This is a genomic window from Streptomyces sp. NPDC102402, assembly GCF_044765765.1.
GTDB lineage: Bacteria > Actinomycetota > Actinomycetes > Streptomycetales > Streptomycetaceae > Streptomyces.
The window spans coordinates 555,013-612,683 of sequence record NZ_JBIWKR010000005.1; the positions used below are offsets into that span (position 1 = coordinate 555,013).

The 57,671-nt window shown below is 70.3% G+C and carries 45 protein-coding genes (2 of these 45 only partly in view); 24 read left to right on the top strand and 21 right to left on the bottom strand.

The window, feature by feature from the left end:
* The 6 genes from ACIRJR_RS19160 to ACIRJR_RS19185 all read left to right on the top strand — a co-directional run.
* Positions 1-81 carry the 3' portion of a response regulator transcription factor gene (locus ACIRJR_RS19160; RefSeq protein WP_033300087.1) on the top strand. 582 nt of this gene lie to the left of the window's left edge, so the window shows 81 of its 663 coding nt (coding positions 583-663); the start codon falls outside the window, past its left edge; it ends in the stop codon at positions 79-81.
* A 209-nt stretch (positions 82-290) separates the two neighbouring features.
* The gene (locus ACIRJR_RS19165) at positions 291-1,565 is read left to right on the top strand and encodes an HRDC domain-containing protein (RefSeq protein WP_403781759.1); all 1,275 of its coding nucleotides are present in this window, start codon (positions 291-293) and stop codon (positions 1,563-1,565) included.
* Positions 1,566-1,591: 26 nt separating this feature from the next.
* Positions 1,592-2,323, top strand: coding sequence for a ferritin-like domain-containing protein (locus ACIRJR_RS19170; protein ID WP_403781762.1), 732 nt, complete (start codon positions 1,592-1,594; stop codon positions 2,321-2,323).
* Between the two features lie 121 nt (positions 2,324-2,444).
* Positions 2,445-3,665, top strand: a complete 1,221-nt coding sequence (locus ACIRJR_RS19175; RefSeq protein WP_403781765.1) for a thiolase family protein — start codon at positions 2,445-2,447, stop codon at positions 3,663-3,665.
* A complete protein-coding gene (locus tag ACIRJR_RS19180; RefSeq protein ID WP_403781768.1) occupies positions 3,662-5,794 on the top strand; it encodes a 3-hydroxyacyl-CoA dehydrogenase NAD-binding domain-containing protein in 2,133 nt (710 codons plus the stop codon). Before ACIRJR_RS19175 ends, ACIRJR_RS19180 begins: the two co-directional genes overlap by 4 nt.
* Positions 5,795-5,894: 100 nt before the next feature.
* Positions 5,895-6,785: an endonuclease/exonuclease/phosphatase family protein gene (locus ACIRJR_RS19185; RefSeq protein WP_403781771.1), complete on the top strand. Its 891-nt coding sequence runs from the start codon at positions 5,895-5,897 to the stop codon at positions 6,783-6,785.
* Here ACIRJR_RS19185 and ACIRJR_RS19190 read toward each other — a convergent pair whose 3' ends face one another.
* The 3 genes from ACIRJR_RS19190 to ACIRJR_RS19200 form a co-directional block, all read right to left on the bottom strand.
* Positions 6,786-8,282 carry a hypothetical protein gene (locus ACIRJR_RS19190; protein ID WP_403781774.1) on the bottom strand — a complete coding sequence of 499 codons (1,497 nt, stop codon included), beginning with the start codon at positions 8,280-8,282 and terminating at the stop codon, positions 6,786-6,788.
* Entirely contained in the window at positions 8,275-12,069 is a 3,795-nt protein-coding gene (locus tag ACIRJR_RS19195) for a CDP-glycerol glycerophosphotransferase family protein (protein WP_403781777.1), read from the bottom strand. The genes ACIRJR_RS19190 and ACIRJR_RS19195 overlap by 8 nt, the downstream gene beginning before the upstream one ends.
* A 350-nt stretch (positions 12,070-12,419) precedes the next feature.
* On the bottom strand, positions 12,420-13,484 hold the full coding sequence (locus ACIRJR_RS19200) for a hypothetical protein (protein WP_403781780.1): 1,065 nt from the start codon (positions 13,482-13,484) through the stop codon (positions 12,420-12,422).
* A gap of 312 nt (positions 13,485-13,796) precedes the next feature.
* On the opposite strand from ACIRJR_RS19200, the gene ACIRJR_RS19205 reads away from it, so the two are divergent.
* Both ACIRJR_RS19205 and ACIRJR_RS19210 read left to right on the top strand, forming a co-directional pair.
* Positions 13,797-14,897: an LCP family protein gene (locus ACIRJR_RS19205; protein ID WP_403781783.1), complete on the top strand. Its 1,101-nt coding sequence runs from the start codon at positions 13,797-13,799 to the stop codon at positions 14,895-14,897.
* A 17-nt stretch (positions 14,898-14,914) separates the two neighbouring features.
* Positions 14,915-15,310 (top strand): NTP pyrophosphohydrolase, encoded by a 396-nt coding sequence (locus ACIRJR_RS19210; protein ID WP_403781786.1) that lies wholly within the window; start codon positions 14,915-14,917, stop codon positions 15,308-15,310.
* Positions 15,311-15,315: 5 nt separating this feature from the next.
* Here the strand turns inward: ACIRJR_RS19210 and ACIRJR_RS19215 are convergent, their stop codons facing one another.
* From ACIRJR_RS19215 to ACIRJR_RS19245, 7 genes are all read right to left on the bottom strand, one after another.
* A complete protein-coding gene (locus ACIRJR_RS19215; RefSeq protein WP_403781788.1) occupies positions 15,316-16,818 on the bottom strand; it encodes an amino acid permease in 1,503 nt (500 codons plus the stop codon).
* Between the two features lie 144 nt (positions 16,819-16,962).
* Positions 16,963-18,882, bottom strand: a complete 1,920-nt coding sequence (gene dxs / locus ACIRJR_RS19220) for a 1-deoxy-D-xylulose-5-phosphate synthase (protein ID WP_403781791.1) — start codon at positions 18,880-18,882, stop codon at positions 16,963-16,965.
* A gap of 172 nt (positions 18,883-19,054) precedes the next feature.
* Complete coding sequence (locus ACIRJR_RS19225) at positions 19,055-20,335, bottom strand: sugar ABC transporter permease (protein ID WP_403781794.1); 1,281 nt, start codon at positions 20,333-20,335, stop codon at positions 19,055-19,057.
* Positions 20,332-21,120 (bottom strand): ATP-binding cassette domain-containing protein, encoded by a 789-nt coding sequence (locus ACIRJR_RS19230; RefSeq protein ID WP_403781797.1) that lies wholly within the window; start codon positions 21,118-21,120, stop codon positions 20,332-20,334. The genes ACIRJR_RS19225 and ACIRJR_RS19230 overlap by 4 nt, the downstream gene beginning before the upstream one ends.
* Before the next feature lie 186 nt (positions 21,121-21,306).
* Positions 21,307-22,416, bottom strand: a complete 1,110-nt coding sequence (locus ACIRJR_RS19235; RefSeq protein ID WP_403781800.1) for a sugar ABC transporter substrate-binding protein — start codon at positions 22,414-22,416, stop codon at positions 21,307-21,309.
* Positions 22,417-22,535: 119 nt separating this feature from the next.
* The gene (locus ACIRJR_RS19240) at positions 22,536-23,735 is read right to left on the bottom strand and encodes an ROK family protein (protein ID WP_403781803.1); all 1,200 of its coding nucleotides are present in this window, start codon (positions 23,733-23,735) and stop codon (positions 22,536-22,538) included.
* 305 nt (positions 23,736-24,040) lie between these two features.
* Positions 24,041-24,628, bottom strand: a complete 588-nt coding sequence (locus ACIRJR_RS19245) for a dihydrofolate reductase family protein (RefSeq protein ID WP_403781807.1) — start codon at positions 24,626-24,628, stop codon at positions 24,041-24,043.
* Positions 24,629-24,695: 67 nt separating this feature from the next.
* Between ACIRJR_RS19245 and ACIRJR_RS19250 the strand changes: the two genes are divergently transcribed.
* A complete protein-coding gene (locus tag ACIRJR_RS19250) occupies positions 24,696-25,271 on the top strand; it encodes a TetR/AcrR family transcriptional regulator (RefSeq protein ID WP_403781810.1) in 576 nt (191 codons plus the stop codon).
* Positions 25,272-25,349: 78 nt separating this feature from the next.
* Here the strand turns inward: ACIRJR_RS19250 and ACIRJR_RS19255 are convergent, their stop codons facing one another.
* Together ACIRJR_RS19255 and ACIRJR_RS19260 are read right to left on the bottom strand one after the other, a co-directional pair.
* Positions 25,350-26,357 (bottom strand): helix-turn-helix domain-containing protein, encoded by a 1,008-nt coding sequence (locus tag ACIRJR_RS19255; RefSeq protein WP_403781813.1) that lies wholly within the window; start codon positions 26,355-26,357, stop codon positions 25,350-25,352.
* A 144-nt stretch (positions 26,358-26,501) separates the two neighbouring features.
* The gene (locus tag ACIRJR_RS19260; protein ID WP_403781816.1) at positions 26,502-28,775 is read right to left on the bottom strand and encodes an ATP-binding protein; all 2,274 of its coding nucleotides are present in this window, start codon (positions 28,773-28,775) and stop codon (positions 26,502-26,504) included.
* Between the two features lie 229 nt (positions 28,776-29,004).
* Here ACIRJR_RS19260 and ACIRJR_RS19265 point away from each other — a divergent pair, with 229 nt between their 5' ends.
* The 7 genes from ACIRJR_RS19265 to ACIRJR_RS19295 all read left to right on the top strand — a co-directional run bounded on the left by ACIRJR_RS19265 (position 29,005) and on the right by ACIRJR_RS19295 (position 35,448).
* Positions 29,005-29,667 (top strand): hydrolase, encoded by a 663-nt coding sequence (locus tag ACIRJR_RS19265; protein WP_403781819.1) that lies wholly within the window; start codon positions 29,005-29,007, stop codon positions 29,665-29,667.
* A 5-nt stretch (positions 29,668-29,672) separates the two neighbouring features.
* Positions 29,673-30,203: a DoxX family protein gene (locus ACIRJR_RS19270; protein WP_403781822.1), complete on the top strand. Its 531-nt coding sequence runs from the start codon at positions 29,673-29,675 to the stop codon at positions 30,201-30,203.
* 124 nt (positions 30,204-30,327) lie between these two features.
* Positions 30,328-30,912 (top strand): Dps family protein, encoded by a 585-nt coding sequence (locus ACIRJR_RS19275; protein ID WP_403781825.1) that lies wholly within the window; start codon positions 30,328-30,330, stop codon positions 30,910-30,912.
* A gap of 62 nt (positions 30,913-30,974) precedes the next feature.
* Positions 30,975-31,805: an alpha/beta fold hydrolase gene (locus ACIRJR_RS19280; RefSeq protein WP_403781829.1), complete on the top strand. Its 831-nt coding sequence runs from the start codon at positions 30,975-30,977 to the stop codon at positions 31,803-31,805.
* A gap of 66 nt (positions 31,806-31,871) precedes the next feature.
* On the top strand, positions 31,872-32,825 hold the full coding sequence (locus ACIRJR_RS19285) for an alpha/beta hydrolase (RefSeq protein WP_403781832.1): 954 nt from the start codon (positions 31,872-31,874) through the stop codon (positions 32,823-32,825).
* A complete protein-coding gene (locus tag ACIRJR_RS19290; RefSeq protein ID WP_403781835.1) occupies positions 32,822-34,708 on the top strand; it encodes an amidohydrolase in 1,887 nt (628 codons plus the stop codon). Before ACIRJR_RS19285 ends, ACIRJR_RS19290 begins: the two co-directional genes overlap by 4 nt.
* A 17-nt stretch (positions 34,709-34,725) precedes the next feature.
* On the top strand, positions 34,726-35,448 hold the full coding sequence (locus ACIRJR_RS19295; protein ID WP_403781838.1) for a GPR1/FUN34/YaaH family transporter: 723 nt from the start codon (positions 34,726-34,728) through the stop codon (positions 35,446-35,448).
* Between the two features lie 80 nt (positions 35,449-35,528).
* On the opposite strand, the gene ACIRJR_RS19300 is transcribed toward ACIRJR_RS19295, so the two are convergent.
* The 3 genes from ACIRJR_RS19300 to ngcE form a co-directional block, all read right to left on the bottom strand.
* The gene (locus ACIRJR_RS19300) at positions 35,529-36,446 is read right to left on the bottom strand and encodes a carbohydrate ABC transporter permease (RefSeq protein WP_403781841.1); all 918 of its coding nucleotides are present in this window, start codon (positions 36,444-36,446) and stop codon (positions 35,529-35,531) included.
* A gap of 97 nt (positions 36,447-36,543) precedes the next feature.
* Complete coding sequence (locus ACIRJR_RS19305) at positions 36,544-37,467, bottom strand: carbohydrate ABC transporter permease (RefSeq protein ID WP_403781844.1); 924 nt, start codon at positions 37,465-37,467, stop codon at positions 36,544-36,546.
* Positions 37,468-37,517: 50 nt separating this feature from the next.
* On the bottom strand, positions 37,518-38,966 hold the full coding sequence (gene ngcE, locus ACIRJR_RS19310) for an N-acetylglucosamine/diacetylchitobiose ABC transporter substrate-binding protein (protein WP_403781847.1): 1,449 nt from the start codon (positions 38,964-38,966) through the stop codon (positions 37,518-37,520).
* A gap of 495 nt (positions 38,967-39,461) precedes the next feature.
* Between ngcE and ACIRJR_RS19315 the strand changes: the two genes are divergently transcribed.
* The 4 genes from ACIRJR_RS19315 to lepB all read left to right on the top strand — a co-directional run bounded on the left by ACIRJR_RS19315 (position 39,462) and on the right by lepB (position 46,028).
* Positions 39,462-43,310 (top strand): GH92 family glycosyl hydrolase, encoded by a 3,849-nt coding sequence (locus ACIRJR_RS19315; protein WP_403781850.1) that lies wholly within the window; start codon positions 39,462-39,464, stop codon positions 43,308-43,310.
* A gap of 481 nt (positions 43,311-43,791) precedes the next feature.
* Entirely contained in the window at positions 43,792-44,502 is a 711-nt protein-coding gene (locus ACIRJR_RS19320; RefSeq protein WP_403781853.1) for a hypothetical protein, read from the top strand.
* Positions 44,503-44,554: 52 nt separating this feature from the next.
* Positions 44,555-45,205, top strand: a complete 651-nt coding sequence (locus ACIRJR_RS19325) for a class F sortase (RefSeq protein WP_403781856.1) — start codon at positions 44,555-44,557, stop codon at positions 45,203-45,205.
* 169 nt (positions 45,206-45,374) lie between these two features.
* Positions 45,375-46,028 carry a signal peptidase I gene (gene lepB, locus ACIRJR_RS19330; RefSeq protein WP_403781858.1) on the top strand — a complete coding sequence of 218 codons (654 nt, stop codon included), beginning with the start codon at positions 45,375-45,377 and terminating at the stop codon, positions 46,026-46,028.
* Positions 46,029-46,365: 337 nt separating this feature from the next.
* Here the strand turns inward: lepB and ACIRJR_RS19335 are convergent, their stop codons facing one another.
* Together ACIRJR_RS19335 and ACIRJR_RS19340 are read right to left on the bottom strand one after the other, a co-directional pair.
* Positions 46,366-46,953: a pentapeptide repeat-containing protein gene (locus ACIRJR_RS19335; protein WP_403781861.1), complete on the bottom strand. Its 588-nt coding sequence runs from the start codon at positions 46,951-46,953 to the stop codon at positions 46,366-46,368.
* A gap of 736 nt (positions 46,954-47,689) precedes the next feature.
* A complete protein-coding gene (locus tag ACIRJR_RS19340; protein WP_403781864.1) occupies positions 47,690-48,574 on the bottom strand; it encodes an SMI1/KNR4 family protein in 885 nt (294 codons plus the stop codon).
* A 173-nt stretch (positions 48,575-48,747) separates the two neighbouring features.
* On the opposite strand from ACIRJR_RS19340, the gene ACIRJR_RS19345 reads away from it, so the two are divergent.
* The gene (locus ACIRJR_RS19345; protein WP_403781867.1) at positions 48,748-49,026 is read left to right on the top strand and encodes a DUF6959 family protein; all 279 of its coding nucleotides are present in this window, start codon (positions 48,748-48,750) and stop codon (positions 49,024-49,026) included.
* 149 nt (positions 49,027-49,175) lie between these two features.
* Here ACIRJR_RS19345 and ACIRJR_RS19350 read toward each other — a convergent pair whose 3' ends face one another.
* Positions 49,176-49,787 carry a DUF6000 family protein gene (locus ACIRJR_RS19350; RefSeq protein ID WP_403781870.1) on the bottom strand — a complete coding sequence of 204 codons (612 nt, stop codon included), beginning with the start codon at positions 49,785-49,787 and terminating at the stop codon, positions 49,176-49,178.
* 178 nt (positions 49,788-49,965) lie between these two features.
* A complete protein-coding gene (locus ACIRJR_RS19355) occupies positions 49,966-50,589 on the bottom strand; it encodes a histidine phosphatase family protein (RefSeq protein WP_403781873.1) in 624 nt (207 codons plus the stop codon).
* Between the two features lie 398 nt (positions 50,590-50,987).
* On the opposite strand from ACIRJR_RS19355, the gene ACIRJR_RS19360 reads away from it, so the two are divergent.
* The 3 genes from ACIRJR_RS19360 (at position 50,988) to ACIRJR_RS19370 (ending at position 54,232) form a co-directional block, all read left to right on the top strand.
* A complete protein-coding gene (locus ACIRJR_RS19360) occupies positions 50,988-52,508 on the top strand; it encodes an MFS transporter (RefSeq protein WP_403781876.1) in 1,521 nt (506 codons plus the stop codon).
* A 293-nt stretch (positions 52,509-52,801) separates the two neighbouring features.
* Positions 52,802-53,263, top strand: coding sequence for a carboxymuconolactone decarboxylase family protein (locus tag ACIRJR_RS19365; RefSeq protein WP_403781879.1), 462 nt, complete (start codon positions 52,802-52,804; stop codon positions 53,261-53,263).
* 120 nt (positions 53,264-53,383) lie between these two features.
* Entirely contained in the window at positions 53,384-54,232 is an 849-nt protein-coding gene (locus ACIRJR_RS19370; RefSeq protein ID WP_403781952.1) for a sigma-70 family RNA polymerase sigma factor, read from the top strand.
* Positions 54,233-54,395: 163 nt separating this feature from the next.
* Here ACIRJR_RS19370 and ACIRJR_RS19375 read toward each other — a convergent pair whose 3' ends face one another.
* Positions 54,396-56,237, bottom strand: coding sequence for a hypothetical protein (locus tag ACIRJR_RS19375; RefSeq protein ID WP_403781882.1), 1,842 nt, complete (start codon positions 56,235-56,237; stop codon positions 54,396-54,398).
* A protein-coding gene (locus ACIRJR_RS19380) for a DUF5682 family protein (RefSeq protein WP_403781885.1) crosses the window boundary here: on the bottom strand, positions 56,234-57,671 show its end. 2,465 nt of this gene lie beyond the right edge of the window; 1,438 of the gene's 3,903 nt are visible here — the last part of the coding sequence; the start codon falls outside the window, past its right edge; it ends in the stop codon at positions 56,234-56,236. Before ACIRJR_RS19380 ends, ACIRJR_RS19375 begins: the two co-directional genes overlap by 4 nt.

Sequence of the window (57,671 nt, forward strand, 5' to 3'; positions counted from 1 at the left end):
GCCCGCATCGCCCGCAAGCTCGGCACCGGAGACCGCGCCGGAATGGTCGCCGTGGCCCTGCGGACGGGCATCATCCACTGACCCCCCAGGCCTCTCGTCCGGATCATGCTGGGCTCGCGGGCCCAGGAGCCTGACCCAGCCAGGTCCAGCCCTGATCCAGCCTGATCCAGACGACAGGCCTGGCATGCCGGCACCTGCGCGGACGCGTTACCGGCCGGTTTACGCGCATGGTCGCCCGTCGACGAACATTCCGTCGACGGGCGACGCGCATACACAGATACCCTTGGCATGTGACCGACGCCCAAGAGACCGCAGAAGACACATCACTGCGAACCACCGGGGGCGCTCCCCCGGACGACGTCGCCCCGGCGCCGATCCCCTTGCTGGAGCCGCGCGAGGGCATCCCCCCGGTGGTGGCGGACGACGACGCGCTGGCCCGGGTGATCGCGGACTTCGCCGCGGGCACCGGCCCCGTCGCCGTCGACGCCGAGCGCGCCTCGGGCTACCGCTACGGCCAGCGCGCCTACCTCGTGCAGCTGCGCCGCGAGGGTGCCGGGAGTGCGCTGATCGACCCGGTCGGCTGCCCCGACCTGTCAGGTCTCGGCCAGGCCCTCACCGGCACCGAGTGGATCCTGCACGCCGCCACCCAGGACCTGCCGTGCCTCCGCGACATAGGCATGACCCCGACCTCGCTCTTCGACACGGAGCTCGCCGGACGGCTGGCGGGATTCCCCCGTGTCGGCCTGGGCGCCATAGTGGAGAACGTCCTCGGCTACGCCCTGGAGAAGGGCCACTCCGCGGTCGACTGGTCCACCCGCCCCCTGCCCGACCCCTGGCTCCGCTACGCCGCGCTCGACGTCGAGCTGCTGGTGGACCTGCGCGACGCCCTGGAGGAGGAGCTGGACCGGCAGGGCAAGCTGGAGTGGGCGCTGGAGGAGTTCGCCGCGATCGCCTCGGCCCCGCCCGCTCCCCCGCGCAAGGACCCGTGGCGCCGGACCTCCGGCATGCACAAGGTGCGCCGCCGCCGCCAGATCGCGGTCGTACGGGAGCTGTGGACCGCCCGCGACCAGGTGGCGCAGCGGCGCGACATCTCGCCCGGCAAGGTGCTCGGTGACGCCGCGATCATCGAGGCGGCCCTGGCACTGCCCGTGAACGTACAGGCGCTCTCCGCGCTTCCCGGCTTCGGGCACCGCATGGGGCGCCGTCAGCTGGAGCAGTGGCAGGCCGCCGTCGACCGGGCCAAGGAGTTGCCCGAGTCGGAGCTGCCGCAGCCCGGCCAGCAGCCGGCCGGCCCTCCGCCGCCGCGCTCCTGGGCCGACAAGGACCCGGCCGCCGCGGCCCGGCTGTCGGCGGCCCGCACCGCGGTGTCGGAGCTCGCCGAGCGGCTGCACATGCCGCAGGAGAATCTGATCACCCCCGACACCGTGCGCCGGGTCTGCTGGGAGCCGCCCAAGGTCCTGAGCCCTGACACGGTCGAGGCCGCCCTCGCCGGTCACGGCGCGCGCCACTGGCAGATCGGACAGGTCGGCCCCCTGCTGCTGAGGGCCCTGGACACGAGCGCCTGACCGCACGCGAACGCCCGGGGGGGCAGATGGCAGCCGGCCTGTTCGACGCCTGGACACGGACCTTCGAGGACGAGCGGGAGCGCCGGGCACGGCGGGGGGATCCGCGGTGGGCGCTGGGCGCCCGGCTGCATCCGTCGGTCCGGCGCAGCGTCCAGCGCTTCCAGGTCGGCGAGGACGGGGACGGCGCCTCTCTGATCGCCAAGGCGGACGGCGCCGGGGACCCGGCGTACGCGTCGGCGGTCCGCCTGTTCGTCGACGAGGAGCGAAATCACGCCAGGTTGCTCGCGCTGCTCCTGGCCGCGGGCGGGGCGTCCACGCTCCGTACGCACTGGAGCGACCGGGTCTTCGTGGCACTGCGCAGACTCCTCGGTCTGCGGCTCGAGCTGCTGGTCCTGATGATCGCGGAGGTGGTCGCGCTGCGTTACTACCGGGCCCTGCGCGACGGTACGGACGACGCGCTCACCCGTGAGGTGGCCGGGAGGATACTCGCCGACGAGGAACGGCACGTGCCGTTCCACTGCGCCCGCCTGCGCCAGGCCTTCGGCCCGCTCCCCCGCCCCGTGAGCGCTCTGGCCGTGCTCGGCTGGCGGACGGCCCTGGGTGCCGTCGCCCTGGTCGTCGCGTGGGACCACGGTCCGGCGCTGCGACATCTGGGGGTGGGAAGGCGCGCGTTCGCCGCCGGGGTGGTCCGCTCCTCGCACCCGATCGCCGCGGACATGGTGCGCGAGGGGGCCGCACGGGCAGTGTGTGACATGTGACCTTCGCCGCTCCGCCCACAGGGGGTGGGCAGTCTGGTTACCCGCAAGTAGCATGTGGGGGGCGGCGCGCTCCTGGCGCGCCCCGCAGCAGTGCCATCCCGCACCCTGGAGGAGAGCCACCGTGCCTCGTACCATCCGGGACGTCGTCTTCGTCGACGGCGTCCGCACCCCGTTCGGCAAAGCGGGCCCGAAGGGCATCTACCACGAGACCCGCGCCGACGATCTCGTCGTGAAGGCCATCCGGGAGCTGCTGCGCCGCAACCCGGACCTGGACCCCGCGAAGATCGACGAGGTCGCCATCGCAGCGACCACCCAGATCGGCGACCAGGGCCTCACCCTCGGACGTACCGCCGGAATCCTGGCCGGTCTGCCGCAGTCGGTGCCCGGTTACTCCATCGACCGCATGTGTGCGGGCGCCCTGACCGCCGTCACCGCGACGGCCGGTTCCATCGCCTTCGGCGCGTACGACGTCGTCATCGCCGGCGGTGTCGAGCACATGGGCCGCCACCCGATGGGCGAGAGCGTGGACCCGAACCCGCGCCTCGTGTCGGAGAAGCTGGTCGACGAGTCCGCCCTCTTCATGGGCATGACCGCGGAGAACCTGCACGACAGGTACCCCTCGATCACCAAGCAGCGCGCCGACGAGTACGCGGTCCGCTCACAGGAGAAGGCCGCCAAGGCGTACGCCAACGGCAAGATCCAGCAGGACCTGGTGCCGGTCTCCGTGCGCCGCACCAACGCGGAGGCCGGGGAGACGGGCTGGGGCCTGGTCACCGCCGACGAGCCGATGCGCCCGGGCACCACCATGGAGTCGCTGGCCGGTCTCAAGACCCCGTTCCGCGCCCACGGCCGCGTGACGGCCGGTAACGCCGCGGGTCTCAACGACGGCGCCACCGCCTCGCTCCTCGCCTCCGAGGAGACCGCCCGCGAGCTGGGCCTCCCGGTCAGGATGCGCCTCGTGTCGTACGCCTTCGCGGGCGTCGAGCCCGAGGTCATGGGCTACGGCCCGATCCCGGCGACGGAGAAGGCCCTGGCCAAGGCCGGCCTCTCCATCGAGGACATCGGCCTCTTCGAGATCAACGAGGCCTTCGCGGTGCAGGTGCTCGCCTTCCTGGAGCACTACGGCATCGCCGACGACGACCAGCGCGTCAACCAGTACGGCGGCGCGATCGCCTACGGTCACCCGCTCGCCTCCTCCGGCGTCCGCCTGATGACTCAGCTGGCCCGCCAGTTCGAGGAGCACCCGGAGGTCCGCTACGGCCTGACGACCATGTGCGTCGGCTTCGGCATGGGCGCGACGGTCGTCTGGGAGAACCCGAATTTCGACGGAGGCAACAAGTGAGCACCACCACCACTGAGCTTCTGAAGGGTGCGGCCGAGCTGTTCCCCGGCGAGGTCGTCACGCAGGCGCACGTACGCCACCTCGACCTGCCGGGTGGCGCGGGGCGCTTCGCGCTCATCACGCTGGACAACGGCTTCGACCACACCAAGCCGACCACCATCGGCCCGCAGTCGCTGGCGAACCTGGACGCCGCCGTCGACCAGGTCGAGAAGGAGGCGGCCGAGGGCACGATCGTCGGCGTCGGTGTCACCGGCAAGCCGTTCATCTTCGCGGTGGGCGCGGACCTCAAGGGCGTCGAGCTCCTCAAGGACCACAAGGACGCGCTGGCCATCGGCAAGGGCGGCCACGACGTCTTCCGCCGCCTGTCCGGCCTCGCGGTCCCGACCTTCGCGTACTACAACGGCGCGGCCATGGGCGGCGGTGTGGAGATCGGTCTGCACTGCTCCTACCGCACCGTCTCCAGCGCGCTGCCCGCGTTCTCGCTGCCCGAGGTCTTCCTCGGCCTGGTCCCCGGCTGGGGCGGCTGCGCGCTGCTCCCCAACCTGATCGGCGCCGACCGCGCCGTCTCGGTGATCATCGAGAACTCGCTCAACCAGAACCGTCAGCTCAAGGGCAAGCAGGTCTTCGAGCTCGGGATCGCCGACGCGATCTTCGAGGGCGCGGACTTCCTGGAGCAGTCGCTGATCTGGACCGCGTCCGTCCTCAAGGGCGAGATCGCGGTCGAGCGTCCCGAGGTCGACCGCGGTGACGCCTGGGACCAGGCCGTCGCGCGCGGCAAGGCCGTCGCCGACTCCAAGGTGCACGGGGCGGCCCCTGCCGCGTACCGCGCGCTGGAGATCATCGCCGCGGCCAAGAGCGGCGACCTGGGCGCCGGCTTCGACGCCGAGGACCAGGCCCTCGCGGACCTGATCATGGGCGGCGAGCTGCGCTCCGGGATCTACTCCTTCAACCTGGTCCAGAAGCGCGCCAAGCGCCCGGCCGGCGCCCCGGACAAGGCCCTGGCCCGTCCGGTCACCAAGGTCGGCGTCGTGGGCGCGGGCCTGATGGCCAGCCAGCTCGCGCTGCTCTTCCTGCGCCGCCTCGAGGTCCCGGTCGTCCTCACGGACATCGACCAGGAGCGCGTCGACAAGGGTGTGGGCTATGTCCAGGCCGAGATCGACAAGCTGCTCGGCAAGGGCCGCATCAACCAGGACAAGGCCAACCGCCTGAAGGCCCTGGTCTCCGGTGTGCTGGACAAGGCGGAGGGCTTCTCCGACGCCGACTTCATCATCGAGGCAGTCTTCGAGGAGATCGGCGTCAAGCAGCAGGTGTTCGCGGAGGTCGAGGCGGTCGCCCCGGCGCACGCGATCCTCGCCACCAACACCTCGTCCCTCTCGGTGACCGAGATGGCGTCGAAGCTGAAGAACCCCGAGCGGGTCGTCGGCTTCCACTTCTTCAACCCGGTCGCGATCCTCCCGCTCCTGGAGATCGTCCGCGGCGAGCAGACCGACGACGCCTCGCTGGCCACGGCCTTCGGTGTCGCCCGCAAGCTGAAGAAGACCGCGGTGCTGGTGAAGGACGCCCCGGCGTTCGTCGTCAACCGCATCCTCACCCGCTTCATGGGCGAGATCCAGAACATCATCGACGAGGGCACCCCGGTCGAGACGGCGGAGAAGGCCATCGAGCCGCTCGGCCTGCCGATGTCCCCGCTGGTGCTGCTGGAGCTGGTCGGCCCGGCCATCGGCCTGCACGTCTCCGAGACCCTGAACCGCGCGTTCCCGGACCGCTTCACGGTCTCCGAGAACCTCGCGGCGGTCGTCAAGGCCGGCAAGCGCGGCTTCTACGTCTACGACTCCGGTAAGCCGGAGCTGGACCCCGAGGTCGCCGCGCTCCTCAAGCAGGGCGACACCGTCCTGACGGAGGAGCAGGTCCGTGACCGCGTCCTGGACGCGGTGGCGCAGGAGATCGGCCTGATGCTCGCCGAGGGCGTCGTCGCCGAGCCCCAGGACGTCGACCTCTGCCTGATCACGGGCGCCGGCTGGCCCTTCCACCTGGGCGGCATCACGCCGTACCTGGACCGCGAGGGCGTCTCGCAGCGGGTGAACGGCAAGCCGTTCCTCGCCCAGGGCGTGGCGAGCGTCCCGGCGTAACGCCTTCCGCTCGGCCGCGGGCCGCACAGGTGGCGACTCCTGTGCGGCCCGCGCTCGTTCCCGGGCGCCGGGGCGCGAACGGTGCTTATAGGGTGAGCAGGTGATTCACAGCCGACGGCGACGTCGTTTCGTACGCCGGGCCGTCGTCTGCGCCACCGTGGTGTGTCTGGCCGTGCTCGCGACGCCCCTGTCGCGCGACGGCGGGAGTTCCGTGGCAGGCACCTCCGGGCGGCTGAGGATCGCGACCTGGAACCTGTGCGGCGTCGAGCAGTGGGGTTGCCGGAACACGGGAACGCACCGGGAGAAGATCGCGGTGATCGAGGACCTGGCGGCGACGGGCGGTGTCAGGGCGTTCATGCTGCAGGAGGTCTGCACCACGGATCTCGACGACGCGATGGCCGCGCTGGGCGGGGGGTGGCACAGCGCCTTCCGCGCCTACGCCCACCGCGACGGCCGTGGGCGCCTCACGCCGGTCTTCTGCACCGGCGGGGCCCGGGGCCGGGCGGGCTTCGCCCTCCTCTCCTCCTCCCCCCTGTCCGAGGTCGCGCGCGTTCCCTCTCCGCAGCCCTCGGTGGGCCTGCAGCGGGGAATCCTGTGTGCTTCGCTGGCCTCTCGTCGGGTCCGGATCTGCAACGCGCATCTCAGCGTCGTGGGGGCTGACGACGCGCATCCCTCCTGGGAGTACCGCGACGACCAGCTGAAGGCCCTGTTCTCCGCCGCGGACCCGCGTACCGTGACCGGCGGCGACTTCAACAGCTCGCCCCCGTCCGCGTCCAACAGGACGTACCGCTGGATCTGGCCTCGCACCGCCTACGGCCGCTACCAGGAGTGCGATCAGAGAACATCCGCCTCACGGACGGGCAGGGCGACGCACCGCTCCGGCGTCAAACTCGACTACCTGTTCACCCAGCTCGACACGCTGGGGTGCTCGGTCCGCCGCACCCGTGCGTCCGACCACTCCGCGCTGGTGATGACGGTGGGCACTCGATGATCACTGGAAGTAGCCGAGCGGTGCCTGTGCCCGCGGGGATTCAGCGGCAGTGACCACGTGGAAGGACGCGCCGCTGCCCCGGGAAGCGGCGCCGTCGGCGTCGACGGCGTAGCAGTCCACGGTGTGCGGCCCCGGAAGCCAGGACCATCCCGGGCTCCACGACCAGCTGCCGTCCGCCGCCACCGGCACGGACCCCAGGGAGACCCCGCCCTCCGCGAACGTCACGTGCGGTGCGTTCTCGGCGTAGCCGGCGACACCGACCTCGGCGCCGGTGACCTGCTGCCCGGGTGCCGGGTACGAGATCGTGGGAGGAGCGGGAGCCGTTCCCTCCTGGGACGGATTCCGCTCCTCGGTCCCGAAGGACACGGAGTCGCGTGCGGTGACCGTGAAGGCGATCTCGGCCCTCGGGGAGTGGAATCCGTGGGCGTCCACCGCGAACATGCGGATGGTGTGGTCCCCCTTGGACCAGGCGCGGTCCCGGGTCCAGGACCAGCTGCCGTCCGGGGCGACCGGGGGGGAGCCCACGTATTTCCCCTTCTCCCAGAAGCTGAGCCGGACGGCTCCCGGAGCCGTGCCCGCGAACCGGACGTTCGCGTCGGGCACGCGCTCGCCGGCCGACGGCGAGAGGACCACCGGCGCGGAGAAGGACTCCCGTACCTGGGACGTCGACTTGAGGTAGGAGTCGATGCCGGACCTGTCCACGTCCGGTTGCTCGTGGCCGTTGGTCACGAAGCCGATGCGCGGGGCGATCCCGTCCACGAGGAGATTGAGGAGTCCCATCAGCGCCGGGACGTTGCGCCTGGTCACCGTCGTGTGGTCGGTGATGAAGGGTGAGTCGCTGTAGACGAAGTTGAAGTTCTCGTAGTTCTTGAAGAGCGGCAGGAACGGCTCCACCTGCACGCTGTAGTTCTCGTCCTGCGGTGAGGACAGCAGGTAGAGGTTGGCGCGGGGGTTGGCCCCGGCCTGCACGAGATCGGGGATCACACGGTCGAGGACCTGGACCTTCTCGTCCGTGACCTGCCCTCCCATCATGAAGTCGGCGATCGCCGGACGCTTCTGGACGGAGGTCCCGACGCGGAACATCGGGACGACGGACACGATGTTCCGGAAGCCGTACTTCAGACCGAAGTACAGGGCGGCGCTGCCTCCCTTCGATCCGCCCCACATGGTGCACTGGTCAGGGGTCAGGCCCAGAGAGTGCATCACGTTGGATATCAGCGTGACGACGGACCTCTCCAGCTCGAAGTCCATGTCCTTGCACAGGTAGTAGCTGTTCTGGCCGTCGAACGTGTCCCGGACCCAGAGAATGTTGGCGCGGACGTTGTCGAGGACTCCGTTGGACCACCCGTAGTCGTCCGGTGCGGAGAAGTTGGCGAAGACCACGACGAGGTGCCGGTTGCCGCTCTTGGCGTGGCTGAACCGGTAGTGGACCGGATAGGCGCCGGATGTGTCTATACCCGTGAGGACGGGACGGCTGGAGGTCGCTGTCTTAGACATGGAGGGAGTCCGTCCTCACGGCGCGCGGGAATTCGGTCGGGTGCGGTGCGGCCGGTCCCGTGTCCGTCCTCACCGACGGGTATGCCGGGTGGCCGGCGAATTCCCGGGGCTCCCGCACCGCGTGGAGCGAGGGCCGCGGGGAAGGCACGGCGGCGTGCCCGGCCGGGTCCGTGTCCCCTCCCGCACCGAGGATGTGCTCGGTGAGGCGGGCCGCCGCGTAACCGTCGTCCAGGTCGCAGAACTCCGACTGGAACCAGGCGTACCGGGCGGCGTAGCCCTCCTGGATGCGATCGATGTCCTCGATGGCGGAGAGGAGCTCCGCGGATTCGAACAGAAGCGGCCCGGGGGCGCTCTGCTCGAAATCGAAGTAGAACCCGCGAAGGGTGTCGCGGTAGTGGTCCAGGTCGTAGGTGAAGAAGAGGATCGGCCGCCCGGTGTTCACGAAGTCGAACATCAGGGACGAGTAGTCCGTGATCATCACATCGGTGATCAGCGAGAGATCCGCCATGTCCGGGTAGTCCGACACGTCGAAGACGAAGCCGTCGCCGGCCCCCGGGACCGGATCCACCACGTTGGGGTGGCGGCGCACCATCAGGACGTGGTCGGCGGCGAGCCGGGCGCGCGCGTCCTCGAGGTCGATCCTGAAGTCGAACTTGTACTTGCCGGGGGCGTAGAACTGGTCGTCGCGCCACGTCGGCGCGTACATGATGACGCGCTTGCCGGGCGGCAGACCGATGCGCCGGCGGATCTCCTGCGCGCGGCCCTCCGTCCCGGGGCGGCGGAGGATGTCGTTGCGGGGGTACCCGCACTCGACCATCTCACCGGGGAACTGGAAGGCCCTCTGCAGGATCGGCGTCGAGAAGCTGTTCGGTGAGACCAGCATGTCCCAGTTCTGCACCTCCTTCGCGACGCGTTCCAGGTAACGCTGGTCGGCGAAGTGCACCGCCTCGATGTCGTGACCGATCTTCTTGAGCGGAGTGCCGTGCCAGGTCTGCACCACCACCTGGCCCTCGCGCTTCTCGAACCAGTCGGGCAGGTGGTTGTTCGCGACGACGTAGCGGGACGTGGCCAGGGCCTCGTACCACTCCCGCGACCACATGCGCACCGGGGTCGCGGTGGGCGGCACCTGGACCTGGTCGTCACGCACGACCCAGAGGTGGTCGAGGGCGACCCCGCGGCGGACCATCTCCTCGTGGACGGCGCGCGGGCTGTCGGAGTACTGCGTCCCCTTGAAGGCGTCGAACAGCACGGCGGGCCGGATCGGCTCACGGCGGGCCATGGGGTAGTGCTTGGTGCGCAGCAGCTTCTGCCGGTACGGCCCCCTGGCGTCCTCGGCCATGGCGGACCGGACGAGCAGGGAGAGCCTGTCGTAGGCCTCGGCCTGGAGTTCGTACCCCCTGCCGTTCTCCTCCATCTCCTGCGGGAGCGTGCTGATGAGGCTCTGCTCGACCTTCGTCATGAGGTCGGCCTTGCGCCGGTCGGGGGCGACCTCCGAAGGGTCCTCGCGGCGCAGGAAGAAGTCCCAGCGCCCGGCGGCCAGCGCGATGTCGCCCGCGAGTGTCGCCATCGACGCGGGGGTGAGCACGACCCGGAAACTGTTCCCGGCCCACTCCATCGGCACGGCTCGTTCGGCACCGTGCGCGCGCGACCTGACCACGATGTGTGCGCTGGCGCGCTCGCGGGCGCTCAGCAGGTCGGCGCAGGAGTAGCGGCCGATGAGCTCCAGCGAGCCGTCCTCGCGCCAGCAGTGGTCGGTCAGCAGGGGCAGCGCGGCGCGCTCGAAGAGCACCATGTAGCCGGAGCCGTTGCCGTGGACGACGATCTCGCGGTCCCCGTCCTCCGTCTGGAGGCCGCTCGGCATGCGGTAGTGACCGTCGGCGGTCTCCTCGGCCATCACCGGGTACAGGGGCGCCTTCCGGCCCTCCACGTGCACCGTGGTCTTCCAGCCGTTGCTGCCCATCGTCCACGCCTGCGGGACGGATTCACCGGTCGCCCTGGACCCGGGTACGAGCTTGTCCAGCGGGACCCGGGCGACGAAGGTGCACCAGCCGTCACCGCCGGGCTGGAAGGACAACCACGCTTCGTGCCGTCCCGCGCCGTTCATGCTGACCACGCGGAGCTTGCCCCACTCGGGCGTCCTGGGGCCGAGAAGGACCCCGCCGATCTCGAGGTGCCCTCCTGTGACGCGGTGCCTCGTGACACGGCACCGGACGCGTTCGACCCGGATCTTGAGCCCGCCCTGGACGAACAGGGGCACGATCCGTGTGTTCTTGTCGACATAGCGGCAGGGCGGGTTGGCCGCCGAGCCGGCCCCGCCCCTGCCGATGCTCTTGTACCGGAACAGGCCGCGGCTGAACACGCCGGCCGCGACGTCCCAGGTGCCTTCGACCCATTCGCCCTTCTTCTTGAGGCGAGTGGTGTCGAACCGGGTCTCGAAGCCGGCCCAGTCGTAGCAGTACCGGTTCTGGTTCGAATACTCGGTGGCCTGCGGGTAGTACGTCGTCCTGGCCAGGTTGACGAGGGTGCTGCCGGACTTCTTGTTGCGCAGGGCGAGCATCTTCATGGACATGTGCCGCTTGTGCACGTTGATGAACCGGACGTAGGCGGAACCCGTCAGGGTCAGCCACTCGGCGTCCCACCGGGCGCCGGTGAGTGAGCTGAAGGGCGAGAGCTCCTTGTCGAGCCGGTAGTCGCGCTTGTAGAGGCCCGTCTTGCGGTTCCCCAGGTGCGGATAGTTCAGGTAGCGGCGGAACCGTCTGCGGACCGGCAGCGGCCCGCCCTTCCGCTCGAACTCCAGGACGTCGAGGAGCTCGTCGAGCCGGCCCTGGTGGACGAGGAGCCACTTCACGCGCGCGTCCGCGGGAAGCTCCTCGATGATGTCGTCGTCGGCCTCGCTCAGGAAGTCCTGGGCCGCGTACATGAACGCGTCCCGGTACTCGTCGTCGGCGTCGGGGAGGACCTTGAGGTGGAGCATGAGGTCCGACTTCAGGCACGCGAGGTCGTACTTGCGCTTGTGGTCCCTGAAGGAGCGCGCGCGGTGCTGCCCGAGGAACCGGCTCACGGACTGGACGGCCGCCACCCGGTCCTGGAGGTTGCTGAGCTCGGTGTGCCGCTGCGTGATGGAGGGCGCGGCGCCGCCGTCCCTCCTTCGCCAGAAGTAGACGATGTCGCTGATGACATCGACCTTCGCGGCCTTGAAATGGGCGAACATGTTGACCCAGGAGTCCTCGTAGAGAACCCCTTCCGGGAACTGGATGAAGTGGTAGTCCCAGAAGCTGCGGCGGAAGACCTTGTTCCAGACCGTGCGGTCGTAGATCAGCGCCTCGAAGCGGGTGATGTGCGTGCCCTTACGGTCCCGCTGCATCGGCCCTTTGTGCAGCGGGGACTGCCACTTCGTCGTGGAGTTCATCATCTGCACGTTCCCGGAGACGAAATCCGAGCCGGACTCGGACACCGTACGGATGAGCAGCTCGTACGCGTACTCGGGGATGACGTCGTCGCCGTCGGCGAACACCAGGAACTCGCCCTCGGAATGCATCTCGCGGAGCCCGGTGTTGCGGGCGTGCCCCGGCCCGTTCGCCTCCTGGCGTATCAGCCGGAAGCGAGGATCGTCGGCGCAGAACCCCTCGGCTATCGCGGTCGACGAGTCCGTCGACCCGTCGTCGACCATGATCACTTCGAAATCGCGGAAGGTCTGCCGCGCGATGGACTCCAGGCACTCCGTGAGGTACGTCTCGACGTCCTGGAACGGGACGATGACGCTCAGACGGGGCCCATCGGCCATCATGCACACTCCAGTTCGAGGCAGGAGAGATCGCCCTGCGCCACTACCGACTTTCCACGTTCCGCGCACTGCCCGCCGAGTCGTCATCGACCCGAAGTCGGGCACCCCCGTCGATTGCTCGCGGTTCAGCTCTCGAACTGTCGCTTCAGATGGGAATCTTAAGTGAACATTAAAAGATGTCAATGCGCAGATTGCGTGCACACTCGTGCACGGCTATCGACATCCGGGCGTGATGCACGCCATACTTCGCGCCGCACAACCTTCTTGGCCGCTGATCGATCTGACCCGAAAGGCCTTCGGTCATCGCGTCGACGGAAATGCGGACCGGTGGCCCGCCGTCGGGCGGAGGAACGTCAGAGGACGCGCCATTCCGAGAGCGTCAGCCCCGCCCCGTCCGTCTGCCGGGCCAGCCGGGGAACCCCGTCCTCACCGACGACCGCGATCACGAGCCTTCCGAAGGCGTCCTGCGCCAGGGCGGGCGCGGCCAGGCTGCGCACGCCGGTGTCGGACCACCACATCCCGTTGCCCTCGTCCTCGGTGACGCCCACCCCGACCACCACTGTGCCCTCCGTCCCCCGATGGGCCAGCACGGTGCAGTCGTAGCCGTCCAGGAACGCACGGGACGCCGCGTGCGCGCCTTCACCCGGCGAGCCCCCCAGCGCCATCGGCCACGCGCCCGCCCGATAGGCCACGACCCCTCGGCCGCCCGGATCGGTCCAGAAGAAGGTGGGCCGGTCCGGACCGGTCTCCAGGACCGACACCGTGCCCGGAGCCACCGCCAGGCGTGACGGATATCCGTCACCCAGGGCACCGGCGGCCGCCTTCTGGAACCAGTGCAGCGTGCCCTCCCCGGTGGCCGCGAACAGCTCGATCCGCCCCGACGAGAGCGTGATCCCGACCGGCGCCCCCTCCACGCCGCGGGCTCCCCTGCGGTCCTTCCAGCCGAGCCACTTGCCGTCGCCCTGCTCACGTCGCAGGGTGAGGCCACCGTCCGCCGTGCGCACGAAGACGTGCACCATGCCGGAATGGGCCACCACCACCACGGGCCGGCCGATTCCGCGCCCCTGCTCCGGATCCTTGTGCGGATTTCCCAGCGAACGCCATTCGGTGACCGGACGTGCCGACTGGTACTGGATGGCGTGCACGACGTCGACGACGGGGCGGCCATCGGCCCTCCGGCGCTCGCGCCGGCCCACGAAGTGGGTGTACGCGTTGACGTCCTGAGTGACGGACAGGCCGGTGAGTCCCGGCACCCGGACGAGAACGGGATCACCGAAGTCCATTCCACCCGGGCGCTCTTCGGTCCAACGGTGGAGTCCGCCCTCGACCGAGGCATATGCCGTGAGACGGCCTTCCCTGCCCCTGGTGAGCCAGATGCCCTGCATCGCGCCCGCCCCGGCAGCAACCCTCGATGTCACGCGGGCATCCTGTCCGAGCATTTCCGCAGTCACCTTTCCAGGCGTCCGGCGCATCGCGCATGATTTCGAATCTGGCACATACTAGTCCCTCACATGAGAGAATTTTGAGTGACCGAATCGTGACGACCGGGTGCTGATGAGCGGCACGACGGGGGACCGCGCAGTCCACATGGAGCCCCGCAGTGTTCGTACATGCGCTCGATGGACTGTCTATAGTGCTATGCACACCGAAGTCGGACCGGCTCCTCCCCCCACCCGAGTCCAACCCGCCCACAGCCCTACCGGGCCGCGAGACCAAGGGACTCGAACAGGATGAGCAACGACGTCATGCCTTCAGGACGGCGCGCCTCCCGACGGGCGGAAGCACCGAAGCGGGGCCGGAAGAAGGAACGCAAGCGCCGCAGCGGCCTCAAGATCACGCTCGGGGTAGTCCTCGTACTCCTGCTCGCGGGTGGCGGCACGGCGTACTGGATGTACCAGGACCTCGACGGCAACATCAAGGGCGTCGACATCAACAAGGCGCTCGGTGGGGACCGTCCCGAGAAGCTCCCCACCACCGGGCAGAACCTGCTCGTCCTCGGCTCCGACTCGCGTGCCGGAGCGGAGAACAAGGAACTGGGCGGGGGTGGCGCCGTCGGCGGTGCGCGCTCCGACACCGCACTGGTCGTGCACATACCCGAGGGCCGCACCGAGGCGACCGCCGTGTCCATCCCGCGCGACACCCTGGTGACCCGGCCCGAGTGCGTCAAGGCCGACGGCTCGGCGATGGCGTCCGCGGAGCGGGTCATGTTCAACTCCGTCTACTCGCAGGTCGGTCCGGCCTGTGTGGTCAAGACCGTGGAGAAGATGTCCGGGGTCCGGATCGACCACTACCTGGAGATCAACTTCGCGGGGTTCAAGGACCTGGTCGACGCGATCGGCGGGGTCACCGTCAAGGTCGAGGAGCCGATCAAGGACAAGTCCTCCGGCCTGGACCTCACCGCCGGCACGCACAAGCTGAACGGCACCGAGTCGCTCGCCTACGTCCGCACCCGGCACGGAGTCGGCGACGGGAGCGACCTCGGCCGCATCGGACTCCAGCAGCAGTTCCTGCTCGCCCTGCTGACGGAGATCAAGTCGCAGGATCTGCTGGGCAGTCCGACGAGCACCTACAAGATCGCCAACTCCGCGACCAAGTCGCTCACGACCGACGAGGGCCTCGCCTCCCTGACCTCGCTCGCGGAGTTCGCCCGCTCGATGAACGGTGTCGACCCCTCCGCCATGGAGACGATCATGCTGCCGGTCGCCTACGACAAGCAGGACCCCAACCGCGTGGTGGCCTCCGAGCCGCAGGCCGGCGACCTCTGGAAGGCGATCCGTACGGACGGCACGATCCCCGAGTCCGCCAAGAAGTCGCCGGCGACCGGCGGCTGACCTGTCATCCTTCGGGGATGACCGGTGAGAGCACTCTGGTGATCGTCGACGCCGCCAATGTGGTGGGGTCCGTACCTGACGGCTGGTGGCGCGACCGGCACGGCGCCGCCGAGCGGCTGCGGGACTCGCTGGTCCCGTACGCCGCCGAGGGACTGCCCGGACACGCGGGCCCCGTCGAGCTCGTGCTCGTCGTGGAGGGCGCCGCGCGGCAGGTCGCTTCCGTGCCGGGCGTGCGCGTGGAGGCGGCTTCCGGCAGCGGCGACGACCTGATCGTCGCGCTGGCCGCCGCCGCCCACGGGGTGCGTTCCTGCCTCGTGGTCACGGCCGACCGCGAGCTGCGGCAGCGGGCCGGGGCGTACGGGGCCCGGTGCGCGGGCCCTCGCACGGTACGGCCGCTGCCGCGGCGTGGTTGACCGGCTCAGCGGGCCTTCGCCATGCGGCTGTTCCTGCGCCCGTACACGAAGTAGACGACCACACCCAGCGCCATCCAGATCGCGAACCGCAGCCAGGTCTCCGCCGGCAGGTTCAGCATCAGCCAGACCGAGGCCGCGACCGACACGATCGGGAGCACCGGCACCCACGGGGTACGGAAGGCGCGGTGGAGCTCGGGGCGGGTGCGCCGCAGGACCATGACACCCAGGGCGACGACCACGAACGCGAAGAGCGTGCCGATGTTCACCAGGGTCGCCAGCTCGTTGATGCTGGTGAAGCCGGCCACGATCGCGATGATCACGCCGAGCAGGACCGTCGGACGGTACGGGGTGCCGAAGCGCGGATGCGTCACCGAGAAGAACCTCGGGAGCAGCCCGTCCCTGCTCATGGCGAAGAACACCCTGGTCTGGCCGAGCAGCAGGATCATGCAGACCGTGGTCAGGCCGACCGCCGCGCCGAAGCTGATGATCCCGGCGTAGAAGGGGTGGCCGACGGCCTTGAAGGCGTCGGCGAGCGGGGCGCTGACGGAGAGTTCGGAGTAGTGCTGCATGCCCGTGACGACGATCGACACGGCGACGTAGAGCAGCGTGCAGATGACGAGCGAGGCGAGGATCCCCCGCGGCATGTCACGCTGCGGGAGCTTGGTCTCCTCTGCGGCGGTGGCCACCACGTCGAAGCCGATGAAGGCGAAGAAGACGATGGACGCCGCGGTGAAGATGCCCATGACGCCGAAGTTCGTCGGCTCGTACCCGAAGATCAGCTGGACCAGTGGCGCGTCCAGGCCCGAACCCGTGGTCTGGCTCTCGGCCTCGGGGATGAAGGGCGAGTAGTTCGACGCGTCGATGAAGAACGCCCCGGCGATGATCACGATCAGCACCACCGCGATCTTGATGGCCACCACGACGGTGGTCACCCGGGCGGAGAGCTTCATCCCGAGGACCAGGATGACGGTCAGGATCAGGACCAGGGCGAACGCCAGGATGTCGAAGCCGAATCCGCTCGCCACGTCGGGACCGGAGAGCGCCTCGGGCATCGTCCAGCCGATGTTGTCCATGAGCGAGCGCACGTAGCCGGACCAGCCGACCGCCACCACCGCGGTGCCCAGCGCGAATTCCAGCACCAGGTCCCAGCCGATGATCCAGGCGACCAGCTCGCCCAGGGAGGCGTAGGCGAAGGTGTACGCGGATCCGGCCACCGGGACGGTGGAGGCGAACTCCGCGTAACAGAGCGCGGCGAGGGCGCAGACGATGCCCGCCGCGACGAAGGCGAGGGCCGTGGCGGGGCCCGCCGTCTCCTTGGCGACCTTGCCCGTGAGGACGAAGATCCCGGTGCCGATGATGACACCCACTCCGAAGACCGTGAGGTCCAGCGCGGAGAGGGATTTCTTGAGCGCGTGCTCCGGTTCTTCGGTATCACGGATGGACTGCTCGACCGTCTTGGTCCGGAACAGTCCCTTTCCGCTGGGGGGCGTGTCCTGCTGCGTGCTCACCGGCGTACCTCCACGCACTCGTCGTGCACGCCATGATTCGGAACGGGCCGGTCCGGCACGCCCCGCACGGCCCGGTTTCACGCGAATGGGCCGGTCGGACCACCCGAGTGGGGTGACCGGCCGGCCCGGAGGCAACGCGGTGGATCAGTCGCGGACCGGCTCCGGCTCCGCGGTCCGGCTCTCGTACCGGCCGTCGAGCTTGGCGACCAGGCCGGTGACCTGCCGGGCGATGTCCGGCGCGGTCAGCCCGATCTCGGCCAGGACCTCGCCGCGCGAGGCGTGGTCCAGGAAGACGGGCGGGATACCGAAGTCGCGCAGCGGTACGTCGACACCGGCGTCGCGCAGGGCCTGGGCGACGGCGGAGCCGACACCGCCGGCCCTGCTGTTGTCCTCGACGGTGACGACGACCCGGTGCTCCGCGGCGAGCGGGGCGAGGGCCTCGTCGACCGGCTTGACCCAGCGCGGGTCGACCACCGTGGTGGAGATGCCCTGGGCGTCCAGCAGGGAGGCGATCTCCAGGCACATCGGGGCCAGAGCGCCGACGGAGACCACCAGGACGTCCGCCTTGTCCGTGCCCGCCCTCCGCAGGATGTCCATGCCGCCGGCCGTCCCCACGGCCTTGACGGCGGGGCCGACCGCGCCCTTGGAGAAGCGGACGACGGTGGGCGCGTCGTCCACGGCGACGGCCTCGCGCAGCTGGGCACGGACCTGGTCGGCGTCGCGCGGGGCGGCGATGCGCAGGGTCGGCACGCACTGGAGGATCGACATGTCCCACATGCCGTTGTGCGAGGCGCCGTCCGTGCCCGTGACGCCGGCCCGGTCCAGGACGAAGGTCACTCCGCACTTGTGCAGGGCGACGTCCATCAGGACCTGGTCGAAGGCGCGGTTCAGGAAGGTCGCGTACACCGCGAAGACGGGGTGCAGTCCGCCGGTGGCCAGCCCCGCCGCGGAGACCGCGCCGTGCTGCTCGGCGATCCCGACGTCGTAGATGCGGTCCGGGAACGCCTCCTCGAACTTGCCGAGGCCGACGGGCTGGAGCATGGCCGCGGTGATGGCGACGATGTCCTCACGCTCGTGGCCGAGCCTGACCATCTCCTCGCCGAAGACCGAGGTCCAGTCGAGGCCGGAGGTGGAGATGGGCAGGCCGGTGTCCGGGTGGATCTTGCCCACCGCGTGGAAGCGGTCGGCCTCGTCCTCGAGGGCGGGGGTGTAGCCGCGCCCCTTCTCCGTGAGGCAGTGCACGATGACCGGGCCGCCGAAGCGCTTGGCACGCTGGAGCGCGGATTCCAGGGCCTCGATGTCGTGGCCGTCGATCGGTCCGACGTACTTCAGGCCGAGGTCCTCGAACATGCCCTGCGGGGCGATGAAGTCCTTGAGGCCCTTCTTGGCGCCGTGCAGGGTCTCGTACAGCGGCCTTCCGACGACGGGCGTGCGCTCCAGGAGGTCCTTGCCGCGGGCCAGGAAGCGTTCGTAGCCGTCGGTGGTGCGCAGGGTGGCGAGGTGGTTCGCGAGGCCGCCGATGGTCGGGGCGTAGGAGCGCTCGTTGTCGTTGACGACGATGACGAGGGGGCGGTCCTTGGCGGCGGCGATGTTGTTCAGCGCCTCCCAGGCCATACCGCCCGTGAGCGCGCCGTCACCGATCACGGCGACGACGTGGTCGTCCTTCTTCAGGACCTCGTTGGCCTTGGCGAGGCCGTCGGCCCAGCCGAGCACGGTCGAGGCGTGCGAGTTCTCGATGACGTCGTGCTCGGACTCGGCGCGGGACGGGTATCCGGAGAGGCCGCCCTTGCTCTTGAGCTTCGAGAAGTCCTGCCGGCCGGTGAGCAGCTTGTGCACGTAGCTCTGGTGGCCCGTGTCGAAGAGGACCTTGTCCTGCGGGGACTCGAAGACCCGGTGCAGGGCGATGGTCAGCTCGACCACGCCGAGGTTCGGGCCGAGGTGGCCGCCGGTCTTGGACACCTCCTCGACGAGGAAGGTACGGATCTCCCCGGCGAGCTGGTCGAGCTGCTCGAGGCCGAGCCGGTCCAGGTCACGCGGTCCCTTGATGCGGGTCAGCAGGTCCACCCGTGCCTCCTTGCTTGTGAGCTGGTCGAGCGTGTCGATCCGATGAGTCTAATGTTCCGCCGACGGCCCCGGTCATCGGGCGGCATATTGCGCCGGGTCGCGTTGGACGCGCCGGACGCGCCGGTGCCCGGCATCGCGGACGATGCCGGGCACCTCTGTGCAGGTACGACGGTCAGGCGCGGCCTGCGGTCTTCTGCGTCTTGCGGGTGATGGAGTCGATCACGACCGTGATGAGAAGAACAGCGCCGGTGATCATGTAGTTGATCGGTGTGGCGATGCCCTCCAGGGCCAGGCCGTACTGGATCGAGACGATCACCATGACACCGAGCAGCGCGTTCCAGGTGCGTCCCCGGCCACCGAAGAGGCTGGTGCCGCCGATGACGGCCGCGGCGATGACGTTCATCAGGAGGTCGCCGGCGCCGGAGCCCTGGTTGGCCGCCGCGATCTTCGACGCCCAGAAGAGGCCGCCTATCGCCGCGAAGGTGCCGGCGATGGCGAAGACCGAGACGCGGATCGCGGTGACGTTGATGCCCGCACGGCGCGAGGCCTCGACGCTGCCGCCGAGCGCGAAGATCTTCCGGCCGTAGGAGGTGCGGCGCAGGACGAAGTCCGTGGCGACCAGGACCACGAGGAAGAGGACCAGGGCCAGCGGCAGGCCGCGGTACTGGTTGAACATGAACGCCGCGCCGAAGGCGAACAGCGCGAGGATCACGGTGCGCACGACGATGTCGACGAGCGGTCGCGACGGGATGCCCGCGGCCTCGCGGCGGCGGGTGTCGAGGAACGCGGAGAGGAAGTAGCCGGCCACGGCGACGACCGCGAGGCCGTAGGCGGCCGCGACGTCCGAGAAGTAGTACGTGGTCAGGCTGCCGACGACGCCGTCGCTGTCCAGGTTGATCGTGCCGGTGTCACCGAGCAGCTGGAGCATGAAGCCCAGCCAGAACAGCAGGCCGGCGAGGGTCACGGCGAACGCCGGGGCGCCGATCCGTGCGAAGAAGAAGCCGTGGAGGGCTCCGATGACCGCGCCGCTGACGATCGCGACGAGGACGGCGAGCCACTCGTTCATCCCGTGGGTGACGCTGAGCACGGCGACGATGGCACCGGCGACACCGCTGACCGAGCCGACCGAGAGGTCGATCTCGCCGAGCAGCAGCACGAAGATGATGCCGACGGCCATCATGCCGGTGGCCACCATCGTCACGGCGATGTCGCTGACGTTCTTCGCGGAGAGGAACTCGGAGTTCAGGCTCTGGAAGACCACGCAGATGATGAGCAGGCCGATGATCACAGGGATCGAGCCGAGGTCACCGCCGCGCATCTTGCGCTTGAACTCGGTGATGTAGCCGCCGAAGCCCTGCTCGCGCACGAGGAGCCGGGGGTCGACCGCGATGTCGGCGCCCTTGGCGGCCTCCGGGTTGACCACCGGGGTGGACGTCTTGTCGGTCGTGGTCACTTCTTGGCCTCCGCGTTGCGCGCCGCACGACGGGTCACGGCGTTCTCCGTGGCACCGGTGATGGCGGAGATGATCTCTTCCTGCGACGTGGTCTTCACGTCGAAGATCCCGTTGTTCCGGCCCAGCCGGAGGACGGCGACCTTGTCGGCGACGGCCTTCACATCGGCCATGTTGTGGCTGATGAGGATGACCGCGTGGCCCCGCTCGCGCAGCCGCTCGACGAGGTCGAGGACCTGGGCGGTCTGCTCGACGCCGAGCGCGGCGGTGGGCTCGTCGAGGATGACGAGCTTGGGCTCGCCCAGCATCGAACGCGCGATGGCGACGGTCTGGCGCTGACCGCCGGAGAGCGACGCGATCGGGATGCGGACGCTGGGAATGCGGATCGACAGCGTGCTGAGGAGCTCGCGGGAGCGCCGCTCCATCTCGACCTCGTCGAGGATCCCGAACTTGCGGAGCTCCCGGCCGAGGTAGAGGTTGCCGACGACGTCGATGTTGTCGCAGAGCGCGAGGTCCTGGTAGACGGTCGCGATCCCCAGGTTCTGGGCATCGTGCGGCTTGTTGATCTGGACCGGGCGGCCGTCCCACTCGATGACTCCGTCATCGATGGGGTGGACCCCGGCGATCGTCTTGACCAGCGTTGATTTACCGGCGCCGTTGTCACCCACCAGGGCGACCACCTCACCGGCGTGGACCTCGAGCTCGACGTCGGTGAGCGCCTGGACGGCACCGAATCGCTTCGAGACCCCTCGCAACGCCAACACGGGCGTAGCGGACACGTGAACCATCTCCTTCGCCGCCTGACCCGGCGGGGATACCGCGCCTGGGGGGAGGCGCGGTGGTTGAGCAGAAGTGAGAAACAGCGGAAGCGTTCCGTCCGGCGCCCGGCCCGGTAGCGGGACAGTTGGTGGGCCGGGCGCCGGACAGGCTTCGGGCCGCCCGGCCGCCCCTGGGGGCGGGCCGGGCGGAGGGGCCTACTGCAGGCCCGCGGAGGTGCAGGCGGCCTTGTACTTGGCCGTGCAGATCTCGTCGATCGTGTAGATCCCGTCCTTGATGACGGTCTCCTTGATGTTGTCCTTGGTCAGCGAGACGACCGGGACGAGGACGGTGGCGATGCCCTTCGTGCCGGCGTTGTCGACCTTGGACGTGGCGATGGTGTCGAGCTTCTCGCCCTTGGCGAGCGCGACGGCCATCTCCGCGGCGACGATGCCCTCCTGCGGGTAGGACTTGTAGACGCTCATGAACTGCTCACCGGTGAGGATGCGCTGCACCCCGGCGAGTTCGGCGTCCTGTCCGGTGACCGGGGGGAGCTTGGAGAGACCGGCAGACTTGAGGGCCTGGATGATGCCGCCCGCCATGCCGTCGTTGGCGGAGTAGACGCCGTCGATCTTGTCCTTGCCCAGGGCCGTGATCGCGCCCTCCATGTTGGAGTTGGCGTTCTCCGGCTTCCACTCCTTGGTGTCGTACTCCTTGCCGTAGGTCACCTTGCCGTCGAGCACCGACTTGGCGCCCTGCTTGAAGAGCTTGGCGTTCGGGTCGGTGATCGAGCCGTTCATCATCACGATGGTGGGCTTGGCGGCGTCGCCCAGGGCCTCCAGCAGGGCCTTGCCCTGCACACGGCCGACCTCTTCGTTGTCGAACGAGGTGTAGGCGTCGATCGGGCCCTCGGCGAGACGGTCGAAGGCGACGACCGGGATGCCCTGGTCCTTGGCCTTCTTGACGCTGTTCTCGATGGCCTTGGCGTCGACCGCGTCGACGATGAGGGCGTCGACCTTGTTCGTGATCATGGAGTCGACCTGCTGCGACTGCAGCGTGGCGTCCTGGCGGGCGTTGGCGTAGATGACCTCCGCCTTGCCGCCGGTCAGCTCGCTGACCTTCTTCTCGATGATCGGCTTGTCGAACTTCTCGTAACGAGCCGTGACGTTCTCGGGAAGGAGCAGACCGATCTTGAGGGCGTCGCCCTTCTTGCCCGAGTCGGTGCTGGCCTTGTCGCCGGACTCCTTGGCGCTTCCGCAGGCTGCGAGCGAGACGGCCATGGTGGTGGCGGCAACGGCAACGGCGGCACGACGCATACGCGTGTTCATTTCGAACCTCCCTGACGAGGCCGCGACGTTGCGGCCGAGGTGGCTCGAAGTCAACTCGGCCGCTACGTCAGCGTCAAGGAGTAAATCCTTAACGAGATGACAACGGTGCCATTCGTTATCTAAGTGAAGGCAGGGGTAGCGGCAGGGAGGGTGCTCTCCAAAAGGGTCGAATCCCCCATCTCGCTGAGCACCAGGGCCAGTGCGCCCAGCACTTCGGCCCGCGCGCCGAGCGCCCCGGGGAGCACGGAGAGCTGCCGCGCTGCGCTGGGAATGGCGTAGCGCGAGACCGAGTCACGGATGGGGCCGAGCACCAGCTCCCCCGCCTCGGCGAGGGACCCCCCGAGCACCACCCGGCTGGGGTTGAGCAGATTGCACAGGTTGGCCACTCCGCTGCCGATGTGCCGGCCGACGTCCCCGATGACCCTGCGGCAGCCGGGATCGCCCTCACGGGCCAGCTGGACCATCCGCTCCATCGTGAGATCGGACCCGTGGCTGGGCTTCAGCAGCGGCAGGACGTACCGGGCGGCGGTGAAGGTCTCCAGGCAGCCGCGGTTGCCGCAGCGGCAGACGGGGCCGGACTCGTCCAGGGTGATGTGGCCGATCTCGCCGGCCGTTCCGCCGGGTCCCCGGTAGATGTGCCCGTCGATCACCAGACCGGCGCCGACGCCGCTGGCGACCTTGATGTACGCGAGGTCCCTGACCCCCCTCCCGCTGCCCCAGACGAGCTCCCCGAGGGCCCCGAGGTTGGCATCGTTGTCCACGTACACGGGTACGCCGAGACGCCCGGCGAGCTCCTGGCTCGGATTGATGCCGGTCCAGCCCGGAAGGATCGAGGTGGAGCCCAGCGTGCCGGACTCGACGTCGATCGGGCCCGGGACGCCGAGGCCCACACCGATGATCTTCTCCGGGCTGATCCCGGTGGTCTCGATCAGGCGGTTGACCAGCTGTTCCGCCCGGCCGAAGCCCTGCGCGGACGAGGCGTCCACATCGAGCGGCTCGGACTCCTCGGCCAGCACCTGGTGGGCCAGGTTGCCGATGGCCACCCGGAGGTGGGTGTGCCCGAAATCCACTCCTACGACGATGCCGGCGTCCCCGCTCAGGGAGACGCTCCTGGCACGGCGGCCACCCGCCGAGGTGGGGGTCACCTCGACCGTGCCGCCGTCCTTGAGCTCACGGACGATGTTGGAGACGGTGGCAGCGGAGAGCCCGGTGCTCCTGGCGATCTCCGCCTGGGTCAGGGACCCCGCCATCCTTACGGCACGCACGACCCGCTCAAGGTTGGCCCTATGCAGAGATGTCTGCGACCCCGGAGTCTCCATCGACTCACTCACTCCTGCCGTTTTCTCTAACATGTGAACCCTAAGCTGAGCGTTTTGGGGTGCCCCCCGTCAAGACCTTGAGCAGTCGGAGCCTCCGATGAGCACCGGGCCTCCATATCCGGACAGCGGCAAAAGCCCTGGAAACAGCGTGAACCGCCCACCGGCCGGGGCCGGGAGGCGGTTCGGGCCACAGCGGGGCCTGTTCACTCCTGGTGACAATTGTTGTCCGGGTGAAGGCAAGAACGCCCGGACCGGACGAGGGGCCGCCCCGGTTCCGGGCCGGGGCGGGGCGGCACACCGGCTCGTCAGCGCCGGGTGAACCAGGTGACCGTCACGTCGTTGTCGAACGAGGTGCGCTCGGTGACCCTGAAGAGCGTGGGGTCGAACGCCCCGTCGAACGCCGGGATCCCGGACCCCGCGACGACCGGGTAGCTCTTGATGATCAGTTCGTCGATCTCGGGAAGCAGCGCGCCGGCGAGCAGACCGCCGCCGCAGAGCCAGATGTCCTGCCCCTCCTCCTTCTTGAGCTCGCGCACCAGTGCGAGCGGGTCCCCGGGGACCACGGTGACCTCCGGGTCGGTGTCGGGCGCCAGCGTCGTGGACACGACGTACTGGCGCAGATGGGCGTAGGGACTGGTGAAACCCGCGTCCAGGCCGGGGCGGTACGAGCCGAGCCCCATCAGCACGGTGTCGAACCGCAGGTTGGGCGCGTCCGTGAGACCCACGCCCGCCCGGGCGAAGGTGGGGACGGTCTCGGGATAGCGGGTGTTCATCGACTTCATGTACGCGGCCGCCTGGGCCTCGTCACCCTGGGGATAGAAGTCGAACTCTCCCCCGGGACCGGCGATGCGGCCGTCGAGGGAGACCGCGACGTAGTACACGAGCTTTCGCAAGGGCGATCCATTCATAGTACTGTGGTTGAAGTGGTTAGAACGTAGTACTACAGATGGAGTGGTGTCAATGGTGCGCAGGAACGACGCGCGACGGGCCTCCCTCGTCGATGCCTCGATCGAGGTCCTGGCCAGGGAAGGGGCGCGCGGCCTGACCTTCAGGGCGGTGGACGCCGAGGCCGCCGTGCCCACAGGGACGGCCTCCAACTACTTCGCCAACCGTGACGACCTGCTCACCCAGGCGGCCGCGAGGGTCTACGAACGGCTTCAGCCCGACGGGGCGACGGTCGAACGCCAGCGGTCCGCCCCGAGGGACCGCGAGACCTACACGGTGCTGATGCGTGAACTGATCGGCCGGATCAGCGCCTTCCGCACCGGCTACCTGGCCCTGCTCGAACTGCGCCTCGAATCCACCCGGCGCCCCGCGCTGCGGGCCGTGCTGACCGAGCAGGTGCGCGCGGACGTCGAGGCCAACGTGGCCTACCACGAGGCATCGGGGCTGCCGGGCGACGCCACCGCCGTCCGCCTGCTCATCCTGACGTTCAACTGGCTCATCGTCGAACAGCTCACGCTGCCGGACGTGTTCTCCGAGGCCGAGCGCGACCGGCTGGTCGAGGCGGCGGTCGACCGCATCGTGACGGGGTGACGCGCCGGGCTCCCCGCTCGCGCGGCCGCAGGACGGGCTCCCTGTGGACCCGGGCGCGCGCGGCCGGCGAGGACGCCGTCAGTCCTGCCCGGCCGGCCCGGTGAGCCGTACGGCTTCCCGTTCCGTCCCCGTGCGCAGCGCACGCCACTGCACGGGGGAATGGCCGTGGACGGCACGGAAGGTGCGGCTGAAGTGGGCCGCGTTGACGAACCCCCACCGCCCGGCGATCGACGACACCGTCGGAGGCGACGGGCTGCGGCGCGCCAGTTCCCGTGCGCACTGGTCCAGCCGCCGCTGCCTGATGAAGCGGGCCACCGTGATTCCCTCGGCCTCGAAGAGCCGGTGCAGATAGCGCACGGAGATGTGGTGCGCCCGCGCCACGGCGCCCGGTGACAGACCGGGGTCGGCGAGGTGGGCGTCGATGTGGGCCCGTATCCGCGCGAGCAGGTGCTCGCGCCCTGTGCCGGAATCCGCGGGGCTGCCGCCGGACCGGCGCCCGCACTCGGCGACGAGCGCGCGGAACAGGTTCACGACGCTCTCGGCCGACAGGTCGGCGATCGCCGCGGAGCGCGGCTCGCCGACGGCGACCAGCGTGCCGAGAACGGCGGTGAGCGCGCATCCGAACCCCTCCGCGGTGCCGACCACGGTGCCCGTGACCGCCCGCAGGTCGGCGTCCCGGATTCCGAGGGTGTGGCGCGGCAGGAGGACGATCCGCATCGCGAACGGGCCGGGCTGGTGGAGGGTGTACGGCAGGGCCGTGTCCCACAGCAGCAGGTCTCCCGGCCCCGCCTGGACCCGCCTGTCCCCCTGCGCGAATTCGGCGGCACCCTGCCTCTGTATGCCGAAGGCGACGAAGGGCGCGGGCCGTGCGGCGGGGCGCGTCCCCGTCCATCCGATGCGCTGGGCGTCCGCCTCCAGGTCGAGGACGCGGACGAACCCCACCTGGGTGGTGCGGACGTCCCCGCGGAACGTCTCCTGGTCCCCGGGGGTGACGTGGACCGTCCCCAGGGCACCGCCGAGGGCCTCGCGCCACCCCCTCGGCCCTTCCTCGCAGGAAACCGATTCTCCTGACAAGACCTGACTCACCCGGCCGTCCTCTCCCCATGCTGTTCACGGCGCGGACGGAGGCGGCGCCGCGCGGCGCCGCTCCTCCCCGCCTCCGACCAGCCAAGCAGCAGGTCAGCGGCGTCTCCAGGCAGAAAGCAGGCAGAAACCAGGCAGGGACGCGGCCTACAGGTCGTCGCCGCTGTCCCCCGGGGCGTCGAGGAGCGCGAGCCTCTCGCGCGCCATGGTCACCCGCTGGGGATCGGCGTCCGGCCCGAGGCGTACACAGCGCAGGAGGCATTCGCGGGCCTCATCGGCACGGCCGGCGGCGAGCAACGCATCGCTGAGCTGCGTCAGTTCACGGCTCTCCAGGGCGGTGTTCCCCATCTCCCGGCAGATGCCGAGCGCGCGCCCGAAGTGCGCCACGGCCTCGTCCCAGCGCTCCAGCCGGCTCAGCGCGGTGGCCGTGCCCCCGTACGCGCCGAGCCGGGTCATCGCCGCGACGTGCGGTTCGATCCGGTCAGCGTTCTCCTCCAGCGCGTGCAGAGTCACCCGGAACGCCTCGATCGCCTCCTCGGCACGCCCCGCGCCCTCGAACATCAGGGCCCGGCTGGACAAGGTCTGCACCTGCCCGTGGACGTCGCCGGCGCGTGCGAAGAGGTCCGCCGCCTCGTCGACGTGTGCGAACGCCTCGTCGGCCTCGCCCAGCAGCCGGTGGGCCCAGCCGCTGTACTGGTGGGACCACGCCTGCTGCACCAGGTCGCCCGCCCGTCCGGCCGCGGCGAGGGCGGCGGCGGAGTGGACCAGGCTGTCCCGAGGCCGTGCCTCGCACAACAGCACCGCCCAGGCCAGGTAGTTCAGCTGGGTCGCCTCCGCCGACGGATCCCCCAGCGCCCGGGCCGCTCGCGCGGCCAGGCCGAACACCTCGGCCCAGTGCCCCCAGAAGATCCACATGTCGGAGAACCAGTGCAGTGCCTCGGCGACCTCCACGACCGCGTGGTGGCTGCCGGCCTCCGAGGCGGCGCGCAGGGCCGTGAGCCAGTTGGTTCCCTCCGCCTGCAGCCATTCCCGGGCCCGTTCGGCGCTGGACAGGTCGACGATCCCCCGCCAGGCGGCCGGTGGCGCACCGTGGTCGGGCTCGTACCACCGGCCCGCCGTGACCGCCGTCTCCAGCAGCCACCGGCGGAGGTCCTCCCCCGACCGCTCCGCGCCACCGGCGGGCTCGTCCTCGGCCAGCCGGGCCCGGGCGTACAGGTGCAGGAGGTCGTGCAGCCGGTAGCGGGCGCCCTCCGTGCCGAGCAGCCCCGCCTCGACCAGCTCCTCCAGGGTGTCCTCGGCGTCGAACACGTCGTGCCCCGTCAGCACGGCCGCGCACGCGGCGCTCGCGTCGGGTCCGGGCACCAGCGTCAGCAGCCGGAACACGCGCGCCGCCTCGGGTGTCAGCTGCCGGTACGACAGGTCGAAGGCCGCCGCCACCCGCACGTCGCCGGCCGACAGGGCGTCGAGCCTCCGCTCCTCCTGCGCGAGGCGCTCCGCGAGCCGCCGCACGGTCCAGCCGGTCCGGGTGGCCAGCCAGTTCCCCGCCACCCGCAGGGCCAGTGGCAGGTAACCGCACCGGTGGGCCACGTCCGCCAGGGCGTCCGGCTCGGCCGCCGCACGGCCGGGTCCGACGATGCCGGCCAGCAGCGCCGTGGCGTCCTGGGGGCCGAGCTGTCCCAGCCAGAGGCGGTGGACGCCCTCCAGGCCGGTCAGCATCCGCCGGCTGGTCACCACGGTCAGGACACCACCGGCGCCCGGGAGCAGGGGGCGCACCTGCGCCTCGTCCCGGGCGTCGTCGAGAACGAGCAGCAGCCTCCGGTCCGCCAGTACGTGACGGTAGAGCGTCGTGAGTCCCCCCGGCCCGGCCTTCGCCAGCTCACGATCGGGCGTCCCCAGCGCCTTGAGTACGGTGACGACCAACTCGGCCGGCCCGGGCGGCGAGTCGTGCGTGCCCCTCAGGTCCACGAGCAGCTGCCCGTCCGGGAACCCGTCGGCCACCCGTCTCGCCGCGTGCAGGGCCAGCGTCGTCTTTCCCGCGCCCGGCGATCCGGAGACGGCCACCACGACCGGACGCTCCCGCGACTCCCCGGCCCACCCGGTGAGCAGGGCCAGCTCCCGGTGGCGCCCCGTGAAGTCGTCCACGCCCCGCGGGAAGGAGCGCACTCCGGCCGGACGGTAGGACGAGCTGCGGCCCGAACGGGCGGCGGCCAGCAGGCGCTCGCGCCCCGGCTCCTCCAGGGCGAGTCCGTCCGCGAGCGCGGCCACCGTACGGCGCTGCGGCGCGGCCCTGCGGTCACGCTCCAGGTCGCCGATGCCCCGGACGCTGATGCCCGAGGTCTCGGACAGCCCCTCGATCGTGAGTGACCTCGCCAGTCGCAGCTCCCGCAGCACGGCGCCGAACGCCACCTGCCCACCCGTCACCCTGGTCCTCCAGCAATCCCGGTCACCGCTCGTACGCGGCGGCTTCTCCCCATCGAAGATCAATCATAAAAAATGCTGAAAAGAAGGAGTTCACCGGTAGTGCGCTGTCGTGCCAGTGGCTGTGCGCGGGAGGGCAAACCGGCCCGGGTTCCCGGCCGTAGCTTCTGTCCGTGCCCGGCCGCGCCGTGCGGCCGGCGCCCACCCCCGACTGCTTCGAGAGGACACCCCCGTGTTCGACATCACCCAGGTGCAGGCCGCTCCCAGCGGAGACCTGCTCACGCCCGAGAACTCGGTCATGCTCTTCGTGGACCACCAGCCGCAGATGTTCTTCGGCACCGGGAGCGGTGACCGCGCGGCGATCATCAACAGCACGGTGGGACTCGCGAAGGCGGCCCGGGCGTTCGAGGTGCCGGCCGTCCTGACCACGGTCGCCGCCGAGTCCTTCTCGGGGCCGCTGCTGCCGCAGCTCGCCGCGGTCTTCCCCGGGCAGGAGGTCATCGACCGCACCTCCATGAACGCGTGGGAGGACGAGGCGCTCGTGGCGGCGGTCAGGGCGACGGGACGCAGGAAGATCATCCTGGCGGGCCTGTGGACCGAGGTCTGCCTCGTCCTGCCGGCGCTGTCCGCGCTGGAGCAGGGCTACGAGGTCTACGTGGTCTCCGACGCCTCAGGTGGGGTCAGTCCCGCCGCGCACGAGCACGCCCTCCAGCGGATGCTGGCCGCCGGCGCCGTGCCGGTGACCTGGGTGCAGGTGCTTCTGGAGCTCCAGCGCGACTGGGCGCGCCAGGAGACCTACGGCGCCGTGATGGAGATCGTCAAGGAGCACGCCGGAGCGTACGGACTGGGCGTCGTGTACGCGCAGGCCGTCATCGGCGCGCACGCGGCCGGCTGACCTCCTTGGACACCGGCATCCTGGTCCTGCGCCTGCTGGTGGGGCTGCTCGTCGCCGCGCACGGCGTCCAGAAGGTCAGCTCGCACCTCGGCGGCAACGGACTCGACGGAGGAGCCGCGGAGTTCCGCGCCGACGGGTTCCGCGGCGGGGTCCTCACCGCCCTCGCGGCGGGAGGCGGCCAGATCGGGTCGGGCCTCCTGCTGGCGACCGGACTCCTCACCCCGCTCGCCGCCGCCGGGACCATCGGGGTCATGACCGTCGCCCTCACCGTGAAGCGGCACAACGGCCTGTGGGTGCAGAACGACGGGTACGAGTACCCCCTCGTCCTGATCGTCACCGCCGCCGCCCTGGCCGCGACCGGCCCCGGGGCCTGGTCGCTCGACGCGCCGCTCGGCCTGACGCCGTATCCGCTCTGGTGGGCGGCGCCGGTCCTCGCCGTGGGTGCGGGCAGCGGGCTGATCGCCCGGCTGGTCCTGCACCGCGGGCCCGTGACGGAGCCCGCCACCCCGGCGCCGGAGCCCGCCGTCCGGCGCTGAGAGCCGGACGCACACTGCGGGCCCCGGCGTCCGCGCACACCCCTTTCGACGCGGACGCCCGGGCCCGCCCCACCCCCTCGGCACCGAGGCCGGCCGCCGGCCGGCCCATGATCAGGAGCACTCGATGCACACCGCCGCCACCACGCTCCCGCACGACACCGGACAGCCTCTGCTGCATCAGACGGGCGAGGAGACCCAGCTGTTCGGGACCCTCAAGCAGCTTCCGGTCGGGCTCGGCCACGACACCCGGATGTACGCCTGTCAGCGGCTGAACCGCGTGCTCGCCGACACACAGATCCTGTACTCCCTCTACAAGAAGCACCACTGGCTCATGCGCGGAGCCACCTTCTACTCACTCCACCTGATGCTGGACAAGCACGCCGCCGAACAGCTGGCCGTCGTGGACGCCCTGGCCGAGCGGGTCCAGAGCCTCGGCGGCGTCGCCGTCGGCGATCCGCGCCACGTCGCGGAGCTGACCTCGGTCCCCCGGCCGCCCGACGGCGTCGAGAAGGTGCCCGTCATGCTCTCGCGTCTCCTCGACGCGCACGAGCGGATCCTGATCGACGCCCGGGACGCCGCGGCCCGGCTCTCGGCCGAGGGCGACGAGGGCAGCAACGACCTGCTCGTCTCCCAGGTGGTCCGTACCGGTGAGGCGCAGGTGTGGTTCCTGGCCGAACACCTCGTCGACACACCCCTGGTGCGCGTCTGACCCGCGTACACCCGTCCACCCCCGACGACCGGCCCCCGGTCGTCCCCACGAAGGAGAACCGCATGCCGTTCATCAAGGTCGCCGAGGGCAACTCCGCCCCCGTCGAGCTCTATTACGAGGACCACGGATCGGGACAGCCCGTGGTGCTGATCCACGGCTGGCCGCTGAACGGGGCCTCCTGGGAGAAGCAGACCGCCGCCCTGCTCGCCGCCGGCCACCGGGTCATCACCTACGACCGGCGTGGCTTCGGCCGCTCCGACCAGCCCGCGGACGGATACGACTACGACACGTTCGCCTCCGACCTGCACGAGGTGCTGACCGCCCTGGACCTGCGCGACGCCGTCCTGGTCGGCTTCTCCATGGGCAGCGGCGAGGTGACCCGCTACCTCGGCACGTACGGCTCCGGACGCATCGCCAAGGCCGTCATGATCGGCGTCGTCCCGCCCTTCCTGCTCCGGACCGAGGACAACCCCGGCGGTGTGGACGGAAGTGTCTTCAAGGGCATCGAGGAGGCCGTCGCCGCGGACCGCTTCGCGTTCATGAGCACCTTCCTCGCGGACTTCTACAACGTCGACGTCCTCGGCGGCGACCGCGTCAGCGAGCAGGCCGTACAGGCCAGTTGGAACGTGGCCGCCGGCGCCTCCGCCAAGGGGACCCTCGACTGCGTCCAGGCCTGGCTCACCGACTTCCGGGCGGACCTGCCGCGCATCGACGTCCCCACGCTGATCATCCACGGCGACGCCGACCGCACGCTCCCCGTCGACGCCACCGCGATACCGCTCTCGAAGAGCATCGCCGGCGCCGAACTGAAGGTGATCCCGGGCGGCCCGCACGGTCTGATCCTGACCCACGCCGCCGAGGTCAACTCCGCGCTGCTCTCCTTCCTCGCCTGAGCTCACCGGCCTCGCCACCGTCCCACCCCTTGTTCCCACCCGTTTCCTCCGAAGGAGAGCCCCGCCATGTCCGACCAGCCGGTACTCGAGCCCGCCGCCCAGGCCTTCGCCGATGCCACGGCACAGCCGCCGTACCTCTACCAGATCCCCGTGGCGGACGGCCGCAAGGCCGTGGACGACGTCCAGAGCGACGCGGGCGTCGGCCTGCCCGCCGTCGACGAGGAGTGGATCACCGTCGACGGGGGTCCCGCCGGGGACGTCCGCGCCCGGGTGGTCCGCCCCCGCGGTGTCACGGGCCCCCTCCCCGTCATCCTCTACATCCACGGCGCGGGCTGGGTCTTCGGCAACGCCCACACCCACGACCGGCTCGTCCGTGACCTCACGGTCGCCACCGGGGCAGCCGTGGTCTTCCCCGAGTACGACCTCTCGCCCGAGGCCCGCTACCCCGTCGCCATCGAGCAGAACTACGGCGTCGCCCGGTGGATCGTCCGGGAGGGGCACCTCAAGGGGCTCGACGGAAGCCGGATCGCCGTCGCCGGTGACTCGGTCGGCGGGAACATGAGTGCCGCCCTCACCCTGATGGCCAAGGAGCGCGGCGACGTCCGCTTCGCCCACCAGGTGCTCTTCTACCCGGTCACCGACGCCTCCTTCGACACCGAGTCGTACGAGCGGTTCGCCGAGGGCTACTTCCTGCGCCGCGACGCGATGCGCTGGTTCTGGGACCAGTACACGACCGACGAGACCGAGCGGGCGCGGATCACCGCCTCACCGCTGCGCGCCTCCCTCGACGAGCTGACCGGCCTGCCGCCCGCCCTGGTGATCACCGCCGAGGCCGACGTCCTGCGCGACGAGGGCGAGGCCTACGCGGCGAAGCTCCGGGCGGCGGGGGTCCCGGTGACCGCCCTGCGCGTCGCGGGGACCATCCACGACTTCGTCATGCTGAACGCGCTGCGCTGGACGCGGGCGGCGGAGCTCGCCATCGGTCTCGCCGCCGACACCCTGCGCAAGGCCCTGGCATGACCGGCACGACGAGCATGCCGGTGGCCGGCGTACTCCCCGCCGGGCACCCGGAACACCCGCCGGCGGACCTCCTGGTCCGTAACGCGAAGGTGTTCACCGGCGACCCGGCGCGCCCCGGGGCCCGGGCCGTCGCCCTGCGCGACGGCAGGGTGGTGGGCGTCGGCGACGACCACGACCTCGCCGCGCTCGTGGGACCCGCGACCAAGGTCGTCGACGCGCTCGGACGGCGTGTGGTCCCCGGGCTCAACGACTCGCACCTGCACGTCATCAGGGGCGGCCTGAACTACGTCCTCGAACTGCGCTGGGACGGCGTACGCAGTCTCCGCCAGGCCCTGGCCATGCTGCGCGAGCAGGCCGGCCGCACACCGAAGGGGCAGTGGATCCGCGTCGTGGGCGGCTGGACCGCCGAGCAGTTCACCGAACGCCGGATGCCGACCGTGGCGGAGCTGAACGCCGCCGCACCCGACACACCCGTCTTCGTCCTGCACCTCTACCAGTCCGCGCTGATGAACAGGGCAGCCGTACGGGCGGCGGGGTTCACCCGCGAGACCCCGGACCCGCGCGGCGGACAGATCGTGCGGGGGCGGGACGGCGAACCCAACGGGGTGCTGCTGGCGGCTCCGAGTGCCCTCATCCTGTACTCCACCCTGGCCAAGGCGCCGGCCCTGGACGACGCCGACAAGCGGACCTCCACCCTGCACTTCCTGCGCGAGCTCAACCGCTTCGGTCTGACCTCGGCCGTGGACGCCGCCGGAGGCTTCCAGAACTTCCCCGACCACTACGCCACGGTCGTCGACCTGGCCGGGTCGGGGGAACTGTCGCTGCGCATCGCCTACCACCTGTTCCCGCAGACCGCCGGGCAGGAGATCGCCGACCTCAGACGCTGGACCGAGACGGTCCGTCCCGAGGACGGGGACGAGTGGCTCCGCCTCAACGGCGCGGGCGAGAACCTGATCTGGGCCGCGGCCGACTTCGAGAACTTCTCCGAGCCCCGCCCCGAACTCGCCGAGGGGTACGAGGCCGGGTTCGAGCAGGCGGTCCGGCTGCTGATGGAGAACGGCTGGGGTTTCCGGCTCCACGCCACCTACGACGAGACCATCGGCCGCGACCTGGCCGTCTTCGAGAAACTCGCGTCCGAAGGGCTCTTCCCCGACGGCAACCGCTGGCTCTTCGACCACGCGGAGACGGTCTCGGCGCACAGCCTGGACCGGATCGCGGCCCTGGGCGGCGCCCTGTCCGCACAGAACCGGATGTCCTTCCAGGGCTCGGCGTTCCTCGACCGCTACGGGTCCGAGGCCGCCTCCCACGCCCCGCCGGTCCGGGCCATGCTCGACCGGGGGCTGACCGTCGCCGCCGGGACCGACGCCACGCGTGTGTCCTCGTACAACCCGTGGGTCGCGCTCCACTGGCTCGTGAGCGGCCGCACCGTGGGCGGCACGGCGCTGAGGCCCGCCGGCGAGCTGATCGACCGGGAGACCGCCCTGGGCCTCTACACCCGGGGCGGTGCCCGGCTGACGGGCGAACAGGACGTCAAGGGCATCCTGCGGGAGGGCTTCTACGGTGACCTCGCGATCCTGTCGGACGACTTCCTCACCGTGCCCGAGGCCGCCATCCCCTTCATCGAGTCCGTGCTCACCGTCGTCGGCGGACGGATCGTCCACGCGAGCGCGGAGTACGAGGGGCTCGACGAAGCCGTCCCACCGGTCAGCCCCGCGTGGAGCCCGGTGGCCCACTTCGGCGGATACGCCTCCACCGGGGCGCGCCAGGCCCTGCTCATGGCCGGGGCCGTGGCCGAGTCGGAGGACCACCGCCTGTGGCGCGCCGCCCGTGGCGACACGCCCCCTGTGCCTCCGCCCTTCGTCGACCCCTGCTTCGCACACTGACCCGAGGGAACCATCAGATGAGTACCGCACCCGACGCCGGGCCGGACCAGAGTCCGGACGCGTCCCCGGGCCGCCGTTTCGAAGCGGACCTCCGGTCGATGACGCGCATCAACCTGCGCCCCATCGCCTCGCCGATGCCACTGGGCTTCTTCACGGTGGCCATCGCCTCCGTGATGACGGCCTGCCTCCAGCTCGGGGTCTTCGACACCGCGGACCGCACGGCCGTCGCCCTGTGCGTGCTGCCCGCCTTCGTCCTCCAGCTCCTGGTGAGCCACCTGGCCTTCGGCGCCCGGGACGTGATCGCGGCGACCCTCATGGGCACGTTCGCCGGCAGCTGGCTGGCGTACGCCCTCGTCATGGGTACGGGCGCGGCCGGGGAAGCCCGGGTGCTCGGCGTCTTCAACCTGGCGTTCCTGTGCTTCGGGGCGCTCATGGTCGCTGTGACCCGGCCCAAGCGCGCCCTCTGGCTCGTCCTGGTCGTCTCGCTGCCCCGCTGGGCGGCCACCGGCCTCGCCGGGCTGACCGGGGCCGAGTGGCTCAGGTACACGGCCGGGGGCTTCGGATTCCTCGTGGCGATCGTCGCGATGTACGCGGCGTTCGCCCTGATGCTGGAGGACATGCGCAGCGAGGAGGTCCTGCCCATCGGGCGCAGCGGTCCCGCGCACACCGCGGTCGAGGGCGACCTCGCGGTGCAGCTGCGCGACCTGGAGCGCCAGGCAGGGGTGCGTCGCACGCTGTGAGGCGCGACAGAGGGGCCCTTCCGTCCCGCCGGACGGAAGGGCCCCTCTGTCGTCATCTCACGGGAGCCGCGGGCTCTCGCCTACTTGAGCGCCCCCGCCGTCAGGCCGGCGACGACCTGGCGCTGGAAGACGATGTAGGCGAGGAGGACGGGCAGCATCGCCATGACCAGGCCGGCGAAGAGGCCCGACCAGTCCCCCTTGTATCCCTGGCTGGTGGCCAGTTCGACCAGGCCCTGGGAGAGCACCTTGCCGTCCGGGTCGGTGTTCAGCACCGTCGGCAGCATGTACTGGTTCCACTGCCCGAGGAAGTTGAAGATCCCGACGCTGATGAGACCGGGCTTCGCCATCGGCAGCATCACCTGGAAGAACGTCCTGGTGTGCGAGGCCCCGTCGAGCATGGCCGCTTCCGCGATCGAGGTCGGCAGCGTCCGGAAGAACGAGGTGAGGAAGAAGACGGTGAACGGGAGCGAGTAGGCGATGTAGACCAGGATCAGCCCGTGCGGCGAGTTCAGCAGGCCCATGTTGTTCATGACGAAGAACAGCGGGACCAGCGCCAGGATGATCGGGAAGCTCATCCCCCCGATGAAGAGGAAGTAGATGAAGCGGTTCCCGGGGAAGTCGAACCGTGCCAGGACGTACGCCGCCATCGAGCCGAGCAGCAGTGTGCCGATGAGTGAACCGCCCACCACCAGGATGGTGTTCAGGAAGTAGTCACTCATGTGGGCCTGGTTCCAGGCCCGTGACCAGTTCTCGAAGTGCAGCTTGTCCGGCAGCGCCCAGGGGGTCGACAGGATGGAGTCGTCCGTCTTGAAGGACGCCATCACCGCCCAGAGCAGCGGCATGACGACGAGCACGGCCCAGATGATCAGCACGCCGTGCGAGAAGACGTTGAGGACCTTGCCCTCGCTGCTCTTCGCGGCCTCGAAGGCCGGGGCGTCCGTCTTCGTCACCGGCGAGCGCGGGGCAGGGACGGCGGGCGGAGTCTCAGTGACCTTCACGTGTGCTCACCTCGTACAACTGTCGGGCCGGTCACCGGGACCGAAATGATCTGCGCGCAGCCGGCCGTCCGGTCGCGGAACCTCGGGGAAGCCGGCATCAGAACTCCAGCCGCTCGCGCCGGCCCAGCTTCATCACGATGCCCGCGAAGAGCATGGTGACGATGAGCAGCCCGACTCCGATGGTGGTCGCGTAACCGGCCTGGGCGTCCCGGAAGGCCGTCTGGTAGACGTACAGCGGCAGGACGGTGGTGGAGTAGGCGGGACCGCCCGGGCCCACTGTCATGATCTGGACGGCGGTGAAGGCCTCCACACCGAGCGCCAGGATGCCCATGTAGACCCAGCCGGACTGCACGGTGTCCCAGAGCAGCGGAAGCGTGATCTTGAAGAACGTCGTGATGCGGTCGGCTCCGTCGAGGAGGGCGGCTTCGTAGAAGTCCTTCGGGATGGAGGCCATTCCGGCGGAGAAGAGGACGACGAAGAATCCGACCGTCGACCAGATCAGCACGACCATCACGCAGTAGAGCGCCAGGTCCGGGTCGCCGAGCCAGTCCGGCTGCAGGCTCTTGAGGCCCACCGCCTTGAGTGTCTCGTTCAGCATTCCGGACGACGGGTTGAACGCGAACTGGAACAGCAGGGCCACGATCACGATCGACAGCACCTGAGGGAAGAAGTAGGCCACCTTGTAGAAGGAGGAGCCCCGCACTCCGGCTATCGCGGCGTTCTTCCGCCGACGGCCGCCGACGTTGAGCATGAAGGCGAAGAAGAGTGCGAGGCCCAGCGTCACCAGCGGCAGCAGCAGGGCGAGCAGCACACTGTGCTGCAGTGACTTCCAGAAGATGTTGTCGCCGAGCATCCGGCTGTAGTTGTCGAAGCCGACCATCTGGAAGTCGGGGCTCAGACCGGTCCAGTCCGTGAACGAGTAGTAGATCGACTGGACGAAGGGCCAGATGACGAAGATGGCGTACAACGCCAGCGGAACCACGAGGAATCCCGCGATGAACCGGTACTTGCCGTGCTGCATCGTTTAACGACCCCGATTTCTGAGCGGGTGCCGCCGCTGGTGACGGTGGCTCACTGGTGCTTGTAGTGCTTGATGGACTGGTCCTTGGCCGCGGCGTCGGCGAAGGCCTGGATCTTCTTGATGGTCTCCGCCGGGGTCGCGCGGCCGGCCATCATCTCGCCGATGCCGGCGATGCCGATCTGCTCCTTCTGGAGCTTCACGTACCAGTCCTGCAGTCGCGGGTTCACCACGTTGTCGCCGGCCTGCTTCAGCACGTCGACGCCGGACTGCATGGCGGTGGACAGCGTCAGGCCGTCCGTGCCGCCGTTGAAGGCGCTGAGGGACTTCACCGACTTGGTGAAGTTCTTGGAGGACTCCTCGCTGAGCATGATGCGCAGCTGCTCCATGCCGCCCTCGGGGTTCTTCGCCTTCGCGGGCACGACGAACGGCTCGCCGCCGGACGCCCAGATGGTGCCGTAGGGGAGCTTGTCGGACGAGTCCAGGCTGGACGGCGCGCCGACCATCATCTTGAAGTCCTCGGGCGTGGTGGGCGCGGCCTCGTTCTCCACCCACGAGCCGTTCGGGATGAAGAGCGCCTTGCCCTTGGTCCACTCGGTCTGCGACTGGATGTGGGTCAGACCGGGCGTGCCCTTGAGGATGTAGCCCTTCTGGAAGAGCTCGTAGTACGCCTCGAAGGCGGCCTTGACGGCCGGGTCCTTCCAGGCGTTCGGCTCCAGGTTGTCGATCTTGTCGAGGACCTCGCGGCCACCGATCTTGCCGATGAAGGGGTACAGAGAGAACGGCAGGTAGTACGGGTACTTGCCGGGGTACGTCCAGCCGGCGATGCCCTTCTTCTTCGCCTTCGCGCACAGCGCGAGCATGTCGTCCCAGGTCTCCGGGTACGCCGCGTCGAGCTTCTCGAGGTTGGTCTGCGAGTACCAGACGCCGTAGACCGTGTACGCGTAGTACATGATCCAGACCGGGTCGCCGTCGAACTGGCCCATCTCCAGGACACCGGGGCGCAGCGTGTCGCGGACCTTCTTGGCCGGGTCGTCGTAGGACGGGGCGTCCATCAGCGGGGTCAGGTCGGCGAGCTGCTTCTTGCCGACCAGGACGCCCATGTCCATCTGCTCGGCGCCCGAGTTGTCGATCAGGTCCGGCGGGGTGCCGCCGTTGAAGCGCGGCTGCAGCGTCGACTGGATCTTCTCGGTCGCGGCGTGCTTGACCTTCGGCGCCTTGGGGAAGGCCGCGTTGTACTTCTTCTCGGCGTCGATGGCGTACTGCTCGCCGAAGCCGCCGTTGAAGATGACCACCTCAAGGGCGGCGGTCTCGTTGACACCGAGCGGGTTCTTCGCGCTCTTGGTGCCCTTCTCGACCTTCTCGTCACTTCCGCTGTCGCTGCTCGCGCACGCGGACAGGAAGCTCATCGTCGGAACTGCGATCAGGCCGAGTGCGGCAGAACGCCTGATCAGATCGCGACGGCCAAGGCCTTCGTTCGTGCGGCCTGAGGTGGATCCCATGCTCAAGTCCTCGCCTTCTCCAGGACTCAGGCGGTGTACCGGTCACCCGTAAGGAATTCGCCTAGGCGAAGGGCCCCGCCACCGCGGTCAGTTGCGCTTGGGTCGTGCAGATTGCCGGATTTCCAGGTGCGGTGGGGGAGTCCCGGGGGACCGCGCGGCGGCCGCTCTCGCGCCCACAGCCGTTCCCCCTCCCCCGCGCCCGCGCGGGCCGTTGTGAAGCGGCTGTGCAGACGCCGACAGGTATAGTCCACTTGCCGCCAAGTGAGCAAGATCGAATGCATGGTTGAGCGGCAGTCTTTCCCGAGTTGAGACCTCACGGTCACCTCGGCACCGCGCGCCTCCGCACGTGAACGGCACATTCCGCAATACGGTCGAATCACCGGCGTCGCCCCGTGCAACACCCTTGACACATCCCGTCACTTGGCTCCCTACTGGAACCCGCGCCCCACAATGACAACGTTGTCCAGAGCATGTCCCCGGGAGGAACGGCTCCGTATGCAGCCCCTACGTGGTCCTCAGCACGGCTCACGCCACAGAACCAGCCACTCCGCCGCGGTCCTCGCGGCCTCGCTCGTCATGGCCCTTGCGGCCCCCACCGCCGCCCTCGCCCAGCCCTCGGACGCGGCCCGGAAACCGTCCGGCGACACCTCGTTCAGCTCCTCCTTCGAAGCCGACCAGAAGCAGCCGGACTGGCGCAGCACGGTCGAGGAGGGCGCCGACGGGAAGAAGCGCGCCTCGGGCGTCGACGGCGGATTCGCCGACGGGATACCGGGCAACGTCACCGATCAGGTCACCGACCTCCGCGCCAGCAGCGAGAACACGGGCGGCGGCGAGGGCAAGGAGAACCTGATCGACGTGGAGCCCGGCTCCAAGTGGCTGGCCTTCGAGCCCACGGGCTGGGTCGAGTTCGACCTCCTCGAACCCACCAAGGTCGTCACCTACGCGCTGACCTCGGCCAACGACCACGACGAGCGGGACCCCAAGGACTGGACCCTGAAGGGCTCCGCCGACGGCAAGACCTGGACGGACCTGGACACCCGCACGGGCCAGACCTTCTCCGAGCGCCTCCAGACCAAGTCGTTCGACTTCACCACGGAGACCGCCTACCAGCACTTCCGGCTGGAGATCACGAAGAACAACGGTGCGTCCGACGCGATCCAGCTCGCCGACGTCCAGTTCTCGGACGGCGACACCTCCGCCCCCGCGCCCGACGACATGCGCACCCAGCCCGACCGGGGGCCCTCGGGGTCCCCGACCGCGAAGCAGGGCGCCGGGTTCACCGGGACGAAGGCGCTGCGGTACGCGGGTACGCACAAGGCCGACGGACACGCCTACTCGTACAACAAGGTCTTCGACGTCGACACGGCGGTCACCAAGGACACCCAGCTGTCCTACCTGGTCTACCCGCAGATGGGGAAGACGGACCTCGACTACCCCGCGACGCACGTGGCGGTGGACCTGGCCTTCACCGACGGCACCTATCTGAGCGAGCTGAAGGCCACCGACAGCCACGGGGGACTCCTCACCCCGCAGGGGCAGGCCGACGCCAAGCGGCTGTACGTGAACCAGTGGAACAAGGTCGCCTCGCGGATCGGCTCGGTCGCCGCCGGCAAGACCGTCGACCGGATCCTGGTGGCCTACGACTCCCCCAAGGGCCCGTCGAAGTTCCAGGGGTGGATCGACGACATCTCGATCGCCCCGAAGCCTCCCGAGAAGCGCAAGGCGCACCTCTCGGACTACGCGTCGACCGTCCGGGGCACCAACTCCAGCGGCGGCTTCTCGCGCGGCAACACCTTCCCCGCGACCGCCGTCCCGCACGGCTTCAACTTCTGGACGCCGGTCACCAACGCGGGCTCCACGAGCTGGCTGTACGACTACGCGCGCGGGAACAACGAGGACAACCTGCCCACCCTGCAGGCGTTCAGCGCGAGTCACGAGCCGAGCCCCTGGATGGGGGACCGCCAGACCTTCCAGATGATGCCGTCGGCGGCCTCCGGCACCCCGGACGCCTCCCGCACGGCCCGCGCGCTGCCCTTCCGCCACGAGAACGAGACGGCGACGCCGCACTACTACGGCGTGACCTTCGAGAACGGCCTCAAGGCCGAGATGACTCCGACCGACCACGCGGCACGGATGCGCTTCACCTACCCCGGTGACGACGCGAGCCTGGTCTTCGACAACGTCTCCAACGACGGCGGGCTCACCCTCGACGCGAAGACGGGTACCTTCACCGGTTACTCCGACGTGAAGAGCGGCGGCTCCACCGGCGCCACCCGGCTCTTCGTATACGGCTCCTTCGACGCGCCGGTCACCGACAGCGGCAAGCTCGAGGGCGGCGGCGGTGACGACGTGACCGGCTTCTTCCGCTTCGACGCGGGCAAGGACCGGACCGTCAACCTCCGTCTGGCCACCTCGCTGATCAGCGTCGACCAGGCGAAGAAGAACCTCGCCATGGAGCTTCCGGCGAAGACCTCCTTCGACAAGGTGGAGAGGACCGCGCAGAAGACCTGGGACAAGATCCTCGGCAAGGTCGAGGTCGAGGGCGCGAACGCCGACCAGCTGACCACGCTCTACTCCAGCCTGTACCGGCTCTACCTCTACCCGAACTCCGGCTTCGAGCAGGTCGACGGGAAGAGCACGTACGCGAGTCCCTTCTCGCCGCAGACCGGCACGGACACCCCGACCCACACCGGCGCGAAGATCGTCAAGGGTGAGGTCTACGTCAACAACGGCTTCTGGGACACCTACCGGACGACCTGGCCGGCGTACTCCTTCCTCACCCCCAAGCAGGCCGGCAAGATGGTCGACGGGTTCGTCCAGCAGTACAAGGACGGCGGCTGGATCTCCCGCTGGTCCTCCCCCGGTTACTCCGACCTCATGACCGGTACCAGCTCCGACGTGGCCTTCGCCGACGCGTACGTCAAGGGCGTCGACTTCGACGCCGAGGCGGCCTACGACGCGGCGGTCAAGAACGCCACGGTGACCCCGCCGTCCTCGGGCGTCGGCCGTAAGGGCATGGACACCTCGGTCTTCACCGGCTACGCGAACACCGAGACGCACGAGGGTCTCTCCTGGTCCCTGGAGGGCTACCTCAACGACTACGGCATCGCGCGGATGGGCCAGGCCCTCTACGAGAAGACGAAGAAGCAGCGCTACAAGGAGGAGTCCGAGTACTTCCTGAACCGCGCGCAGAACTACGTCAAGCTCTTCGACGACAAGGCCGGCTTCTTCCAGGGCAAGAAGCCGAACGGTGACTGGCGCCTTCCCTCCGGCGAGTACGACCCCCGCGTCTGGGGCTACGACTACACGGAGACCAACGGCTGGGGCTACGCCTTCACCGCCCCGCAGGACAGCCGGGGCCTGGCCAATCTCTACGGCGGGCGTGACGGTCTGGCGAAGAAGCTGGACACCTACTTCTCGACGCCGGAGACGGCGGGACCCGAGTTCACCGGTTCGTACGGCGGCGTCATCCACGAGATGACCGAGGCGCGCGACGTGCGGATGGGCCAGTACGGCCACAGCAACCAGGTCGCGCACCACGCCACGTACATGTACGACGCGGCCTCGCAGCCCTGGAAGACCCAGGAGAAGGTCCGCGAGGTCCTCGGCCGCCTGTACACGGGCAGCGAGATCGGCCAGGGCTACCACGGCGACGAGGACAACGGCGAGCAGTCGGCCTGGTTCCTCTTCTCCTCGCTCGGCTTCTACCCGCTGGTCATGGGCAGCGGTGAGTACGCGATCGGCTCACCGCTCTTCACGAAGACGACGGTGCACCTGGAGAACGGCCGCGACCTGGTGGTCAAGGCGCCGAAGAACAGTGCCACGAACATCTACGTCCAGGGCCTGAGGGTCAACGGCAAGAAGTGGACCTCCACGTCACTGCCGCACGACCTGCTCGCGAAGGGCGGGGTGCTGGAGTTCGACATGGGCTCCAAGCCCTCGGCGTGGGGCACCGGCAAGGACGCCGCCCCGGTCTCCATCACCCAGGACGACAAGGTGCCGGCACCCAAGGGCGACGTGCTCAAGGGCGACGGCGCGCTGTACGACAACACCTCCGCGACCTCGGCCCCGGTCGAGTCGGTGGAGCTGCCGGCGGCCGAGGGCACGAAGGCGGTCCAGTACACGCTGACCTCTGGCTCGGCGGCCAAGGCCCCCACGGGCTGGGTGCTGCAGGGATCGGCGGACGGAACCTCCTGGAAGGACCTCGACAAGCGGTCCGGCCAGACGTTCGCCTGGGACAAGCAGACCCGGGTGTTCTCGGTGCCGGCGCCCGCGGCGTACGCGAAGTACCGGCTGGTGAGCTCGGAGGCGGCGACGCTGGCGGAGATCGAGCTGATCTCCTGAACACCTGACCGGAGTTGAACGGCCGGGGGCGGCCACCCGCACGGACGGGTGGCCGCCCCCGGCGGCGTTCGGCGCACCGCGTCCCCCGCACGTCCGGACCACCGCATCCCCCGCACGTCCGGACCACCGCATCCCCCGCGCGTCCGGACCACCGGACGCGCGGCGGCGCCGACCGCGAGCCCCGTGCGGCCGCCCCGGTACTCGCACCCGCGACGGCGGGCGCCTCGGACAGAGCCGCACCGAGCCCGGAGGGCATCGCGCGCACGTGGCCGAGTGTCGGCACGGCCGCCGTCCCGCTCGACGGCTCACCCGGCCCGGCCTGCCGGCCGCCCTCCCCCGGCCACTCGCTGCCGCTATCGGCTAGTCAGGGTACTTTTGCGCGTTTTTGCGGTGTCCCGACAGACAGTCTTGATGATCCATGGCATCTCTTAGGCGATCAGGTGATCAGTACGACAATCATCTCGGCTTGAAGGAGCCCAGCATGCGCATTTCCGCTTCCCTCCGCTCCCGCAGCGTCCGTACGGGCACCAAGGTGGCTGCCGCGGTCGCCGTCGCGGGCGCCGCTCTGGTGGCCGGGGCCCCGGCCGCGCTCGCCCTCGGCGAGAGCGGCGACATCGACGTCCGTAACGTCAGCTGGCACTCGCGTGGTGACCGCAACGGCGTGGAGGTCTGCCAGTTCGTCCTCGTGGCGAACAACTTCGGGGAGCTCCCCCAGCTCGTCTGGACGATCACCGAGCGGCCTCCGGGGAACACGCTGACGAACACCCTCCCGCTCGTGGAGGGCAAGGCCCGCAGCCAGGAGTACCTGCTTCCGGAGGGCACGTACCAGCTGACCTGGACCGCCGGTCCCGTCCCGAAGCAGAAGAGCTTCGAGGTCGACTGCTCCCGCCCCGGCCAGAACGGCGGCCAGGGCGGCAACCGCGAGGAGGGCGGCCAGGGCGCGTCCGAGGCGGGCGCCCAGGAGAACGGCAGCGCCGAGAAGAGCTCGGAGAAGGGCACCGCCGAGATCTACGACAAGCCGTCCGGCGCCGTGCCCGCCGGCGGTGGCGGCGTCCCCGAGATGGAGGGCGTCAGCTCCGAGAGCGACTCGAACATCGGGACCTCGGCAGCCGTGGTCGCCGGTGCCGCCGGAATCGCAGGGCTGATCATGGTCCGCCGATCCGCTCGTCGCCGTGCCCGCAACGAGGCCTAGTACGCGCGGCCGACGGCGACGACGGGGCCCGAGCCGTGCATGCCGGCTCACGATGACCCTGTGCGTGACCTTCTCGCTGGTGACCGGCGTCGTGTGGGCGAGTTCGGACTCGTCCGAGGACGCCTCGTCGGTCACCGCCGCCCGCGGCAGCGACGCCGCGGGCGGCGGGGCGCCGCCGTTCCGCCGGGCACCGCACAAGCCTCAGGAGAAGGTGCCCGCCTCGCACGCCCCACTGGTGCACTCCCGGCCGGTGAAGGTCGCCGTCCCCGCCATCTTCATCGAGGCACCGGTCACCGGCCTCGGCCTCGACGCGAAGGGCCGGCTCGGCGCCCCACCGCTGAGCAGGCCCAAGCTGGTGGGGTGGTACCAGAAGGGCCCTTCCCCCGGGGAGGCGGGGACGTCCCTGCTCGTCGGCCACCGGGACACCGCGACGGGCCCGGCGATCTTCCTCAATCTCAACGTCCTGCGCCGGGGTGACACCGTGAAGGTCACCAGGGCCGACAGGCGGACCGCGGTCTTCACCGTCGACGAGGTCAAGACCTACACGAAGGACAAGTTCCCGGACGACAAGGTGTACGGGGCCACCGGCCGTCCGGAACTCAGGCTCCTCACCTGTGGTGGACGCTTCGACAAGAAGGACGGGTACTCCGCCAACGTCGTCGTCTTCGCCCACCTCACCTCGCTCACGAAGAAGGCGGCCTGATCCGGGCCGCACCGCACGGAACCGGCCGGTACCTCGGGGGCGAGGTACCGGCCGTCCGCGTCGGCCCCGCGGCGTCCGCCACACCACCGCCCGCCGTGCACGGCACACGGCACGAACGCCCACTCCACCCGCCCTGTACTCTCTCCGCACGTACGTTCGGGGAGGTCACATGGAGCAGGCAGGTCGAGGGCTGCGCATCGCGGCCTGGACCTCCGGGGCGGTCGGGGCGTTGCTACTGGTGGGGCCGGTAGCGCTGTTCGGGGCCGGCTACACGGCGGCGCAGGTGTCGGGCAGCTCGATGGAACCGACGTACTCCATCGGCGAGCGCGTCCTCTTCGAGCGGACCGACCCGGGCGAGATACGGCGCGGAGACGTGGTGCTGTACCGGGCGCCCGACCGGTACGAGGGCAAGGCCGCCCTCGGACGCGTGATCGGCACAGGAGGCGACCGAGTCGCCCAACGCCCCGGAGCACCCGTGACGGTGAACGGGGCACCGCTGACCGAGCCGTACGTCAAGGACGGCGATCCTTCGGGAACGCCGCTCGCGTACGACGTGGCGGTCCCCGAGGGGCGCCTCTTCCTGCTCGGCGACTTCCGGTCGGACGCCAGGGACTCCCGGTACTTCCTGGACGACCGGTCGGGCACGGTAGCCGGAACCTCCGTGCTGGGCCGGGCCACTTCGGGCCGCGGCGCCCTCGTCGGACTCGGACTCCCGATGCTGCTCGGTGCGGTTCTGGCCGTCACCGCTCTCGTGTCGGCGCTCGCCGCCCGGACCGCCCGGCGACGCGAACGGCCGTGGGTCGCTCTTACGCCACCCGCCTGAGCGGGCGCGCCCCGAAGGATGCCGTCCGCGGGCGGTCGCGGCCGGCACCTCGCCCGGGGGCGGCGGGGCACAGGCCGCTCGGTACGGCGAAGTCAGCCCACCCGGCAGCCGCGAACGACGCTGAGCGAGGTGCCGCCCGAGTCCTTGAAGTCGTCGATGCGCCACCTGTGCACAACGGGTCATGACACCGAATCCGCGATCCGGGCCGCTCCCGGTGGCCGTGTCCGATCTTGCTGCGGGAAGGGAACGTTCACGGAAAGCCATTTGGTCCCGCGGGAGCGACAGTCCGCCCAGGCTGTGTTGTTCCGCGTTCTCGTCGAGCCCCCGGTGCGCGCATCTACTCGTCTTTCACAGTGAGGCCGAGGGCCTGTGCCAGTGCTGGTGCCATGTCCAGGAGTTGACAGGTGCTGATCGTTGCCCCCCTCAAGGCTTCGAGCCCGGAGGCGATACTCAGCCCGGCAGCCTCTCGCAGGTCGACCTTCGTCATCTTGGCGTTGTCGAAGTGCACTCGGTCCAGTGTCGAGCCGGGGAAGGTGACGTTGGCGAGCACGGCTCCGCCGAAGTCGACGTCGCGCAGGAGGCAGTCCACGAACGCGACATTCCTCAGCTTGGCCAGGCGGGCGTTCACCGAGTCGAACTTGCAGTTGTAGAAGGTGACGCGGTTCATGTGGGAGCCGGAGAGTTCCGTGCCGGCCAGGACCACCTCGTTACACTCGGTGTCCATCCAGGTGGTCTCTGCGAGGTCGGTCCCCACCATGCGCACGGTATTCAACCAGATGTCGTCGAACTGGGAGCGCCGGTAGCGGCCACGCGTCAGAGTCACCGCGGAGAACGCGGACTCGGTGAATCCAGAGCCGCCGCCGTCCACGTCCTCGAAATCGCAGCCGTCGAAGTGGAGCCACTCATAGGTGCCCTCTCTTTCCATTCCCCCGGTGAACGGCCTAAGGCGGTGCACGTACGGAAGTTTGGCGAGTGCGCGGGGAGATCGGGCTCGCATCAGGTTCTCCGGGAGGTAGGGGCCTGTCAACGGCCCGGGGCAGGGGGACTCGCCCAGGCGTCATCAGCATGGTCGAGGGCAAGGAGGGAGCTCCCTGTCTATCGCGGCTCGCAGGACTTTGCCCAATCTCCGAGATCCGGAAATCTGCTGCCTGAATAGCTGGCGGCGCACGGAAGACGGGCGGACATAAGGGAAATATGCCGCAGAGTAGATTCGGGCTGAGGGCCTGAACCTGATATCAGGGATCACCGCGCGTGCCCACGGACCCCTAGCGATTGCCAACTGCGTCTTTACAGGCGGCCGTTCGGGCCACTCGCGCCGGAGTTGGTGCGCGTCACCCTTACGTGCGGCGACTTCCCTGAAATTCATTCTGCGCTCGGCTTGCTCATCGCCTGATCTCGCGAATTGACTGACGTCCGTTCTGGACGAACCTCGCGCTGGACTCGCTCCTGGGCCGAAGCCCTGCGGAGGCGCTGTCATGTCCTGGCTGTCGTTGATTCCAGGCACTGAGGGCCCCGAGCTACGCCGGCGCCCGGCGTCAGACAGGCGACTCTGAGCACCGGAGCGGCCAACTGAGCCACTCAACGGCCGACTGGGGGGTTCTGACCGCGCTTCCGTGAGGGCTACGCCAGACAAGCGGCCCGCGCCCAGACTGGCTCTCTCGCTACCCCTCGTCTTCGTCCGTGGCCGTGTCCCAGGCCGGGAGCGATGTTCCGGACGCAGTCGTGATCCGAAGAACCTCGCACCCCATTCGGTGTACAGCGGCGAAGAGGCGCTGCTGGGCCTGACCGCTGTCTTCGGGTGGGAAGTCGATCCGGATCTGGTGGGGGCGGGAGGCGTCATAGGTGAGCAACCAGTCGGTATCGACGGTCGCGAAGTGATCCTGTCCCGTTTCGCCGTGCGTGGAGTGCCACGAACCCCGGTCGGTGGTGGGAGCCAGTGCCTCGCGCAGGAACTCCAGGCGATCGGGGTGGGAGAAGGGGCCTTCGGACAGGCGCAGGCACCGGTGGGTGCGGGGGCGGAAGGCGTTGAACCATGGTGCCAGCCCCGGCTCCATGTCTGCGAGCAGTCCGGAGTCGGCGTGTCCGCAGGCCCAGCTCTCGATGAACTCGGCCGCGCCCACGGCGTGCGTCTCGTACCAGCCTTCACTGCTCCACACCACGACGGGCCATTTCTCGGGATCCCCCTCGGTGAGCCAGCACAGGCGGTCGGCATCCATCGTGGTGCCCCAGATCAGCATCGCGCCCGGAGCCGGGTGCAGCGGATACGGATAGCGCTCGCGGTCCTGTTCGGGCGAATCCGTGGGGTGGGGGATCTGCCACTCGATGCCGTTGTGCTTGCTCGTACCGAACGGCGTCCGAAGGTAGAGGAAGTCGCAGAACTCTCCCCAGCCGTAGGTTTCGACGAGTCGCTGGTAATCGTCGGGCAGCCGGGCACCGATTGCGGTCTCCACGAGGGCCCAATCCCCGTGGGCGTCCACCGGGGCGGCCGGCGGCGCCACCAGCTGAACCAGCCTGTCGCAGGTCGCGCTGGTCTCCGAATCAGCCATGGAGGCAGCGTAGGCATCACCCCGTCATGAGATCGACAGGATTTCAGGCTGGAGGGAAGCACTCCAGGTCAGCGGAGGTGGCCAAGCGGTGTGCACAGCTGGCCATCGGAAAGGGTCTGGCCGCTTCCACGACGGCTATGCCTGAGAGGACGGCTCTGAGGTTGGATGATCAGATGGAACGTATCGAGGCTGAGCTGTTCACGGACCCCGGGAACGACGCCGTCGTCCGCCTGCCCCCACGTAGATTTCCGGGCGTGTTGATCCAGGGCGATTCCCTTTCGGTCATCCGTGACGACGTCGCTGGGATCGTAAGGGCCTGCGACGAGGGCGACGTCGCTGAGGCTCGCGAAGAGGCGGCTTTCCTCCTCTCCGGTCTCGACGAGCTACTGGCTCGCTACGCGGCGGCTCTGAAGGCACACGACATTCCCATCCCCTTCTACCAGGCCCCCTGATCGCCCAGTTGCAACGCCTCACACCTGTCGGGATGCGCTGAACGGTCGAGGGATTGCAGGATCGTTCCGCCAGGGATCACTCGGTCATGGATCCGGATACTGTCGAGGACGGCAGCCTGCGTGCCGGATTCACCGGACACCGGCCGCTCCTACGGGGTCTGTTCTGGAGAGTCCGTCAACGCGCACAGCTCGCCTACGAACCGGCTCGGCGGCGAGGGCGCGAACTGGGCGTCGTTCCACCGGTGCCACAGTCCGCCCGGGGCGAGGAAGCGGGTGGCGTGTGCGGTTCCGGTCCCGCTGTCCATGTGGAGGAGCGCGCTGATGGCCCAGCGCTGGTCGTACTGGCGGTCGGGCTCCGGGAGATGGCGTTCCAGGTAGGCGACCAGGTGCAGGGCGTCCTCCTCCGTGCCGAAGCGTGCGAGGGCGAAGCAGTAGCCCTGACCGGAGAAGCACAGGCTGCTGGCGAGAAGCAGGTCGCCGAGCACATCGCGGAAGTACGTACGGCGATCGACGCCGATCAGCCAGGCAGCGGTGAGGCGGGAGCGCCACTCGCCCTTCAGCAGGATCTCGAGCTCCGCGTCGGTGATCTCCCTGGCGGCCGAACGCAGGGATCGGAGGAAGGACGTGCGCTCGCTCTCGTCTTCGAGGGCGAAGTTGCCATGGAGGAGGCGGAGGTAGCGCCCGGTCCCGTGGGGTGAGGCGTGGACGTAGCGGGCGATGACGTCGGACGGTTCGGAGCCTGGAGAACGAGGAGTGCGCACGAGGGCATTCTCGCGTGCCGTCGTGCCGTCGTGCCGGACGGTCGACCGATCCGGCTCCCGGGCGGGCGGATGCCCTGCCGCGTCGCACGACCCACACGTCCGGGTGGCGGGCCGACGGGCCACCGGCTCGGCTCGGCTCAGTGGCCGGCAGCCCGTCGGAGAGGCGGTGCGGGGACCCTCAGGCGATCGCGTTGAACAGCTTCTCCGGGAGAGCCATGTTGAGTGCGGTGACGACCGGCTTGCCGTGTTCCGTACCGAGGCGTGAGACCGCGCCCGTGTGGAGCTGGAACAGTTCGCCGCTCGCCGGTGTCAGCCGCAGGTAGCGCGCGGTGAGTACACGAAGGAAGTGCGAGTGTGCCACCAGGGCGATGTCGGCCTCGCCGAGACGGGACGCCGCCGCCCGGACCTCAGCCAGGATCCGGTCGGCCCGGTCGCCGACCTCCTGCGGGCTCTCCCCCGGGTGCTCAGCAGGACCGGGGGCGACACCGTCGGTCCAGAGGTTCCAGTCGGGGCGGGTGCGGCGGATCTCGACCGTGGTCACGCCCTCGTACGCCCCGTAGTCCCACTCCCGCAGGTCCGGGGTCTCGCGGGGCGCCGGCAGACCCGCCAGTTCGGCGGTGCGGCGGGCACGGAGATAGGGGCTCACCAGGGTGAGCCCGATCTCCCGCTCCGCGAGCAGCGGCACGAGGGCTCGGGCCTGCCGCTCCCCGAGTTCGGTCAGGGGCAGGTCGGTCCAGCTCGTGTGCTGGCCGGACCGGGACCACTCGGTCTCGCCGTGCCGGATCAGGATCAACTCGCCCATGGATGCTTCCGCCCTCGGTGCCGTGTTCGTACGTCTGTGCCGTTGGTGTCAACCTGACAGCCCACGATCGCATTCCGCCGGGCGGGTCCGGGAACGGCTCGCCCCGACAGGGCGGCGGATCGCCCCTGAGCGCGGAGTCGAGCAGGACGCCGACGGGCAGGACCAGGACCACCGGTCGCAGGTGATCGGCCGGCCCCGCCGTCCCGTCACACTCGTTCGCTCGCGTTCGTCATAGCGGTGGAGGTGCCCCCGGACCGGGGGCTCTCGCCGGCGAAGGCCAGGACCGTGCGGGCCCCAGGGGGTGCTCGTACACCGGGACCGGATACCGGCGGAGGTTCGCTGCCGTCGGATCGGCCGCGAACCGCTCCTCCACCGATACGCGGACCTGGGAGATCGTCATGAGTGACCTGAACACATCGGGCCGGCCGCTTCCGGGGGGCCGATCCCCCGGCGCCGTGCTGGCCTTCGTCTGCCTGGGCCAGTTCATGGTCTTCACCGACGTGTCGATCGTGAACCTGGCCCTCCCCTCCATCCAGGCCGGCCTCGGTATGAGCGACGTCAGCCTGAACTACATCGTCACGGCCTACGCGACGGTCCTGGGCGGCTTCCTCCTGCTCGGGGGGCGGCTCGCGGACTCCTTCGGCCGCCGCCGCCTGATCCAGATCGGTTTCACCGTCTTCGCTCTGGCCTCCCTGGTCTCGGGTCTCGCGGAGAACGGGCCGATGCTCGTCTCCGCACGGGCGGTCCAGGGCTTCGGGGCGGCGCTCATCACCCCGGCGGCCCTGGCCGTCCTCACCAACACCTTCCCCGAGGGGGCCGAGCGCAACAAGGCGCTCGGGGTGTGGGGTTCGCTCTCCGGAATCGCCTCGATCGGGGGCGTCATCCTCGGCGGTATCCTCGCGGACGGCCCGGGCTGGGAGTGGATCTTCTGGATCAACGTGCCGATCGGCCTGGGCGCGGCACTGCTGGCGCTGCGGATCCTGCCGGAGAGCCGTGCGGACGACCGGAGCCGGTTCGACACCGCCGGAGCGGCCACGCTCACCGCGGGTCTGCTGCTGCTGATCTTCACCCTCGGTGAGGCCACGCGGGTGGGCTGGGACTCCGCCCGCACCATCGGCTCGCTGGCCGGTGTCGCCGTGCTGCTGGCCGCCTTCGTCCTCATCGAGGCGAAGATCGCGTCGCCGATGATGCCGTTGCGCATCTTCCGGCTGCGCACCCTGCGGGTGGCCAACATCTCGGCGGTGCTGGTCTTCGGCACCTTCAGCGCGCTGTTCTTCTTCGCGAGCCTCTTCATGCAGGACGTCTTCGGATACTCCCCCTTGGAGGCAGGGTTCGCCTATGTGCCGCTGGCGGCCTGTGTCGCGGCGGGCGCGGGAGTCGCCTCCGTCCTGGTCACGAAGGCCGCCCCGCGCACGCTGGTGCTTGCGGGCCTGGGGCTCGCCGTGTCCGGCCTGCTGCTGCTGTCGCGGGCTCCCGCGGACGGTAGTTACGCGGTCGACCTGTTGGCGCCCTTCGTCCTTCTGGGCCTGGGCTGCGGCATCGTCTTCGTGACGCTGCAGATCGCCGCGTTCGCCGGTGTCCCGGACGAGGAGGCGGGTGTCGGAGCCGGTCTCATCAACACCAGTCAGGAGGCCGGAGGTGCCCTGGGCCTCGCCGTGATCGCCACGATCGCCTACAGCGGGCTGAGTTCCGAGATGGCCACGACGGCGGGCGACCCGGGCCGGATCGTGCGGGTCCACGAGGCGGCCAACCACGACGCGTTCATGTCCGGGGCCGTGCTGGGCACCGTAGCCCTGCTCGTCGTCGCGTTCCTGATGCCCCGGCCGGCAAGCGTGCCCCGGGTTTCCCGGGACGACGAGTCGTCCCGGGTTCCCGTTCCGGCCGGCTCCGACGCCGACCGCCGCGACCCGCTGCGGTGACACCGCGCGAGCCACCACGCGGCCGCAGACATCTCAGCCCCGTCGTCGCCGGTTCCGCGGCCACCGGCCGCGGGACGTCCGACACCACATCGCCCCGGTGCAGTCCGCCACGGCCTGAACCGCCACCTGTCGACGAAACCGTTACGCCTCGGCCCGGCGACGGACACGCAGCGATTGGACCGGCACGACCGGTCACACTTCCGCGCCCCGGTTCGTCAATGAGGCGTCGGTGTCCCTACCCGGCTCACACCCCCGGCCGCCGTGCGGCGGCCGCCAGGACCACTGGAGGAATCATGACCGCCCGTATGCCCAACCCCGCCGTGGCCGTCGGCCCCGGCGTCATCCCGTCGCTGCTCGGCGTGGTGGACGCCGTGAAGAGCAGCGGCGTCCCGGAAACCACCCTCGACCTCGTCTACCTGCGGGTGAGCCAGATCAACGGCTCCAGCTACAACGTGGTCAAGCACTCCGCCGATCTGAAGGCCGCGGGTGAGAGCGACGAACGGGTCCACGCTGTCGCGTCCTGGCGGGAGACCCCGTACTTCACGCCGGAGGAGCGCGCCGCCCTGGCGCTCGCCGAGGCTGCCACCCGGCTGAGCGACCGGGTGGACCCGGTGTCGGACGAGGTGTGGGCCGACGCCGCGAGGTACTACGGCGAGCAACAGCTCGCCGGCATCCTCGTCGCGACCGGCCTGAGCAACTTCTGGCACCGACTGCTTCCCACCACTCGCCAGCCGGCCGTCCAGGCCGTCGGCTGAGCGGATGCCGACCGGGCGAGGGCCCGGCGCCGTCCGCGGTGCCGGCCATCGCCCTGGATACGCCTCATGGGGCGGCCTGTTCCACGAAGGTGGAGGACGACTACGAATCGGGAGGACATGATGGGCCATCACGACCAGCTCCTGGCAGCGCAGTTCGAGGAGGCGCGAGGCCATCTGCGATCGGTGGCCTTCCGCATGCTCGGATCGACGGCCGAGGCGGACGACGCCGTGCAGGAGGCATGGATACGGCTCAACCGGTCGCAGGAGAGCCAGATCACGAATCTCCGTGGCTGGCTGACCACCGTGGTGGGCCGGGTGTGCCTGGACGTACTGCGAGCCCGTCGCCTGCGCAGGGAGGACCTGACGGAGTCCGTCGCCCTGCCTGCGGACACCGACGGTCCTGAGGAGCAGGCGCTGCTCGCCGACTCCCTCGGCCTGGCCCTGCTGGTCGTGCTGGAGTCCCTGAACCCCTCCGAACGGCTCGCGTTCGTGCTGCACGATCTGTTCGGCGTCCCCTTCGACGAGATCGCGCCGATCGTCGAGCGCACCCCGGCCGCTGCACGACAGCTCGCGAGCCGGGCCCGGCGGCGGGTGCGCGGTCGGACCCCCCTGGCCGATCCTGAACTGGCACAGCGCCGAAAGGTGGTCGAGGCCTTCCTCGCCGCCGCACGGGGAGGCGACTTCGACTCACTCATCGCGGTCCTCGCCCCCGATGTCGTGGGCCGCTCCAACGGCCTGCAGACGGTGCGCGGAGCACTGTCCGTCGCCGAGGGCGCCTCCACCTTCGCGAGCATCGCCAGGGTTGCCCAGTCGGCCCTCATCGACGGTTCGCCCGGTGTCATCGCCGCGTACGGCGACAACGACCTGCGGGTGCTGGCCTTCGAGATCCACGACGGACGGATCACGTCGGTCGACGTGATCACCGATGCGGACCGCCTTCTGCAGCTCGACATGGCCCCGCTCGCCTGAGGCCCGCCGCCGAAGCACTCGCCGGTGGCGGGTGCCCGCAGAGGGCCGCACCGAACGCGGTGCCACGGTCTGCCCTTTGCAGGGGGTGCCACGGCCTGCCCCCTGCAGGGGGTGCTTCTTCGGCCGCCGTACTGATCGACCGCCCGGAGGTCCGGGGGGCCGGTCAAGCTTCTGACGGTACCGCTTCGGGGCCCTCCGGCGCCGGGGCCCAGGCCGCCGCGCACAGCGCCTCGGAGACGGCGGCCGTGTACCGGGCGGCGGCGAGCCAGTGGGTGGCGAAGCCGTCGGTGTCGGCGGGGAGGAGGCGGCCGAAGGGGTCGCGTTCGCGTCGGGCCGCCGAGGCGCACAGGGCGGTGAGAAGGCCTGCGGCCGTGGGAAGGCCCGCCATGCGGAGGCGTCGGGCCTCGGCGGACACGTCGCCGAGCATGCCGAGAGCGGCGCGGCCCGCCGGAACCGTCTGTTCGACGCGGCGCTCCAGGAGGTGCAGGGGCGCGTGTGCGCCGGAGTGGCCGGGCTCGGGCGAGGCGGGGTGCACGAGGGCGTCCGGGACGGGAAGGTCGGCCCGGCGCAAGCGGTCGAAGCCTAGGTCGATCGTGCCCTCACCGGTGGGGTGCGAGCAGGCGAGGAGCACGAGCCTGGGATGGGAGGCGGGTACCAGGCGGCCGATGATCCGCAGCCGTGTCCCCGGGGCCGTGGCCAGCAGCATCAGGTTGTCCCGGTGGGCCAGCGCGGGGTCGTCGTCGGCGACCGTGAGCCGGACGGGAACGCCGCCGTCGCACGACGCGAGCAGGCAGGTGCCGCCCGGCTCCCGTACGGCGCCGCGGAGTTCGACGTCCAGGAAGAGCAGGTCGCTGCCGCCGCCGTCCGGGTCGGCGTAGCGGGAGGTGGACCGCAGTGCCCGGGCGGCCTGCCGGAACGGCGGCGTCTCCCACAGGGCGGCGAGCGGCGGCTCCGTCCACGCCGCGCCCCGGGCGGTGACGGCCTTGACGCCCTTGCCGGCGCCCAGCCTTCCGTCCGGCGAGACCGTGGCCCCCGAGACCGCCAGGCCGGCCCGCCCCAGCTCCCGGTGCGTGAGGGCGCTCTCCCCGAGGCGCACGGCCCGGTCGGCCACGCCCAGGGCGCGCCCGACGCCGCCGGGTGCCACGTCGCCGACCGTGCAGAGCCGGCCGTCGGGTCCGGCCACCCAGGTCCGGGCGCCGCCGTGCCCCGAGGCGGTGACCACCGGTTCCGTGAACAGGCCGTACAGGCGCAGCGAGCCGTCCGGACTGTACGGGCGGCGTGCCCGGCCCCTGACGGCGTCCAGCTCCGCCCCTGTCGCGGTCCCCACCCGGTGCGCGGTCCCCAGGAGTTCGGCCAGGGCCGTGACGAGGTCGGCGGTGCGGTAGGAGGGGTCGCCGGCGCGGGCCGCGCGCAGCAGCGTGACGACGGACAGCGCGGCGCCCGCGGCGCGCGGCAGGTGCTGGATCCGGGCGGTGTGAGCCGCGCGGAGGAGTGCCGCCTGGGCGACGGCGCCGGCCCCGTCGACACCGGCGTCCAGCACGGCGGCAGCCGCCGACCGGAGGGCCTCGGCGGCGGCACGCTGGGCCGGGCCCGCCGCCTCGGGTGAGGGGGCGGCACCGGCGTCGGTGACAGTGATGGCGGCGGCCGTGCCATGAGGGGGTGACGCGGATTCGGCCGCGGCCGGGGTCTGTTGCCCGACGGACTCAGGGGCCGGGTCCGCGGTGGGGGCGGCGCAGGCGGCGGCCGCGCGGTGGACGCAGGCCGGGGCGAGGAGACAGCCGCAGGTGATGGCGTCCGCTGTCACCACCACACCGCCCGGGGCGTGCAGGCGCAGGTCGGTCTCGTCGTCGACCGCGATCGTCACGGTGTCCCCGTCGCGGTGTGCCGGGCGGGCGCCGATCTTGGTGACCGCCGCGTCCAGCCGCTTGCGCAGCCGGGGCGAGAGGTCCTCCACCAGGGTTGCCGTGACGTCCGGCGCGACGGGTGGCAACGGGGCGGCGGTCATGCGGTCTTCTCCCCTATCCAGCGGGCCAGTTCGAGTGGGCTGAGTGCCGCCACGGGCATGCCTGCGGCCACGACCTGGCCGGCGACACCCGTCGAGTAGCGGGGCCGGCCCGCGTCGTCGAGACTCGCGCACCCGAGGACGTGACAGCCGGTGGCCACCAGGGCGCGCACCTCGGCCAGCAGTCCGCCGAGCGGGGCGCCCTCCTCGAAGTCGCTGATGACGACGACGAGGGTGCGGCTGGGCACGGTGATCAGGCTGCGTGCGTGCCGCAGCCCGGCGGCGATGTGCGTGCCGCCGCCCACGCTCACCTCCAGCAGGAGGGAGAGGGGATCGTGCACATGGCCGGTGAGATCGACGACTTCCGTGGAGAAGGCGAGGAAGTGGGTGCTCAGGGTCGGCACCCCGGCCAGCACGGAGGCGGTCAGCGCGGACCAGATCGTGGACGCCTCCATGGATCCGGAGACGTCGGTGACCAGGATCAGGCGCCAGTCGGCCGACCGGCGGGCGCGGCTGCGGAACACCGGCTTCTCGGGGATCACCTCGACCGTCCCGTCGGCGGTCCGGCGGGCGGTGGCCAGATTGGCGCGCAGCGTGCGCGGCAGGTCCAGTCGGCCCCCGGGGCGGCGGGTGGGCCGGGCCGACATGGTCCCGGTGAGCGCGGGGCGCAGCCGGGTGGTGAGCTGCCGGGTCAGTTCGTCGACCAGGCGGCGGACCAGGGGCCGGAGCGCCGCGAGACGCGCTTCGGGAAGGCCGCCGGCGTACCGCAGGACCGTCCGGAGCAGCTCCACGGAGGGCGTGGCTGCCTCCGGGTCGATCTCGGTGAGGACGTCCTGCCTGCCGGTCGCGGCCGCGGCGGCGAGGACCTCCTCGCGGACACCGGGGCCGAACAGCGCGGCCAGTTCCTCGGACCACTCGCGGACGCCCGGATAGGGCGCCTCGCGGCCCCCGCGCCGCCCGGCGCCGGGCATGCCGCCGCGTGATCCCTCACCGCGTCCCTCGCCGTACAGCTCGTCCAGGGCGGTCGCCAGTCGGGCGGCGCCGGACGGCAGTCGGTCGGGACGCCGTCCGAGCACGAGCCGCCACCGGTCGGCGGGCGCGAGGGTCCGCGCGGGGGTGGTGGCTCCGGCGGGACGGCGACGCGCCGGAGCGGGGACGGCGGAAGTGCCCGCCCCGGTGGGGGGTGTGCTGAGGGCCGTCGCCGTGGCGGACTGCGGAAGCGGGGGCACGGTGGGGTCGTCCGGCTGCGGCGGGACCTGGTCGTCGTACGCGGGGGACGGTACGGGCAGACCGAGGCCGGTCAGGAGTTCCCGGGCCGCGAGGTCGGCGGCCGTTCGTGCCGCGAGGTCGGCGGGGTCGGCGTCAAGGCCGTCCACGCGTTCGCCGAGCCTCTCCTCGACGGTCTCCAGCAGCCGGTCCCGGGCGGCCGGGCTGAGG

What these genes read in the sequence shown, in the direction of transcription:
- ACIRJR_RS19305 (WP_403781844.1), bottom strand. Translation starts at nt 37,467, where the DNA reads ATGCAGCACGGCAAGTACCGGTTCATCGCGGGATTCCTCGTGGTTCCG.
- ACIRJR_RS19280 (WP_403781829.1), top strand. Translation starts at nt 30,975, where the DNA reads ATGCCGTTCATCAAGGTCGCCGAGGGCAACTCCGCCCCCGTCGAGCTC.
- ACIRJR_RS19235 (WP_403781800.1), bottom strand. Translation starts at nt 22,416, where the DNA reads ATGAACACGCGTATGCGTCGTGCCGCCGTTGCCGTTGCCGCCACCACC.
- ACIRJR_RS19370 (WP_403781952.1), top strand. Translation starts at nt 53,384, where the DNA reads ATGGGCCATCACGACCAGCTCCTGGCAGCGCAGTTCGAGGAGGCGCGA.
- ACIRJR_RS19205 (WP_403781783.1), top strand. Translation starts at nt 13,797, where the DNA reads ATGAGCAACGACGTCATGCCTTCAGGACGGCGCGCCTCCCGACGGGCG.
- ACIRJR_RS19190 (WP_403781774.1), bottom strand. Translation starts at nt 8,282, where the DNA reads ATGTCTAAGACAGCGACCTCCAGCCGTCCCGTCCTCACGGGTATAGAC.
- ACIRJR_RS19285 (WP_403781832.1), top strand. Translation starts at nt 31,872, where the DNA reads ATGTCCGACCAGCCGGTACTCGAGCCCGCCGCCCAGGCCTTCGCCGAT.
- ngcE (WP_403781847.1), bottom strand. Translation starts at nt 38,966, where the DNA reads ATGGGATCCACCTCAGGCCGCACGAACGAAGGCCTTGGCCGTCGCGAT.
- ACIRJR_RS19295 (WP_403781838.1), top strand. Translation starts at nt 34,726, where the DNA reads ATGAGTACCGCACCCGACGCCGGGCCGGACCAGAGTCCGGACGCGTCC.
- ACIRJR_RS19230 (WP_403781797.1), bottom strand. Translation starts at nt 21,120, where the DNA reads ATGGTTCACGTGTCCGCTACGCCCGTGTTGGCGTTGCGAGGGGTCTCG.
- ACIRJR_RS19250 (WP_403781810.1), top strand. Translation starts at nt 24,696, where the DNA reads ATGGTGCGCAGGAACGACGCGCGACGGGCCTCCCTCGTCGATGCCTCG.
- ACIRJR_RS19355 (WP_403781873.1), bottom strand. Translation starts at nt 50,589, where the DNA reads ATGGGCGAGTTGATCCTGATCCGGCACGGCGAGACCGAGTGGTCCCGG.
- ACIRJR_RS19345 (WP_403781867.1), top strand. Translation starts at nt 48,748, where the DNA reads ATGGAACGTATCGAGGCTGAGCTGTTCACGGACCCCGGGAACGACGCC.
- ACIRJR_RS19275 (WP_403781825.1), top strand. Translation starts at nt 30,328, where the DNA reads ATGCACACCGCCGCCACCACGCTCCCGCACGACACCGGACAGCCTCTG.
- lepB (WP_403781858.1), top strand. Translation starts at nt 45,375, where the DNA reads ATGGAGCAGGCAGGTCGAGGGCTGCGCATCGCGGCCTGGACCTCCGGG.
- ACIRJR_RS19325 (WP_403781856.1), top strand. Translation starts at nt 44,555, where the DNA reads ATGACCCTGTGCGTGACCTTCTCGCTGGTGACCGGCGTCGTGTGGGCG.
- ACIRJR_RS19210 (WP_403781786.1), top strand. Translation starts at nt 14,915, where the DNA reads ATGACCGGTGAGAGCACTCTGGTGATCGTCGACGCCGCCAATGTGGTG.
- ACIRJR_RS19335 (WP_403781861.1), bottom strand. Translation starts at nt 46,953, where the DNA reads ATGGAAAGAGAGGGCACCTATGAGTGGCTCCACTTCGACGGCTGCGAT.
- ACIRJR_RS19170 (WP_403781762.1), top strand. Translation starts at nt 1,592, where the DNA reads ATGGCAGCCGGCCTGTTCGACGCCTGGACACGGACCTTCGAGGACGAG.
- ACIRJR_RS19340 (WP_403781864.1), bottom strand. Translation starts at nt 48,574, where the DNA reads ATGGCTGATTCGGAGACCAGCGCGACCTGCGACAGGCTGGTTCAGCTG.
- ACIRJR_RS19360 (WP_403781876.1), top strand. Translation starts at nt 50,988, where the DNA reads ATGAGTGACCTGAACACATCGGGCCGGCCGCTTCCGGGGGGCCGATCC.
- ACIRJR_RS19290 (WP_403781835.1), top strand. Translation starts at nt 32,822, where the DNA reads ATGACCGGCACGACGAGCATGCCGGTGGCCGGCGTACTCCCCGCCGGG.
- ACIRJR_RS19240 (WP_403781803.1), bottom strand. Translation starts at nt 23,735, where the DNA reads ATGGAGACTCCGGGGTCGCAGACATCTCTGCATAGGGCCAACCTTGAG.
- ACIRJR_RS19195 (WP_403781777.1), bottom strand. Translation starts at nt 12,069, where the DNA reads ATGATGGCCGATGGGCCCCGTCTGAGCGTCATCGTCCCGTTCCAGGAC.
- ACIRJR_RS19365 (WP_403781879.1), top strand. Translation starts at nt 52,802, where the DNA reads ATGACCGCCCGTATGCCCAACCCCGCCGTGGCCGTCGGCCCCGGCGTC.
- ACIRJR_RS19315 (WP_403781850.1), top strand. Translation starts at nt 39,462, where the DNA reads ATGCAGCCCCTACGTGGTCCTCAGCACGGCTCACGCCACAGAACCAGC.
- ACIRJR_RS19375 (WP_403781882.1), bottom strand. Translation starts at nt 56,237, where the DNA reads ATGACCGCCGCCCCGTTGCCACCCGTCGCGCCGGACGTCACGGCAACC.
- ACIRJR_RS19320 (WP_403781853.1), top strand. Translation starts at nt 43,792, where the DNA reads ATGCGCATTTCCGCTTCCCTCCGCTCCCGCAGCGTCCGTACGGGCACC.